Origin of the sequence: Candidatus Paceibacter sp. (genome assembly GCA_013360865.1) — a bacterium.
Taxonomy (GTDB): Bacteria; Patescibacteriota; Minisyncoccia; order UBA9983; family UBA9983; genus SURF-57.
This window is the reverse complement of record JABWAS010000001.1, coordinates 1-50,647: the sequence shown is the minus strand read 5'-3', so window position 1 is coordinate 50,647 and position 50,647 is coordinate 1. Positions and strand designations below refer to the sequence as shown.

The 50,647-nt window shown below is 43.8% G+C and carries 48 protein-coding genes, 3 tRNA genes and 1 pseudogene; 43 read left to right on the top strand and 9 right to left on the bottom strand.

Going from position 1 to position 50,647, the window contains the following annotated elements:
* On the bottom strand, positions 1-350 hold a 350-nt coding region (locus HUT38_00260), incomplete at its 3' end, for a nucleotidyltransferase domain-containing protein (GenBank protein NUQ56922.1).
* A gap of 88 nt (positions 351-438) precedes the next feature.
* On the opposite strand from HUT38_00260, the gene HUT38_00255 reads away from it, so the two are divergent.
* From HUT38_00255 to HUT38_00215, 9 genes are all read left to right on the top strand, one after another.
* Positions 439-1,584: a hypothetical protein gene (locus tag HUT38_00255; GenBank protein ID NUQ56921.1), complete on the top strand. Its 1,146-nt coding sequence runs from the start codon at positions 439-441 to the stop codon at positions 1,582-1,584.
* A gap of 163 nt (positions 1,585-1,747) precedes the next feature.
* Positions 1,748-3,418, top strand: coding sequence for a type II/IV secretion system protein (locus HUT38_00250; GenBank protein ID NUQ56920.1), 1,671 nt, complete (start codon positions 1,748-1,750; stop codon positions 3,416-3,418).
* A gap of 237 nt (positions 3,419-3,655) precedes the next feature.
* Entirely contained in the window at positions 3,656-4,690 is a 1,035-nt protein-coding gene (gene ruvB, locus HUT38_00245) for a Holliday junction branch migration DNA helicase RuvB (GenBank protein ID NUQ56919.1), read from the top strand.
* 46 nt (positions 4,691-4,736) lie between these two features.
* A complete protein-coding gene (locus tag HUT38_00240; GenBank protein NUQ56918.1) occupies positions 4,737-5,045 on the top strand; it encodes a nucleotidyltransferase family protein in 309 nt (102 codons plus the stop codon).
* Entirely contained in the window at positions 5,032-5,370 is a 339-nt protein-coding gene (locus tag HUT38_00235; protein ID NUQ56917.1) for a DUF86 domain-containing protein, read from the top strand. Before HUT38_00240 ends, HUT38_00235 begins: the two co-directional genes overlap by 14 nt.
* A 77-nt stretch (positions 5,371-5,447) precedes the next feature.
* Entirely contained in the window at positions 5,448-5,990 is a 543-nt protein-coding gene (locus tag HUT38_00230; protein NUQ56916.1) for a YebC/PmpR family DNA-binding transcriptional regulator, read from the top strand.
* 75 nt (positions 5,991-6,065) lie between these two features.
* Entirely contained in the window at positions 6,066-6,548 is a 483-nt protein-coding gene (gene ruvC, locus HUT38_00225) for a crossover junction endodeoxyribonuclease RuvC (GenBank protein ID NUQ56915.1), read from the top strand.
* Positions 6,549-6,645: 97 nt separating this feature from the next.
* Positions 6,646-6,822 (top strand): hypothetical protein, encoded by a 177-nt coding sequence (locus HUT38_00220; GenBank protein ID NUQ56914.1) that lies wholly within the window; start codon positions 6,646-6,648, stop codon positions 6,820-6,822.
* Positions 6,823-6,973: 151 nt separating this feature from the next.
* Positions 6,974-9,514: a penicillin-binding protein gene (locus HUT38_00215; GenBank protein NUQ56913.1), complete on the top strand. Its 2,541-nt coding sequence runs from the start codon at positions 6,974-6,976 to the stop codon at positions 9,512-9,514.
* A 401-nt stretch (positions 9,515-9,915) separates the two neighbouring features.
* Here the strand turns inward: HUT38_00215 and dnaN are convergent, their stop codons facing one another.
* Positions 9,916-11,016 carry a DNA polymerase III subunit beta gene (gene dnaN, locus HUT38_00210; protein ID NUQ56912.1) on the bottom strand — a complete coding sequence of 367 codons (1,101 nt, stop codon included), beginning with the start codon at positions 11,014-11,016 and terminating at the stop codon, positions 9,916-9,918.
* Positions 11,017-11,258: 242 nt separating this feature from the next.
* On the bottom strand, positions 11,259-12,641 hold the full coding sequence (dnaA, locus tag HUT38_00205; GenBank protein ID NUQ56911.1) for a chromosomal replication initiator protein DnaA: 1,383 nt from the start codon (positions 12,639-12,641) through the stop codon (positions 11,259-11,261).
* A 138-nt stretch (positions 12,642-12,779) separates the two neighbouring features.
* Between dnaA and rnpA the strand changes: the two genes are divergently transcribed.
* From rnpA to HUT38_00180, 5 genes are all read left to right on the top strand, one after another.
* Positions 12,780-13,118, top strand: a complete 339-nt coding sequence (gene rnpA, locus HUT38_00200; protein NUQ56910.1) for a ribonuclease P protein component — start codon at positions 12,780-12,782, stop codon at positions 13,116-13,118.
* Positions 13,115-13,882, top strand: coding sequence for a membrane protein insertase YidC (locus HUT38_00195; GenBank protein ID NUQ56909.1), 768 nt, complete (start codon positions 13,115-13,117; stop codon positions 13,880-13,882). Before rnpA ends, HUT38_00195 begins: the two co-directional genes overlap by 4 nt.
* Positions 13,833-14,297: a hypothetical protein gene (locus HUT38_00190; protein NUQ56908.1), complete on the top strand. Its 465-nt coding sequence runs from the start codon at positions 13,833-13,835 to the stop codon at positions 14,295-14,297. The genes HUT38_00195 and HUT38_00190 overlap by 50 nt, the downstream gene beginning before the upstream one ends.
* A 67-nt stretch (positions 14,298-14,364) precedes the next feature.
* Positions 14,365-15,381 (top strand): hypothetical protein, encoded by a 1,017-nt coding sequence (locus HUT38_00185; GenBank protein ID NUQ56907.1) that lies wholly within the window; start codon positions 14,365-14,367, stop codon positions 15,379-15,381.
* 103 nt (positions 15,382-15,484) lie between these two features.
* Positions 15,485-16,072 carry an ATP-dependent Clp protease proteolytic subunit gene (locus tag HUT38_00180; GenBank protein NUQ56906.1) on the top strand — a complete coding sequence of 196 codons (588 nt, stop codon included), beginning with the start codon at positions 15,485-15,487 and terminating at the stop codon, positions 16,070-16,072.
* 66 nt (positions 16,073-16,138) lie between these two features.
* Here HUT38_00180 and HUT38_00175 read toward each other — a convergent pair whose 3' ends face one another.
* The gene (locus HUT38_00175) at positions 16,139-17,749 is read right to left on the bottom strand and encodes a 2,3-bisphosphoglycerate-independent phosphoglycerate mutase (GenBank protein ID NUQ56905.1); all 1,611 of its coding nucleotides are present in this window, start codon (positions 17,747-17,749) and stop codon (positions 16,139-16,141) included.
* Positions 17,750-17,907: 158 nt separating this feature from the next.
* On the opposite strand from HUT38_00175, the gene rny reads away from it, so the two are divergent.
* The 3 genes from rny (at position 17,908) to HUT38_00160 (ending at position 21,210) form a co-directional block, all read left to right on the top strand.
* Positions 17,908-19,437, top strand: coding sequence for a ribonuclease Y (gene rny, locus HUT38_00170; GenBank protein ID NUQ56904.1), 1,530 nt, complete (start codon positions 17,908-17,910; stop codon positions 19,435-19,437).
* A gap of 189 nt (positions 19,438-19,626) precedes the next feature.
* Complete coding sequence (locus HUT38_00165) at positions 19,627-19,899, top strand: HU family DNA-binding protein (GenBank protein ID NUQ56903.1); 273 nt, start codon at positions 19,627-19,629, stop codon at positions 19,897-19,899.
* A gap of 243 nt (positions 19,900-20,142) precedes the next feature.
* Complete coding sequence (locus tag HUT38_00160) at positions 20,143-21,210, top strand: tyrosine-type recombinase/integrase (GenBank protein NUQ56902.1); 1,068 nt, start codon at positions 20,143-20,145, stop codon at positions 21,208-21,210.
* A gap of 45 nt (positions 21,211-21,255) precedes the next feature.
* On the opposite strand, the gene HUT38_00155 is transcribed toward HUT38_00160, so the two are convergent.
* The 3 genes from HUT38_00155 to HUT38_00145 all read right to left on the bottom strand — a co-directional run bounded on the left by HUT38_00155 (position 21,256) and on the right by HUT38_00145 (position 24,896).
* A complete protein-coding gene (locus HUT38_00155) occupies positions 21,256-21,834 on the bottom strand; it encodes a hypothetical protein (protein ID NUQ56901.1) in 579 nt (192 codons plus the stop codon).
* A 211-nt stretch (positions 21,835-22,045) separates the two neighbouring features.
* Positions 22,046-23,305, bottom strand: a complete 1,260-nt coding sequence (locus HUT38_00150; GenBank protein NUQ56900.1) for an ATP-binding protein — start codon at positions 23,303-23,305, stop codon at positions 22,046-22,048.
* A 94-nt stretch (positions 23,306-23,399) separates the two neighbouring features.
* Positions 23,400-24,896 carry an HD domain-containing protein gene (locus HUT38_00145; GenBank protein NUQ56899.1) on the bottom strand — a complete coding sequence of 499 codons (1,497 nt, stop codon included), beginning with the start codon at positions 24,894-24,896 and terminating at the stop codon, positions 23,400-23,402.
* A 56-nt stretch (positions 24,897-24,952) separates the two neighbouring features.
* On the opposite strand from HUT38_00145, the gene HUT38_00140 reads away from it, so the two are divergent.
* From HUT38_00140 to HUT38_00050, 19 genes and pseudogenes are all read left to right on the top strand, one after another.
* A tRNA-Arg gene (locus HUT38_00140) sits at positions 24,953-25,026 on the top strand.
* Between the two features lie 407 nt (positions 25,027-25,433).
* Positions 25,434-25,823 carry a YraN family protein gene (locus HUT38_00135; GenBank protein NUQ56898.1) on the top strand — a complete coding sequence of 130 codons (390 nt, stop codon included), beginning with the start codon at positions 25,434-25,436 and terminating at the stop codon, positions 25,821-25,823.
* Between the two features lie 89 nt (positions 25,824-25,912).
* Positions 25,913-25,983 (top strand) — tRNA-Pro (locus HUT38_00130).
* Between the two features lie 535 nt (positions 25,984-26,518).
* Positions 26,519-26,848: a hypothetical protein gene (locus HUT38_00125; GenBank protein NUQ56897.1), complete on the top strand. Its 330-nt coding sequence runs from the start codon at positions 26,519-26,521 to the stop codon at positions 26,846-26,848.
* Between the two features lie 644 nt (positions 26,849-27,492).
* Positions 27,493-27,563: transfer RNA gene (locus tag HUT38_00120), tRNA-Gly, on the top strand.
* Between the two features lie 15 nt (positions 27,564-27,578).
* Positions 27,579-28,847, top strand: coding sequence for a UDP-N-acetylmuramoyl-L-alanyl-D-glutamate--2,6-diaminopimelate ligase (locus HUT38_00115; protein ID NUQ56896.1), 1,269 nt, complete (start codon positions 27,579-27,581; stop codon positions 28,845-28,847).
* Positions 28,848-28,861: 14 nt separating this feature from the next.
* The gene (locus tag HUT38_00110) at positions 28,862-29,122 is read left to right on the top strand and encodes a type II toxin-antitoxin system HicB family antitoxin (protein ID NUQ56895.1); all 261 of its coding nucleotides are present in this window, start codon (positions 28,862-28,864) and stop codon (positions 29,120-29,122) included.
* Positions 29,109-29,330 carry a type II toxin-antitoxin system HicA family toxin gene (locus HUT38_00105; protein NUQ56894.1) on the top strand — a complete coding sequence of 74 codons (222 nt, stop codon included), beginning with the start codon at positions 29,109-29,111 and terminating at the stop codon, positions 29,328-29,330. Before HUT38_00110 ends, HUT38_00105 begins: the two co-directional genes overlap by 14 nt.
* 3 nt (positions 29,331-29,333) lie before the next feature.
* Entirely contained in the window at positions 29,334-30,476 is a 1,143-nt protein-coding gene (locus HUT38_00100) for a hypothetical protein (GenBank protein ID NUQ56893.1), read from the top strand.
* 244 nt (positions 30,477-30,720) lie between these two features.
* A complete protein-coding gene (locus HUT38_00095; protein NUQ56892.1) occupies positions 30,721-31,320 on the top strand; it encodes a PH domain-containing protein in 600 nt (199 codons plus the stop codon).
* A 90-nt stretch (positions 31,321-31,410) separates the two neighbouring features.
* Positions 31,411-31,680, top strand: a complete 270-nt coding sequence (gene rpsO, locus HUT38_00090) for a 30S ribosomal protein S15 (protein NUQ56891.1) — start codon at positions 31,411-31,413, stop codon at positions 31,678-31,680.
* A gap of 22 nt (positions 31,681-31,702) precedes the next feature.
* The gene (locus HUT38_00085) at positions 31,703-32,221 is read left to right on the top strand and encodes an NYN domain-containing protein (GenBank protein ID NUQ56890.1); all 519 of its coding nucleotides are present in this window, start codon (positions 31,703-31,705) and stop codon (positions 32,219-32,221) included.
* Between the two features lie 145 nt (positions 32,222-32,366).
* Positions 32,367-34,477, top strand: a pseudogene (locus HUT38_00080) (polyribonucleotide nucleotidyltransferase).
* 193 nt (positions 34,478-34,670) lie between these two features.
* Positions 34,671-35,588, top strand: a complete 918-nt coding sequence (locus HUT38_00075) for a hypothetical protein (protein NUQ56889.1) — start codon at positions 34,671-34,673, stop codon at positions 35,586-35,588.
* A gap of 50 nt (positions 35,589-35,638) precedes the next feature.
* Positions 35,639-36,028 (top strand): hypothetical protein, encoded by a 390-nt coding sequence (locus HUT38_00070; GenBank protein NUQ56888.1) that lies wholly within the window; start codon positions 35,639-35,641, stop codon positions 36,026-36,028.
* A 186-nt stretch (positions 36,029-36,214) separates the two neighbouring features.
* Positions 36,215-37,753, top strand: coding sequence for a YifB family Mg chelatase-like AAA ATPase (locus HUT38_00065; protein ID NUQ56887.1), 1,539 nt, complete (start codon positions 36,215-36,217; stop codon positions 37,751-37,753).
* 90 nt (positions 37,754-37,843) lie between these two features.
* Positions 37,844-38,059: a ribbon-helix-helix protein, CopG family gene (locus HUT38_00060; protein ID NUQ56886.1), complete on the top strand. Its 216-nt coding sequence runs from the start codon at positions 37,844-37,846 to the stop codon at positions 38,057-38,059.
* A gap of 6 nt (positions 38,060-38,065) precedes the next feature.
* Complete coding sequence (locus HUT38_00055) at positions 38,066-38,323, top strand: type II toxin-antitoxin system mRNA interferase toxin, RelE/StbE family (GenBank protein NUQ56885.1); 258 nt, start codon at positions 38,066-38,068, stop codon at positions 38,321-38,323.
* A 32-nt stretch (positions 38,324-38,355) separates the two neighbouring features.
* Positions 38,356-38,745, top strand: coding sequence for an NUDIX hydrolase (locus tag HUT38_00050; GenBank protein ID NUQ56884.1), 390 nt, complete (start codon positions 38,356-38,358; stop codon positions 38,743-38,745).
* A 140-nt stretch (positions 38,746-38,885) separates the two neighbouring features.
* Here the strand turns inward: HUT38_00050 and HUT38_00045 are convergent, their stop codons facing one another.
* Positions 38,886-39,893, bottom strand: a complete 1,008-nt coding sequence (locus tag HUT38_00045) for a peptidoglycan DD-metalloendopeptidase family protein (protein NUQ56883.1) — start codon at positions 39,891-39,893, stop codon at positions 38,886-38,888.
* A 247-nt stretch (positions 39,894-40,140) separates the two neighbouring features.
* Here HUT38_00045 and HUT38_00040 point away from each other — a divergent pair, with 247 nt between their 5' ends.
* The 3 genes from HUT38_00040 to HUT38_00030 all read left to right on the top strand — a co-directional run bounded on the left by HUT38_00040 (position 40,141) and on the right by HUT38_00030 (position 43,572).
* Positions 40,141-40,608 carry a DUF192 domain-containing protein gene (locus tag HUT38_00040; GenBank protein ID NUQ56882.1) on the top strand — a complete coding sequence of 156 codons (468 nt, stop codon included), beginning with the start codon at positions 40,141-40,143 and terminating at the stop codon, positions 40,606-40,608.
* 21 nt (positions 40,609-40,629) lie between these two features.
* Positions 40,630-42,573 (top strand): UvrD-helicase domain-containing protein, encoded by a 1,944-nt coding sequence (locus HUT38_00035; GenBank protein ID NUQ56881.1) that lies wholly within the window; start codon positions 40,630-40,632, stop codon positions 42,571-42,573.
* A 138-nt stretch (positions 42,574-42,711) separates the two neighbouring features.
* Positions 42,712-43,572, top strand: coding sequence for a 16S rRNA (adenine(1518)-N(6)/adenine(1519)-N(6))-dimethyltransferase (locus HUT38_00030; GenBank protein NUQ56880.1), 861 nt, complete (start codon positions 42,712-42,714; stop codon positions 43,570-43,572).
* Here the strand turns inward: HUT38_00030 and HUT38_00025 are convergent.
* Positions 43,556-44,242 carry a transposase gene (locus HUT38_00025; GenBank protein NUQ56879.1) on the bottom strand — a complete coding sequence of 229 codons (687 nt, stop codon included), beginning with the start codon at positions 44,240-44,242 and terminating at the stop codon, positions 43,556-43,558. The two genes, HUT38_00030 and HUT38_00025, sit on opposite strands and share 17 nt — an antisense overlap.
* A 154-nt stretch (positions 44,243-44,396) precedes the next feature.
* Here HUT38_00025 and HUT38_00020 point away from each other — a divergent pair, with 154 nt between their 5' ends.
* The 4 genes from HUT38_00020 to HUT38_00005 all read left to right on the top strand — a co-directional run.
* Positions 44,397-45,377, top strand: a complete 981-nt coding sequence (locus tag HUT38_00020; GenBank protein NUQ56878.1) for a hypothetical protein — start codon at positions 44,397-44,399, stop codon at positions 45,375-45,377.
* Positions 45,378-45,399: 22 nt separating this feature from the next.
* Positions 45,400-47,880 carry a hypothetical protein gene (locus tag HUT38_00015; protein NUQ56877.1) on the top strand — a complete coding sequence of 827 codons (2,481 nt, stop codon included), beginning with the start codon at positions 45,400-45,402 and terminating at the stop codon, positions 47,878-47,880.
* A 4-nt stretch (positions 47,881-47,884) separates the two neighbouring features.
* Positions 47,885-50,269 (top strand): hypothetical protein, encoded by a 2,385-nt coding sequence (locus HUT38_00010; protein ID NUQ56876.1) that lies wholly within the window; start codon positions 47,885-47,887, stop codon positions 50,267-50,269.
* Positions 50,270-50,296: 27 nt separating this feature from the next.
* The coding region (locus HUT38_00005; GenBank protein ID NUQ56875.1) for a hypothetical protein at positions 50,297-50,647 on the top strand (351 nt) is incomplete at its 3' end.

Below are 50,647 nucleotides of genomic sequence, written 5' to 3'. Positions count from 1 at the left end.
TCAAAATACTCATTTAAAATTCTAGGCTCAATTAAGACGCGGTATGGTTCTTTCTCGTAAATCAACTCCCCGTCTTTAATAATCCCGTATTTCAATTCCGGACTTTGGGCGACGTCCATCATTACCACGTCAACCTTGTCCGTGCCAAGCGCGCGAGAAATTTTATCCTGGATGGAAAATTTCAAGGCAAAAATTTTATCGGTTTTTCTTTCGCCCGTGTAAATTCCAAAATCGTAGTCGCTAAGCGGCCCGCTTTCTCCTTTAGCTCTTGAGCCGAAAAAATAAACCAGTTTTATTTCAGGGTAAATTTCAAAAATTGGAATTAATTGTTTTATTTCCGCGCTCTTCATCAGCTTTAATCTACCACAAAAGCACAGGAAATGAAAACTTCCAACGGGTCAACTTGCCTTGCTAAAAATGAAATGCTAGGAATGGGGCATGACGCCGGAGCAGGAGGAGAAAATAAGGAAAATATTTTCGGAAAGCCGCTCTTTTGCCATTATCTGCGGTAAGAATTCTCCGGAAGAAACTCTTCTGGCGGCGGAAGCGTTCGCCCGCTTGCTGAAAAACGACGGCGGCCACCAATACTCCGTGATTCAACTGCCGGAAAAAGACACCGCGTTCCGCCAAAAATGGGCGGACATTCTGCCGCCGGACAATAAATCTTCCTTAATCCACTCGTCCTCGATTTTAATCCCGAAAGACAAGGTGGACATCAAAGAAATATCCTACTCCGAGGACGAGCAATACGTAAAAATAAACATAAGCTCAACCAAAGAAGAGGTTGTTGGGGAAAACGTCGTTTTTAAAACCATGCCGGCAAACGTGGACGCGGTCATTTATTTTTCTCCGCGCGCGGAAAACAAGATTGAAGAATCTTTGGCGGCGGAGGCGGCCAAAAAAATAATTTTTCCGCCGGAAGAAAAGACGATAATAATCGCGCCGGCGGCGGAGACGGACACCCTGGCCGGAAAAGTTTACGACATATTGCTGGCTGCCGGAAAATCAGGGAGCCTGCCTGCCGGCAGGCAGGCGCTCCGGGCTGATAAAAATTCCGCTTCCCTGCTTCTGGCTTCTTTGCTGACGGAAACCAGATTTTTAAAAAAGTCGCTTGGCGAGAAAACGGCCGGCATCTTGGCCGCGCTGCTCAAATCCGGCGCCGAGCAAGATAAAATAAGCAAAGTTTTTTTGGAAAAAAGCGACAACGAAGCAAAACTGTTCGGCCGCGCTTTGGCCAGAACAGCTTCCGACGGCGGCCGCGGCTTGGTTTGGACTTTTCTTTCCGAGCAAGACCTGCAAAAAACGGGGCTTATCGGCGCCGGCGAAGCCGTTTTCGCCGGTATCGGCGGCCAGATTTTTGACTTTTACCCGAATGTGTCTTTGGCGGCGGTGCTCTGGCAGAAAAACGATTCCGTAAAATGCCTTATCCGAAGCAGTTCCCCGCGGGAGCGCTCCGGCGCGGCCGAAAAAATCCGGCTGGCGCTGAATTGCGAAGACAAAGGAGCGTATCTGCTGTGCGGGCCGTATAAAAATTTTTCCGAAGCGGAGCTGAAGATAAAAAACGCGTTGAAAGAGGTCCCATAAAAGGATAGAATATATAGTAATAACAACAATGCCCGGTAGGACAAATTATGATGGTTTTGCCGGGCATGACAAAAGTCGCAGTATTAAAAATAAATTGATTGTTTAATTGTTGGAGGTTTGTTGAACTAAAAAACATAGGCAATCATAATTTGTACTAACCGGGATGCCAATCTTTGAGGACGACAAAAAACAAGAGCAAATAGAGGAGATGAGAAAAAAGGAAGCCGAAGACCTGGCTAAAATCCTTTCCCAAAGATACGGCCTGCCATACTTAGACCTTTCCGGAATAACCATAGACATAGACGCTTTAAAGATACTGCCGGAGGCGGAAGCCCGCGAGGCGAAAATGGCCGTTTTCCAGAAAGTCGGCCAGAAGCTCCAGACGGCCATAGAAAGCCCGAATCCGGAAAAAACAAAAAGAACCGTCAAAGACCTTGAAAACAAGGGGTACAAAATAAACCTGTTCATGGTTTCCGAAGAAAGCCTCAAAAACGCCTGGAAGAGGTACGCCGAGGTGCCGCAATACGAAGAAATAGCAAGGGGCGTCATAGACATTTCCTCCGAGAAACTGGAAGAATTTTTAAAGCAAACCTCCACTCTTGAAGATTTGAAAAATATCTTCGTCGCCTCCGCCGCCACCCAGAAAAACCGTAAAATTTCCGAAGTTCTGGAAATAATTCTGGCGGGAGCCATCGCCGCCGACGCTTCCGACATCCACATTGAACCGCAGGACGGCCAAGTGAGGCTTCGGATGAGGCTGGACGGCGTGCTCCACGACATCCTTTCCTTTGATTACAAAGTTTACAACCTCCTCCTTTCCAGAATTAAGCTGGTTTCCGGCCTGAAGCTCAACATCCACAATCAGGCGCAGGACGGGCGCTTCAGCATCAGATTGGCCAAAAAAGAAATAGAAGTAAGATCGTCGGTCATCCCAGAATCTTACGGCGAATCTATAGTGTTGAGAGTGCTCAATCCGGAATCAATAGACATCCGCATGGAAGGTTTGGGCATGGAGCCGCTGTTGTTGAGTATAGTGGAAAAGGAATTAAAAAAGCCCAACGGAATGATTCTAACCACCGGTCCGACCGGCTCCGGCAAAAGCACCACCCTCTACGCTTTCCTCAAAAAAATCTACACGCCGGGCACGAAAATAATCACTTTGGAGGATCCGGTGGAATACCACGTGGAAGGAGTGGTGCAAACGCAGGTGGAGGAAGCGAGCGGCTACACTTTCTCCAACGGACTCCGCTCCATCCTCCGGCAGGATCCAGATGTTATAATGGTGGGCGAAATAAGAGACCTGGACACGGCCAGAACGGCCATGAACGCGGCGCTGACCGGCCACTTGGTGCTCTCCACGCTCCACACCAACAATGCCGCCGGCACGATCCCCCGCCTGGTGGACTTGGGAGTAACGCCGTCGGCCATCGCGCCGGCCGTCAACTTGACGATGGCTCAAAGACTGGTGAGAAAGCTGTGCGACAAGTGCAAAGAAAAAACTCCGGCCAATGCCGAAGAGTCGGAAATTGTCAGAAAAACCATCGCTTCCCTGCCGGAAAATTATCCCAAACCGGAAACGGGCGAAGTTTTTCTCTGGCGGGCCAAAGGCTGCCCGGCCTGCAACAACATAGGATATAAGGGAAGAATAGGCGTTTTTGAAGCCATTTTGATAAACGAGGAGCTGGAGCCGCTTATTCTGACCAGCCCGGGCGAAACGGAAATACTTAAAGAATCAAGAAAGCAGGGCTTGCCGGACATGAAGCAAGACGGCGTGCTGAAGGTTTTAAAGGGAGTGACATCGCTGGATGAATTGCAGAGAGTTGTAGATGTTTAAAAACAAAAAATCCGCCCCGTAAATCTCTAAGCAACACTTTTAATATGGGTACCAAAAGTTTAGAATATCTTTTAAGGATGGTTCCAGAAATCTCCGACAAGTCGGAGCACCAAAACGTCCTTTAAAGGTATTCTGGTATTCCGCCGAAGGCGGAACGTTGCTTAGAGCTTTACGAGGCGGATTAGTTTCGTAGAAGCCTGTGTTTTTTCAATTTCATCACCACCATAGCAGATAATAATGCAAATGTCAAGCCAAAACGCCGATAATTTAAAAAATGGCAAGGCCAGCGCTTTTTTGGACAAAGCGCTGGATCAGACGTTGCGACCCCAAAAATGGGCCGAATATATCGGCCAGGAGCTGATAAAAAAGAACCTGCACATACTCATCAAGGCCGCTTCGGAACGCCAGGAAAACATTGAGCACCTCCTTTTTTACGGCCCGGCGGGTCTGGGCAAAACTACCTTGGCCCATTTGATAGCCAAAGAACTGGGCGCCCAGATAAAAATCACTTCCGGGCCGGCCATTGAGCGCGTGGGCGACCTGGCTTCCATACTTACCAACCTATCCGCGGGCGACATTCTTTTTATAGACGAAATCCACCGGCTCAACAAAACAGTGGAAGAAATTTTATACCCGGCCATGGAATCCCGCTCGCTGGACATCATTATAGGCAAAGGCCCTTCGGCCAGAAGCATCCAGCTAGAACTGCCTCCGTTTACGCTGGTGGCGGCCACTACCAGAATCGCCCTGCTCTCCTCCCCTCTCCGTTCTCGTTTTTCCGGCGGAACCTTCCGGCTAGAATTTTATACCCCCAGAGAGGTGCAAAAAATAATCACCCGCTCCGCCGGCATATTGGGCGTTGTCATTTCTCCGGACGCCGCTGAAGAAATTGCCAAAAGAAGCCGCCAGACACCCCGCTTGGCCAATCATTTTCTAAAACGCTGCCGCGACTACGCCCAGATACACAACAAAAACGAAATTGACGCCGTTTCGGCCAAACAGGCTCTGGACATGATGGAGATAGATGAATTAGGGCTCAATAACAACGACCGCCGGATATTAAGCGTTTTAATAGAAAAGTTCAAAGGCGGCCCCGTCGGCCTGCAAACCATCGCCGCCGCCACTTCCGAGGACGAGGCCACTATTGAGGAAGTGTACGAACCGTACCTTCTCCAGCTCGGCTTTCTGGAGCGCACTCCCCGCGGCCGCGTCGCCACCGAAAACGCCTACAAACACCTCGGCCTGACCCAGATTCAAAAAAACCTGCTGTAATTTATTTGGCTTGTTTTGGCTGTGCCGTTTTGCTATCATTCAAATAATGCAAAAGGAAGAAATAAAAAAGAAAATAGCGGAAGCTATATCAAGCGACCCCGCCAAAAACGATATTGAAAAGGCGTCTTTATTCGGCTCTTTTTTAAACAACAAGGCAAGAAACGACAGCGATGTGGATATTCTTGTTGAGTTTAAGCCAACTGCCAAAATTGGATTTTTTGAATTCGTCCGTTTGCAAAGACGTTTGAGCGATTTCGTCGGGAAAAAAGTTGACCTTTTGACGCCGGAGGCTCTTAGTAAATTTTTTAAAGAGAAAGTTATCAAGGAATCCGAACTTGTCTATGGAGGAAAATAGAGATAATGTTTATCTTCAGCACATTCTGGAAGCGATCGAAAGTATTAACGAGTATTTGCGCGGTCTTGACTATGAATCTCTATTGAAAGACAAAAAGACTATTGATGCCGTGGTGCGTGAACTGGAAATTATCGGCGAGGCGGCCAATAATTTAAGTGATGATTTTAAGAAGAAGCACCCCGAAATTCCCTTTCGCGACATGTCGGACATGCGCAATGTCTTGATTCATGAATACTTCGGCGTAAACACGAAAATCGTTTGGGATACTTGCCAGGACGATTTGCCAAAACTGAAAGAAGTAATAAAGGCCATCATTGTGGCGTAATTGTGTTAACCGTGTACACAAAATCCACGGAGAGAAAATCTCTTGATTCTTGGTTCCTAATTCTTTATTCTTACTTTATGGCCGGGCATAATAAATGGACTCAAATAAAGAGGCAGAAGGCGGTGGTTGACGCCAAGAGGAGCAAGGTTTTTTCCCGCTACGCCAAAATAATCGCTTTGGCCGCCCGCAAAGGCGACGACCCGGGCACCAACTTCGAGCTGCGCGCCGCCATAGACAAAGCCCGCTCCGAAAACATGCCCAAGGAAAACATAGAACGCGCCATCGCCAAAGATTCCGGCAAAAGCGGCGAAGCCCAGCTGGAAAGCGCCCGTTACGAAGCCTACGGCCCGGGCGGCGTGGCTATGATCATAGACGTTATCACCGACAGCAAAAACCGCGCCGTGGCGGAAATAAAACATATCCTTAATGAAAAAGGCGGCAAGTTCGCCGAGCAGGGTTCGGTTTTGTGGGCTTTTGAGTTAAGCGGAGAAAAACCGTCCGCCAAAATAACCGTGGAACTCTCCTCCGCCGACAAAGAGGCGCTGGAGAAACTTATTGAAGCGCTGGAAGAAAGCGAAGATGTGCAGGAAATTTTTACAAATTCAGTGAAAAGTTCATAAAGTTTATAAAGTTCGTAAAGTTAAAATCTAAAATCAAAACTTTCAACTTTATAAACTTTCAACTTTATAAACTTTATGTTAATCCTCGGCATTGATCCCGGATTTGAACGGATGGGTTTCGCCGTTTTGGACAAAAGCGGCCCAAAAGAGAAGCTCGTCTATTCCTGTTGCATTGTAACCAAAAGAAGCGACCCGCACGAAAAACGCCTTTTGCATATCCGCCAAAATTTAAACAAAACAATTTCCGAATTCAGGCCAAAAGTTATGGCGATTGAAAGCCTCTTTTTCGCCGGAAACCAAAAAACGGCCATTAAAGTGGCGGAAGCCCGCGGCGTCGCGCTGTGCGCGGCGGCGGAAAATAATCTGCGTGTCATGGAACTAACCCCTTTGGAAGTAAAAATGGCTCTAACCGGCTACGGAAGGGCGGAAAAGGAACAAGTGCGGAAGATGATCGCGGCAATTTTAAAACTGGAGAAACCGGCCAAGTATGACGATGAAATGGATGCCATAGCTATAGCTTTGGCAGCTTCGCCTCGCCAAATTCAAGCAGATAAATAAAATTATCCACAGCTCCGGCGCAAATTACTTTACATTTTTTTTATTCTTGCTAAAAATAATCAATTATTGGTCGTTTTTAAAAAATATTTAAAAAATAATGGATTTAAATATTGATTTGCCGCTTTTTGCCGCGGCGAAAATCAACAACAGCGGCGACACGGAAGATGAGGAGGAAGACATGAGAGGAACCTTCCATGGAGCCGACGATGAAGACTGGAGCGACGACAGCGACGAAGAAGACGAGATTTACGGCAGCATGTTTGACGAAGAATAAACCCCCGCACCTGTTTAGGTATAGTAAAGCGTGAGCCGATGATTTTGCGTTTACATGTGTGGGGGTAAAACGCTCCAGATATGATTTTAAAAACCATCCCGCTTAAAGCGGGATGGTTTTTATTTCTACCATATCGGCTATAATCAAAACAATGAGAAAGTTTAAAAAAGGCGTTAAAAAGCGGATAATCCGTATTTTACTATGGTTCGCGGCGGCGGCCATGATGCTGGCTGTTTTATCCTCCCTAGCGGTGGTTTACTGGGTCGCTACCCTAAAAATCCCGGACATTGAATCTTTGGGTGAGGTTAAAGTGGCCCAATCCACCAAAATATACGACCGCACGGGCAAAATCGTCCTTTGGGACATTCATGAAGATATCCAACGCACCGTCATTCCAATTGAAAACATTTCCCGCCACGTAAAAAACGCCACCATCGCCATTGAGGACTCTTCTTTCTACCAACATAAAGGAGTTGATTTTCTAGGTATTATGCGGTCGGTATTGGTTGACCTAAAATCGGGAAAATTAAAACAGGGCGGCTCCACTATCACACAACAATTGGTTAAAAACACCCTTTTAACCAAAGATAAGACATTTTCCCGAAAAATTAAGGAAATAATTCTTACAATGAAAATAGAAAAGGTGCTTTCCAAAGAACAAATTTTGGAACGCTACTTGAACGAGATACCTTACGGCGGCAGCAGTTACGGCATAGAATCGGCCAGCAAAATATTTTTCGGCAAGAGCGCCGCCGACATAAACCTGGCAGAAGCCGCTTACTTGGCCAGCTTACCCAAAGCCCCGACCTACTACTCCCCTTACGGAAACCATAAAGAAGAACTGGAAACCCGGAAAAATTTCGTTTTAGGTAAAATGACCTCGCTTGGTTTTATCACTTCCGAAGAAGCGGAAATAGCGAAAGAAGAAAAAGTTGTTTTTGTAAACAAAGGCCAAAATTCAATCAAAGCCGCCCATTTTTCCGTCTTTATCAGGGCTTATCTGGAAGAAAAATACGGCCAGGACGTTATTGAGCAGGGCGGTTTGAAAGTCACCACCACGCTTGATTACGCTTTACAGCAGAAAGCGGAAGAATTGGCGGCCAGATACGCCAAAGAAAACAAGGAGAAGTTCAACGCTTCCAACACTAGCATCGTCGCCCTGGACCCGAAAACAGGCCAAATTTTAGTGATGGTCGGCTCCAAAGATTATTTCAATAAAGAAGACCAGGGAAACTTCAACGTGTCTCTGGCTTACCGCCAGCCCGGATCCGCCATAAAGCCATTTGTCTACGCCGCCGCTTTCAAAAAAGGCTACACCCCGGAAACAACCTTGTTTGACCTCCAGACCGAATTTAACCCTTCCTGTCTGCATAAATACGCCACGGGCACCGTTATAACCGCGCAAAGCTCCAGCGGCGGCAAAGACGAGTGTTATATGCCGGAAAACTACGACAACAAATTCCGCGGCCCAATCAACTTAAGAAGCGCTTTGGCCCAATCTCTAAACATTCCCTCCGTTAAAACTTTATACCTGGCCGGAATCCAAAATTCCCTCAACACCATAAAAGACATGGGTATCAGCTCCTTAAACGACCCGAACCGGTACGGATTGACTTTGGTTCTGGGCGGCGGCGAGGTAAGTTTGTTTGAGCTTACCGGCGCCTATTCTGTTTTCGCCAATAACGGGGTAAGAAACCCACCTATTGGTATTTTAAAAATAGAAGACAAGAACGGAAAAGTTGTTGAGGAGTTCAAAGACCAGTCGCGGCAGGTTTTGGATAAAAACGTCGCTTTGACAATAACCGACATCCTTTCCGACAATAAAGCCCGGACGCCGGCGTTCGGAGAAAACTCCCCTCTTTATTTCCCCGGCCGGCAGGTGGCCGCCAAAACTGGCACCACCAACGACTACCGCGACGCTTGGGTCGTCGGCTACACCCCCAACCTCACCGTTGGAGCGTGGTTCGGAAACAATGACAACTCTTCAATGGAAAAAAAGGTGGCCGGACTGATTGTGGCGCCGATGTGGAACGAGTTTTTAAACGAAGTTTTTAAAACACTCCCGAAAGAAAATTTTGAAAAACCAACCAAAACAAAAACATCAAAACCGGCGCTAAACGGCGAATGGCGCGGGGAGCAAAAATACCTGATTGATAAAATATCCCAAAAACTGGCCACAGAACACACCCCGCCGGAGTTGATTGAAGAAAAAACCCTGACGGAAGTCCATTCCATATTATATTGGTTGAATAAAGATAACCCCAAAGGCGCCAAACCGGAAAAACCGGAACAAGACCCCCAATTCCAACTTTGGGAAATACCGGTCCGGAAATGGGCGACGGAAAACAATATCAAAGACCAGACAATGGACGACATACCGAAAGAAAAAGACGATATCCACAAACCGGAATACCAGCCTAAAATAACTATGGATTACCCAATTAAAGACAATACCTACAACAAAGAAGAGGTGATAAACATCAAAATAACCCAGAAGAGTAAATTTGGGTTAGGGCAGATTGATTTCTTTTTTAATGGAAGTTATATCGGAACGTCAAAAATAAACCCGTTCGGCTTCTCTTTTAAACCGGCGGATTATAATATCACGCAAGAAAAAGCGGAGTTGAAAATAATAGCCTACGATCAGGTAAGAAATAAAACGGAGGTAGTGGTGCCTTTTATGGTAAAATAACCATATAATTAATAAAACTGACCTATCAGGTTTAGATTGCCAACTTGGTAGGTCAGTTTTATTTAAAATCTTATATCTTTGATAACAAATTCGGTTCTCTTGGAAAGCTCATTAAGAATCTCTTGTTTTCTTAAAAAAATCTCATTTTTTAATAAATTGTTTTGTATCTTTATCCACACAACCCCGAAATTAACGTTTATTTCGTTTTCTTTAAGGTTGATATCCAAGCTTTTATTTAAAAAATCAATAATTTTTCTTTTATAATAATCCTCCGGCGGTTTAATTTGGAAAAATTTATTTAAATAATTTGAAATCGAGTTCATGTTAAGTTTATAAAGTTTATAAAGTAGAAAGTTTATAAAGTAGAATTCAATAAATTTATGAACTTTATAAACTTTTAACTAAATACTCATTGGCATCACTAAATATTGGAAAGTGTTGTTGTTTAAACTAGTGATCAGCAATGGCTTCATTTCGCCGCAAAAACGCAGTAAAATATCGTTGTTGTTTACAGCCTGAAGACAGTCCTGGATGTATCTATGGTTAAAAGTTATTTTTATTTTTTCGCCGGTAATTTTAGCCGGTATTTTAACCACACAGTCGCCTATTTCATTATTGGCTGTTTTTAAAACAATAAAATTTTCCTCCGGATTTAAAGAGAAAACTAACTCATTCAACTTTCCGGAAAACATGGCGGTTGATTTCAGAGCGTTGGTAAAATCATTATTTTTCACCACTACGTCGGCGGTAAATTTTTTAGGTAAAATCTGTTGGTAATCAGGAAAAACACCATCAATCAAACGTGAAATGAATTTAATATTATCCGACTCTATGTTTATTTGGTTTTTATTTGTTTTTATTTTTAATTTATCAAAGACACCGTCAAAAATCCTTAGTATTTCAGCGACTGATTTAAACGGCAGTAAAACCTTCCCAAAGTTGTTTAGATTATAATCAAATCTTTTTTCCGCCAACCGGAACGAGTCGGTGGCCGCGAATATTAAACTCGCCGATTTATTGGATTGAATTAAAACCGAGGCTATTTCCGGTTTAATAATTGAGTTGGAACAGGAATACCAGACCGACTTCAAACCGGAAACAAAATCAGCGCAATTAATCACCGACTCATCTTCCGACTTGATTATTGGTAATGTGGGGAAATCATCGGCCGGCTGTCCTTTGATGGTTATAGATGTATTAGATGTGGAAATAATAAGGTTGTTATTTTGCGATTCCAAAGTAATTTCTTCATTTACGGAGTTGTTGGATAAAAAACCGCTTAAAACCGAGCCTGGGATAGTTATTTTACCTTCTTTTTCTGTTTTTGTTGGAATTTCCACTTCTACGGCGGTTTCAAGATTAGTGGCTGTCAGTTTTAAAATTTTGTCGGCGCAATCAAGAAGGATGTTGCTTAAAACAACCAGGTTTAAATTTTTACCCGTGTTTTTCTCGCAAATCTGGACCGCTTCTTTTAATTCATTTTTAGAACAAGTGAATTTCATCCTAATTATCTTAATAAGAATTATTTAATTAAATAAATTTATTACTATTATTATACCTGTGGAAATGTAGATAAGTTTGTTTCATGGCTTAAATTAAAGGTTAAAAGATATCAACACTGTGGATAAAACTGTGAATAATTGTTGATAAATTAATAATAACTTAATGATTAATTTATCTTTGTTTTTAATCTTTAAATTACAAACAATTTATCCAGTAAATTTCCACAATTTTACCAACATATTTATACACAGTTTTTAAACATCATCTCTCTTATGTTATTTATCTCCTGCTCCAGTTTTTTATCACGTTTAATATCTTCACTTATTTTCTTAAAAGCGTGGATGGCGGTGGTGTGATCTTTTTGCCCTAGTCTCCGGCCGATATGAGGATAAGACGTGCTTAAGTCGTTTCTTAATAAATACATTGTTATTTGCCGCGGTTTGACTATCTCCTTCCTTCTTGTTTTTTCCGTCAGGTTTTTTTCCTCAATGTTATAATAGATTGATATTGTTTTTATCAATTGTTCGGCGGTTATAGCGCGCACCGGCTTCGCTTTTTTACTTATTATTTTCTCCACTTCCTCTAAAGAAAGCATTCGGCCTCTGATTTTTGATTGGCCGATGATGGAATTAAGCGCGCCTTCAAGCTCGCGAATGTTTTCTTTAATATTAGAGGCGGTAAATTCTATTATTTCATCGGATAACGGGAAGCCTTTGGTGTTTATTTTAGCCTTTAAAATAGCCAATCTTTCCTCGTATTCCGGTTGGGATATATCAACCATCATTCCTCCTTCAAATCGCGAGCGCAACCTGTCTTCCAAACCGACAATATATTGCGGCGGGCGGTCGGAAGAAAAAACTATCTGGTTGCCGCTATTGTAAAGTGAGTTAAAAACATGGAAAAATTCCTCCTGAATTTTTAGTTTGTCGGAAAAAAACTGAATATCGTCAATTATCAGAAGGCTGTATTTTCTATATTTCTCCTTAAAAATGTTGATGTTTTTGTTTTGGATAGAGCTGACGTAGTCGTTGGCGAAATTTTCCGAAGTAAGGTAGTGAACTTTTGTGTTTTGATTGTTTTTTCTTATTTCATTGCCTATTGCCTGAAGAAGATGAGTTTTACCAAGACCGACGCCGCCGTAAACAAAAAGCGGGTTGTAAACATTACCTATGTTTTTGGAGATGGTTAGCGCCGCCGCGTGCGCCACCTCATTGAAAGGCGCCACAATAAAAGAATCAAAAGTGTATTTAGGATTAAGGTTTGACTCGGAGTCGGTGTAAAATTCATTAAAACCAAGTTGTTCCTCATTGCTCAGTATTGTTTTTAAGGGCTTGTTTTGTTGAATTGTGGTTTGTTTTGCCTGATTTTTCGGCTGGGAAACAATAATGTAGTCTATGTGCCTGATGCTGGAATCCATGTTCCGGATGATCCCGGCTATTAATTTGTTAAATTTAGTGGAGAGCCATTCATGGGCGAAGCTGTTGGGGACATGGATCGCCACTTCCCCGTTGTCGTATTTTCCGATATAAGTGTCTTTAAACCAAGTGGAGAAATTAGCTTTGGATATATTCAACTCAACCTCAGATAAAACATCTTTCCATAATTTTTCGTAATCCAAAGTCATATTGATTAGTATTATACTAAATGTTTTTTCCTTATTAATACTTCAAAAAATCAAAAAGGTGTATATCATCTTAATATCCTGTGGATAACTAGTGAATATTGACTGACTAGGTTATTGTTTTAGACTTAAGAAAATCAAATGCTCTCTAAAGAAAACAGGATGGATAAAGAGACCATCGGCCTGGTTGTAAAGTCAGGCAGAAGTTTTTCTTCCGACTCGTTTAATTTAAAAACAGCGCCAATCGCCGGAGGGCGCAGCCTTTTCGCTTTCGTTGTTTCTTCCAAGGTTTCCAAAAAAGCAACAGAAAGAAATAAACTTAAAAGAAGGGCTAGAAATATAATCAGAAAGGTTTTAAGCGAGGTTAAAAAAGGCGCGGGAATTATTTTCTTCTTTAAAGTAAGCGCCAAAGATAGAACATACCGAGAATTAAAAGAGGAGATGACTAATTCGCTGAAAAAAGCTAGAATATTGCAATGATTTCAAATTTTTACAACACGGTTTTTTACGAGCCGCTTTTAAACGGTTTGGTGTCGCTGGTTAATTATCTCCCCTTTCATGATATCGGCCTGGCTATAATTGTTTTGACCGTCTTGGTGCGTTTTGTCATTTTCCCGTTCACCCACAAATCCACCACCACCCAGATAAAGATGAAAAAGATTGAGCCGCAGCTTAAGGAGATAAAATCCAATTTCAAAAACGACCCCCAGGCGCAGGCGCGCAAAACCATGGAACTGTACCGCCAACACGGCATCAATCCCCTTTCCGGCATCCTGACGTTGTTTATCCAGATCCCGATAATCTTCGCTTTGTACAAAGTTTTTCTTGGCGGGGTTAATTTTGACCAGGAACACATCTATTCTTTTGTGTCCATTCCGGAAAACATCAACACAATGTTTCTTGGTTTGGTGGATGTAACCAAAAACAACAGCTATGTAATAGCCTTTTTAGCCTCTTTGTCGCAGTTTTTCCAGATGAAGCTAGCCATGCCGCCGCTTAAAAAGGAAAAACTCGGAGATTCTTTCAAAGACAGCCTGGCGAAAAGCATGAACGTGCAGATGAGATACGTGATGCCGGTGTTCATATTTTTCATCGGTCTAAAGTTTTCCGCCGGCGTGGCTCTTTATTGGACGACGATGAATGTTTTTGCTATAGTACATGAAGCCATAGTGCGCAGAAAGGCGGAAAAAATATATGGAGAACCAAGTCAAAACAATAATATCGCTGCTGGAAGAATTTCTTGACAAAATGACCATCGCCGGCAGTGTGGAGTATGTTAACGGCGACGGAGACTGCGTCTTCTCCATAAAAACCAAAGAATCGGGAATTTTAATAGGCGAAGACGGCAAACATCTCATCGCCTTAAATCATCTGGTTAAAAAAATGGCCGAAAACCGGTTTAAACAGGAAAATCTGGAGAAACTGGCTTTCTTTCTTGATGTAAACAACTATCAGATCAAGAAAATAGAAGAAGTCAAAAATATGGCCAGAATGAACGCTCAAAGAGTAAGATTTTTCAAAAAAGAGATAGAGATGGACCCGATGTCGTCTTACGACCGCCGGATAGTCCACGCCGTTTTGGGCGAATATCCGGACATTAAGACGGAAAGCGTCGGCGATGAGCCGTACCGCCGTGTGGTGATTAGGCCGCTAGCTTAATCAGAATTACAAATTACGAATTAAGAAAATTCTTGATTCTGAATTCTTGATTCATTATTCTGTTTTTATGCTTGAAATTAAACTATTGCCGACTTCAGAAGTGGAAATTTCCGGAGAAATACCCTCCGGCGATTTTATGTCCGGCCGCAGCCGGGCGCTTAAAGAACTGGCCGATAATATAGAAATAGACGGCTTCAGGAAAGGCAAAGCGCCGGAAAATATTCTGCTGCAAAAAGTGGGTATGGATGCGCTTTTGGAAAAGATGGCCGTTATCGCCCTGGAAAAGGAGTATGTAAAAATAATAGAATCCCAGAAGATAAAAGCCATCGGCCGGCCGGAAATAACCATAACTAAAATGGCGGAAAACAACCCGCTGGGCTACAAGATAAAAACCGCCGTTCTGCCCGACATCACCCTCCCAGACTACAAAAGCATAGCCGCTAAAACAATAAAAGAGACGAAGAAAGAAATAATAGTGGAAGATAAAGAGATGGAAGACATAATTGAGCGTTTAAGAAAATCGCGAGCTTCAAAAAACGATAAAAGAGAGGAAATCTTGCCAGAATTAAATGACGATTTCGCTAAAACACTAGGCAAGTTTGAAAATCTGGAAGCGTTGAAGAAAACTATTAAAGAAAATCTCCTGGCGGAAAAGAAGGTTAAGGAAAAAGAAAGAATGAGAATGGAAATTTTGGAAAAAATTACGGAAAAGGTGGAAGAAGTGATGCCTAAGCTCCTGGTTGAGGCGGAAAAAGGCAAAATGATGGAAGAAATGAAGATGAATATCCTTCAAATGGGGCTAAAATGGGAAGATTATCTGGCGCACATCAAGAAAACAGAGGAAGAATTGCGCAAGGATTGGGAAAAGGACGCGGAAAAACGGGTGAAACACGGCCTTATTCTTGAAGAAATAGCCGCGAAAGAAAAACTGGAAGCCACGCCGGAAGAGCTGGAAAAAGAAACAAAAGCGATCACGGAATACTATAAAGGACTGGGCAAAGAAATTGACCCGCAGAGGACGAGAGATTACCTGGTGGGTGTGATCAAAAACGAAAAGGTTTTTAAGATATTGGAAAGTCAGTAGAAATTCGCAAAGTAATTCAAAACCGACCTGCCAGGTTTAGATTGCCAACCTGGCAGGTCGGTTTTTATTGACACAGAGGCCATAAATCGGTTATTATGTTGCTATGTTAATACCAACAGTTATAGAAAAATCGCAATTTGGGGAGCGAGCGTATGATATCTACTCCCGCCTATTGAAGGAAAGAATCATTTTTCTTTCCGGGCCGATCACGGATGCAACAGCCAATACGGTCATCGCCCAGCTATTGTTTCTCCAGCACGAAGACCCCAAAAAGGACATTTATTTGTACGTAAACTCCCCGGGAGGCTCGGTGACGGCCACTTTGGCAATGTATGACACCATGAAGCATATTAAGCCGGATGTTTCCACCATCTGCGTCGGTCTGGCCGCTTCGGGCGCCGCCATAATCCTGGCCGCCGGAACCAAGGGCAAAAGGTTTGCTTTGCCCAACGCGGAGGTGATGATCCATCAGGTTATGGGCGGAGCGGAAGGTCAGGCCACGGAGATAGAAATTACGGCCCGCCATATGATAAAAATAAAAGACCGGCTCAATAAAATTCTCGCCGAGCACACCGGCCAACCGATTAAAAAAATAGAAATAGATTCCGATCGTGATTTCTATATGGATGCCGAAGAAGCCAGAAAATACGGAATGATAGACGCAGTTCTCAAAGAAAAAAGCGGGAAGTAGATAGAACATCAAGGTGTCGCCTTGCAGCAAGGCGACACCTTGATGTTTAAGCCGCATTTTTTAAATTTATACTATCTTCCCAGTCAAACTCTTCCCCGTCATTTCTGCGGGTTTTTCCAGACCAAGGAGTTCTAAAACCGTCGGGGCGACGTCGGCCAATGTGCCTGAAACGTTTTTATATTTTTCCGCCACTTCCCTTTCGCCTATGGGTGTTTCTTTCTTAAAATCTTTGCCAATGATGAAAAACGGCACCGGATTAAGCGAGTGTTTAGTTTTGTCTTCTCCGGAATTGTATCGTTTCTCTTCGGCGTTGCCGTGATCGGCGGTGATAATCATTACCCCGTCTGTTTCGTTTATAACGCGGGTGATTTTACCCAGACACTCGTCAATTTTTTCTATGGCTTTGATTGTCGCTTCAAAGTTGCCGGTATGGCCCACCATGTCGGCGTTGGCGAAGTTGGCGGCGATAAAATCGTATTTGGCCAGATTGTTGACGATATTGGCGGCTATTTTGTCCGAAGACATTTCCGGCGTTTGGTCGTAATGGCCGTTTTCCGGGGACGGCACCAAAACCCGGTCTTCTTTGGGAAACGAATCCTCTGTTCCCCCATTGAGGAAGTAAGTGATGTGGGCGTACTTTTCCGTCTCGGCGGTATGGAGCTGGCTTAGGTTGTTGTTGGAAATTATTTCGGCCAGAGAGTTTTTTACTTCCGCCGATTTAAAAGCGGCCGGACAGGATCCGCCGCTGGAACCGGAAAAACAAGGCAACCTTTTGTCATACTCGGTCATTGTGGCGAAAAACAGGTTATTCAGCTTCTTTTTCGGAAAAAACTGGAACGAATCGTCCATAAACGCCTGGGTCAGCTGGCGGACGCTGTCCTCGCGGAAGTTAAAGAAGATTACCGCGTCGCCGTCTTTAATTCTACTCGCTTTTTCCGTTTCAAGAGCCGTGCCAGGCTCAACAATGTCGTCCGTGAGACCTTTTTCATATTGACTTTGGATATAAAGCGAGGCCGATTCAAAAGAATTTCCGGCATTCTCCGTCAAAAGTTCGTAAGTCTTCTTTGTTTTTTCCCAGTTGCCGTTTCTGTCCATGGCGAAACCGCGGCCTATGATTGAAGCGATTTTGATTTGCGGCTTATCCGCCAGTATTTCCTCCAGTTTCCTGTAAAACTCGCCACCCTCCCGCTTGTGGGCGTCTTTGCCGTCGGTAAAAAGGTGTAAGAAGGCCGGAGTGCTGTTTTTTTCGGCGAAGTCCGTCAAAGCCAAAAGGTGTTCGGAGTAGGCGTGGACGGTGCCGGTGGAAAAAAGGCCGATAAGGTGAAGAGCGCCGCCGGTTGTTTTGATGTGTTCCAGAGCTCCTAAAAAAACTTTGTTTTCGTAAAAAGAGCCGTCTTTTATGGCGGAAGATATTTTGGGCAGGTAGTTGTTGATTATCCGCCCCGCCCCTATCGTCAGGTGCCCCACTTCGCTGTTGCCGGAAACGCCCCACGGCAAGCCGACAGCCAGTCCGGAAGCTTGCAAAGAGGTGAACGGATAAATTTTCTCAAACTCCCGGAAGTTGGGCATCTTGGCTTCAGACCAGGTCGAGGCCGCCATGTTCCCTGGGGCGCCAAAGCCGTCCAAAATTACCAGGACTACGGGGCGATAAGATTTAGGCATATCTAATTTTAACATTAAAACATCAAGGCGTCGCCTTGGAGAAAGGCGACGCCTTGATGTTTTGAAATACAGGGTGGACAAAAACAGTTAAATCAAGTAGCATTAAGTTAAAATTTATTGATTTAACCAAAGTTTTATGTTTACGCTTGCCATGGTGAAAACTTTTCAAATTTATGGACCTAACCAAAGTATTTCTTTTGGCCGGGTTTTCCGGCTTTGGAGGGTTGGCGATAGGATACTTCTTTCACGTCCTGCTGACGCTTCAGAAAAAAAATTCGGTAGACTTAAAAACAAAACAACTTCTTTTAGAGGCTAAAGATAAGGCTCAAAACACACTGGAAGACGCCGGCAAAAAGGCCCAGCAAATATTGGACAGCGCCAAAAACGAGGAAAAAAACTCATTATTGCAGGTGCGCAAACTGGAAGAAAGGGTTCTGCAGAGGGAAGAAAATTTAGAAAAACAAAGAGTTCTGGTGGAAAAAGGCAACGCCGAAATCCAGGAAAAACTGGAGAAGCTCAAGAAAAAGAAAGAGGAATTTGAAGTAATAGAAAAACAAAAACTGGAAGAATTGCAGAAAGTCGCCTCCCTTACCGACGCGCAGGCCAAAGAGGAACTGTTGAAGCTAGTGGAGAAAAAAAGCGAAGAGGATATTTTAGGCCGGATGAAGAAACTGGAAGCCATGGGGCGGGACGAGTTTGAGCGCAAAGCTCGCGATATTCTCATCAGCTCTATCCAACGGCTGGCTTCTTCCACGGCGTCCGAGGTGACAACGACCACCGTGCCTATCCCCTCCGACGATCTCAAGGGTAAAATAATCGGCAAGGAAGGCCGCAACATCAGAGCGCTGGAAAGGGCGGCGGGTGTGGAAATTATCGTTGACGATACGCCCGGCTCCATTGTTATTTCCGGTTTTGACCCGATAAGGCGGCAGACCGCCAAAATGGCTTTGGAGAACCTGGTTCTGGACGGCCGAATCCAACCGGCCCGGATAGAAGAAGTGGTGGAAAAAGCCCGCATGGAAGTGGATAAGACGGTAAAGCAAAAAGGCGAAATGGCGGCCTACGAAGCCGGAATCATAGATCTTGACCCGAGGCTTTTGGCCGTTTTGGGGCGGCTCTACTTCAGGACCAGTTACGGCCAGAACGTGCTCCAGCACTCGGTGGAGGCGGCTCATTTGGCCGGACTCTTGGCGGCGGAACTTAAGGCGGACGTGAATGTGGCCAAGAAGGGGGCTTTGCTGCACGACATAGGCAAAGCGATGGACCACGAAGTACAAGGAACGCACGTGGACATCGGCCGCAGAATCCTGCAAAAATTCAATGTTGATGAAAAAATAATAAAAGCCATGCAGGCGCACCATGAGGAACATCCGTTTGAGACGGTGGAATCGGTGATCGTGCAGGTGGCGGACGCCATTTCCGGCGCAAGGCCGGGCGCTAGGCGCGATTCGCTGGAAAATTACCTGAAGCGGCTGGAAGATTTGGAAAATATCACCAAAACTTTTGAGGGTATAGAGAAGTCTTACGCCATCCAGGCGGGGCGAGAAATAAGGGTTTTTGTGGTGCCGGAGAAAATTTCCGACTTGGAGGCCAAGAAAATGGCCCGAGACATCGCCGACAGAATTGAAAGAGATTTGAAGTACCCTGGAGAAATCAAGGTGACGGTAATAAGAGAAAACCGGGTGGTGGAATACGCAAGATAAAATTTTCAATTATCAATTCACAATTTTCAATTAAAATTGACAACCAAAAATTGAAAATTTTTAAGGCTATTGCCTAAAAAACGGCTTAATATATAATGGAATTAAATTAAAAAGTCGACATTAGAAGATAATTATCAAATAATGACGGCAGCAGGCATTATGCCGGTTGCCAAAGTTGCTAAAAATAATATGAACAAATCAGACTTAGTTGACGCCATTCATTCCGTCACTGGCGGAACCAAGACTTCAGCCGAGCAAGCGATGGAGAAAATAATAGAATCCATCACTTCTTCTTTGAAGAGAGGCGAAGAAGTTTCCATCTCCGGACTTGGCATTTTTGTCGCCAAGGACAGAGCGGCCAGGCAAGCCCGCAATCCGCGGACCGGCGAGATGGTCAACGTTCCGGCCATGAAAGTTCCCAAATTCAAACCGGCCAAGCACCTCAAAGACGCGCTGAAATAGATTTTTATACTCTAAGCAGTTGCGAAAAAATTCTCCCGATTTCGGGAGAATTTTTTTCTCTTATAATCTTACAGAGTAATGAAGCCGCCTTTTTCTTAAATTTCCAATGAACAATTTCCAGTTTTCAATCAATGATTCAATGACTTAATTTTCAATTGGAAATTCTAAAATTGAAAATTCAATGAAAATTGATTATTGATTATTAAAAATTAAAAACTTAGTCATAAATGCTATACTTGATTAATGCCGCACAACCTCAAAGAGCTTCACCGGGAGTTTCTTGAATATTTAGAGGTGGAAAAAGGCCGCAGCCTAAAAACGGTAGAAAATTACGACCGGTATTTGAGTAAGTTTTTGGGCTTTGCCAAAGTTTCCTCCCCTTCCCAAATAGACGACGAAACTGTCAGGAAGTACCGCCTTTTCCTTAACCGCGAAGAGAAAAACAGCGGCGGTAATTTAAATAAAAAAACGCAGAATTATTACTTAATCGCCTTGAGGGTTTTTCTTAAATATCTGGCCAAGAGAAACATTGCCTCCCTGCCGCCGGAAAGGATTGAGCTGGCCAAAACGCCGCAAAGGGATTTGGATTTGATAACGGCAGAGGAGTTGCAAAGACTTCTTGACGCGCCGCTCATGGTGGCTGGCGGAGGAAAAAGCGCCTCCTTGAGAACGGTCATAACGGGGAATTCTCCGGAGGCATCTTTTTCCTCCGCCAGCCAAAAAAGCAATGGCAACAACCCAAGAAATTTGCGCGACAAAGCCATTTTGGAACTCCTTTTCTCCACCGGCTTGCGCGTTTCCGAGCTTTGCGCTTTAAACCGCGACTCTTTCAGCGAAGCTAAAAACGGCGAAATTTCCATCCGCGGCAAGGGTGGCAAGATAAGAGTAGTTTTCATATCAGAAACAGCCAAGCAAGCGCTTAAAAATTATTTGGACAAGAGAACAGACACGGAAGAAGCATTGTTTGTATCAGCCGGAACTGGGAAAGTTGGTTTCCGGAGAATTCCCCGTTATGACCGTTCTCAAGGAAACCAATTTCCCAGTTCCGGCAATGTTTCTCGCCTTACTCCCCGCTCCGTGGAGCGCATGATCAAACAACGCGCCACAGAAGCTGGAATTTCCAAAAAAGTCACGCCGCACGTCATCCGCCACTGCTTCGCCACCGACCTACTCTCCAACGGCGCCGACATTCGCGCCGTCCAAACCATGCTCGGCCACTCCAACATCTCCACCACCCAAATCTACACCCACATCACCGACAAACAACTACGGGACGTGCATAAATCGTTTCATAATAAAGGGAGAAAATAAAAAATGGCCGGATGAGTTTTAACTCATCCGGCCCAAGACTTAGTGTTATTGGTAAATGTAAAAGTTTAAAATCGCGGAGGGATATGCGGGTAGATAGTCGTTCCTCCATGCGGAATATTTTCCGCTTGACGTAACCCTTCCCCTGCAGTCATAACGCTGCACCCAGATCCTGCCATAATATCCGGCACTGGCCGTAGCAGGGAATTTATACAGCAAAATTGTTCGCAGGTAGTTCCAGAAATATACGGTTCCACCCGCTTTTTTCTCGTTCCCGCTACTGGATACCTCATACACAAAACCGCTGATGTTTGTGTATGTTCCTCCAGATTTTGGTTTGGGGTTTAGTTTCAAGACAAAGTAAGCATCAGAGACCATATCAAGCATGGCAGAGTCAGCTTCATCGGCCATCAACGCATTTAATGCCTCACCTGCTTTGTGTTTATGCCCTTGCTCTATGAGGCATATTACGTTCCCGTAGGCGACATACTTTTCTCCGATTGTTCTCATTTGCGCCTCCCGGATCAAATGAAGAGCCTCCTCTCTCTTTGATGAAGCTAAGGCATCATCATTGTTCATAAAAAATAATCCCGCAACCACAAACAAAATCACCAGCAAATACTTCATACTGCCCTCCTTAGCAGATTTTAAAAATCCGCGGGATCGCGTGATCCTGCGGTGTAATCTTTATTTCAACGTACTCATTTTACAACCCAAACAGTCTATATAGTATTAACTTTTTGTCAATCCCCTACTTCACCCACCATTTTTGGCGGATTTCTTTGATTTCGGCCTGCTCGATGGATTCTTTTTTGTTTTTGGCTTGTTTGGTAATGATTTAATCCAAAATCCCCCTGCCTGCCAATTCCCAAAAAGGAATAAAGTTTACTTCGGTCTTGTCAATGACAAACGTTTCTTTAAAACTTTTATTTACTACGAAGGCTTTTTGGGGTTTGTATTTATCAATAAAACTTTTTAACGAACGGCCGACTTCCGGTTTCTTAAGTTCTGAATATTTAACTTCTACCGGAGTTACTCTATCTCCTGAAGTTATCACAAAATCAACTTCCGCTTTTTCTTTTGTTCTCCAGTGTCTTATTTCGGCGCCGGAAAATTGCAAGCTGGTTTTCAACGCGTTGAAAACAAAATTTTGAAAAGCGAAACCTGAACCGTCCGTCTGGGCCGTCTTTCCAAAAAGTCCGACTGAATAATTTCTAAAACCAAGATCGTGGAAATAGACGACAGGAGCTTTTGTAATCTCTTTTCTTTTGTTTTTAAAAAATGGCGAAACCGTGCCGGTTATAAAGGTTTTTTCCAAATACCATAAATAGTTTTTAATTGTCGCCATGGATAATCCGATTGTGTTTGATAGTTCTGAATAGTTGATTATTCTGCCAGTCTGACCGGCAATAATTTTTACTAGAGAGGAAAAGGCGTCCAATTTCTCCACTCTCAGCAAGTATGCGATGTCTTTTTCCATATAACTTCCATAAAGTTCAGAAATAACCATCATTTTTTCTTCAAAGGAATTTGCCGTAATCACCCGAGGATAGCCGCCAAAGTTCAAATACTCAAGCAAAAGACTCATCGCTGTATCCTTTTCAATATTTAAAAAATCCAAAAGTCTGTTTTCGTATTTGTAATCTGTCCTAAAATTCGCAAGCTCACTGAAACTTATCGGCAAAACCTCAAACATCATTTTTCTTCCCGCTAAGGATTCGTGAACTTTTTCCTTAAGCTCGACGCTCCCCGATCCTGAAATAATGAATTTATGCGGCAAATTCATATCGTAGATTCCCTTTAAAAACAATCCGGCGTCTTCTTTTCTTTGTATTTCATCAAGGAAAACATAGCCCTTATTGTTGCCAAACTCCAGTTTCAACCTCTCTGTCAAAGAGTTTTGGGTAGTAAAAAATTTTCGGTCGTTTTCAAAATCAAGACTCAAAAAAACGGTTTTGTTCCCTGTTTTTTCAAGATATTCCTTAAGCTCCATCATTAAAGTTGTCTTGCCCGCTTGCCTCGGTCCAACAATAAGAGTCATCTCTTTTTTATCAAGATGGTTTTTTAAGGCCTCAAAAATATTCCGTTTTATAAACATTTTATTATTGATAGTTATATTCTAGACCGATTATTTTCAATGTCAAGTTTTTATAAAGTCTATTATGGTAAATTTGCGCAACCTTTTTGCAGTTTTACTTCACCCACCATTTTTGGCGGATTTCTTTGATTTCGGCTTGTTCAATGGATTCTTTTTTGTCTTTGGCTTGTTTGGCCAACGCCTCCAGCTCTTTTTCTGGCAGGTTGTTTAACTCAACAGCTCTTTTCTCCAGGTATTCTTTGGTGTTTTTCTCCGGTTCATCCAAAACTTCCTCAAACATGATATTCAAAATCTGACCCACTTTCGGTCCGGGTTGGATTTTAAGAAGTTCCATAAGGCGGCTGCCGTCAATTTTAAGGCTGGTGACAGACAGTGGGGCTCTCATAGCCTCTTCTATCATGGCTTCGTACTTCCTAAGGCGATATGGCGTTTCCTTCGGCCTCCCCATTCCTACCCTGTCGGCGAAGCGTACCTTCATCAAGTCCCAGACATGCTCCGGACTGACATTGCGGACCATTCTTCGCACTGCTGATAAAGTTATCACTTCTGTGTCGGAAAAGAATAGATGGTAACGCACCAGTTTGCTGATGAGCTCTATGTCTTTTTTGGAAAATTTAAGCCGGGCCAAAATTTTGGCCGCCATTTTGGCGCCGATGACATCGTGGCCGTAGAAAGTCCAGTCCCCTTTCTGCTCATTCCAGCGTCTTGTCGCCGGTTTGGCCACATCGTGCAGCAGCGCCGCCAGCCTTATTTCCAGCGGCCAGCCTTTTGAAGCGGCGTGATCAAGCGCCATTAAATTATGCTCCCAGACGGTGAATTTATGAGCTTTATTTTGCTCAATGCCAATTCCCTCTTCCAGCTCCGGCAAAACATATTTAAGAACGCCAAGCTCGCGCGTAAGCTCTATGCCAAATTTAGCCTTGTTGCTCATTACTATTTTTACAAACTCATCATGGATTCTTTCTTGGGCGATTTCTTGCAAGTGGCTGGCATGTTTTTTGATAGCTTCTTTTGTTTCACGTGAAACGTCAAAATCAAGTTCTGCGGCCAATCTTATTGCCCTTAAAATCCGTAAAGCATCTTCATTAAATCGGTCGTCCGGATTGCCCACCGTTCTGATAATTTTCTTCTTTAAATCTTCTTGGCCGCCGAATAAATCGAGTAATTCCAAGTCTTTTTCGCCTTCGCGGGGCAGGCCTGCCTGCCGATGAGGCAGGGCAAGGGCCAAGGCGTTGATGGTAAAATCGCGCCTTTTAAGATCTTCTTTAACGTTTGACGTGAAACGCACTTCGTCTGGCCGCCTTTTGTCCGAATAACCGGATTCCAGCCGATAAGGCGTAACCTCAACGACTTTTAGAGTTTCATCATCCGTGTCGTTGATAACCCCGACAGTTCCGTATTTATTTTCGTAAACAGAACGGGGGAACAGCTTTTGGATATCTTCCGGTTTGGCATTGGTGGTAATGTCCCAGTCCTTCGGTTTCGTATGTAACACCAGATCGCGGACGCAGCCGCCGACAAAATAAGCCTCAAATCCGGCCTTATTGAGTTTCTCGGCAATATCAACGACGATTTTGGGGATAGTTTTTATTTTTTCCCGCATTTCCTGTATATTTTAGCATTTTTGTGTTAAATTAACAGAATAAAGCGCCCGTAGCTCAATTGGATAGAGTACTTGGCTTCGAACCAAGCGGTTGTAGGTTCAAGTCCTACCGGGCGCAAAACAAGATTTGTCCCTTAAATTTTGTATCGGAAGTTGTCTTTTAGATTACCTCGTCCTTTAGGTACGATAGAAAAGTTATTCACATTATCCACAGGATATATACACAGGTATTTTAGAGCAGTGTCCCATAAGTTATGGTAATAAAAGACATTGGACAAGAATTTGTGTCCGATAACAAGAATAGACCGTCCTTTAGTTTGTCCGTTAAAATATTCTTATTTTTAGCCGTTTTAAGCGAGCAGCGACTCCGGTTTATCTGGAGGTTGGAATTTTTAAATTGAGAAAACTTTTTACTGTTGGCGGGTTTAATAAAAGGTTGCCATTGGCCAGACTAAAATTTAACAGAAGTTTTAAATTATTATTAACATAGTTATCCACAGTCTTAAAACTGGCGAAAGACAATAAATGCCATTAACAGATAAACAAAAGATAGGTTTCGCCGGAGAAAACGCGGCGGCAAGGTTTCTCATGAAACATGGCTTTGCGGTTTTGGACAGGAATTATAGGAAAAAGTGGGGAGAAATTGATATTGTGGCGAAAAAAGAGGGGATTATTCATTTTGTGGAAGTCAAAGCCGTTTCACATGAAACGAATAACTATGACAGAAACGGTTTTAGGCCGGAGGAAAATGTTCATTTTTGGAAATTAAAGCGATTGTCGCGGGCGATACAGACGTATCTGATAGAGAAAGATGTTCCACATGAAACCGAGTGGCAGATCGATGTAATGGCGGTTTTCCTTGATTTAAACAGAAAAAAGGCCACAATAAGGATTACCGAGAATGTGATTATTTGAAAATCAATGTTTCGCATGAAACATGGAGCAAAACTTTATAGTGATGTAATATAAACAAACCTGCTTTGCCTGCCCGCCAAAGCCTGAGCCGGGGCATAGTGTAACGGTAGCACGAGTCCTTTGGGAGGACTTAGTTCCAGTTCAAATCTGGATGCCCCGAAAAATTAAGGCGATGGCAGGCGGGGGAGCATTTAGTCCGAGTTCAAATCTCGGCGGCCCGACAGAGGTTTTGCCCGGAAGCATAGTATGCTTCCGTGGAAATTTACATAATAAATTTAGGTGGGCCGAGTTCGACTCTCGGCGCCCCGATTTTAATTATTTATTAATTTATTTAACGGTAAAATAAAACCATGGAACAATTTTTCTTGCAAAATAAATGGACGTTGGCGCCCCTTGTGATTTGGGGCCTGTTTTGGAAGGCCTGGGCGCTTTGGAAGTCGGCCAGATTAGACAGTAAAAAATGGTTTACTGCGCTGTTTTTAATTAACACAGCCGGATTGTTGGAGATACTGTATATATTTGTGTTCAGCCTCAAGAAAACATCCAGAAAAGAAACATAGGGTAATAGAATCCAAAAACGAAAAAAAATGCGGGTTGATTTTTGTTTGCGCTTGATTCAATATAAATTGGAATTTTTTGTTATTTAAAAAGTTTTTTGGGAGGTTGATGGAAAAACAGAAAAGAAAGGAAAGGATATGGATAAAATTCTGGAAGAAATTGGCGGTATTTTAAAAGAAAACATAGGTAACGTTTTTTATTTCAATCAATTTGTAACGGTTTTAGATAAGGATAATTGTCCGCGTAATTATAACTATAAAAGGAATAGTTTGTTGAATTGGAGGAAAAAATATTTTAAAGGAGAAAACAGGGAAGGGAAAAAGAATAAAAAAGAAATACCAATGGAAGTAGATAAATTTTTGGGATATTTGCGACTTTTGGGAGGGAAAGGGATAATTGATATTGTGAAGTTTAAAAACAGCCTTGTTTATTGCTTAAAGATGGGCTATGTTTCCAAGCCTCTTTAACAAAAATAATAAAATAAAAATTATTTGTCTGGGCGCCGGTCGCAAAACGGCGCCTTTAATTTCTGAAAAACGGGGTTGACCCCGTGAAATGATTTTTGCGAAACAAAAATCGTTCCGATAAAGCGGAACATTTCACAAGGTTGACAGGCTTGATTTTTTAAACATAATTTATGTGTTATTGAAAAGTCGGCGGTTGTCGTACTTAAACGATAAGCCGCTTTTATAAAAATAGTTTATTAAATTTATGGCGGAAGAACAAAAGAAAAAAGAAGACGAAAAAGAGGGCGAAGAAGAAATGGGGCATCATTTTGACCCCGATTCGGATATGTGCCACACCTGCGGTGGCTGTGGTCCGACGGAGGGGGAGTAAGATTCCGGAAAACCGTCCTGTTGCAAGCGGGGCGGTTTTCTTGTTTTTGCGGCGATTTTAATTTAATATTGGTGAATAAGTCTCAACACATTGTGGGATAAGCGGGCAAGCCCCTGTCTGTCGACAGGCAGGGGCCGAAGTCCCGCTTTGTGGGACGCAGCCCCGACGATATTGTCGGGATAAAGCGGGATTAGTTAAATGTTACCCGCCCGCCACGCAAGCCAGCTTGCTGGCGTTGCGGGCGGGTAACATCAGTTTTCCAAAACAATATATCGCGGGCGTAGTTTAGTGGTAGAATGACTGCCTTCCAAGCAGTAGATAGGAGTTCGATTCTCCTCGCCCGCACACCTTGTTTCTACAATGGGAAAAATTTTAAATTTAGGCCGTAAGATAATTCCTCGTTCTGTTTTTAAATTTGCCCAGCCGTTTTACCATTTTACGCTGGCGTTTTTGGCGGCGGTGGTTTACGGGTTTCCGTCCCGGAAGTTGAAAATCATCGGCGTAACCGGCACGAAAGGGAAGTCCACCACCGTTTATTTTCTAAGCCGGATTCTGGAAGAAGCGGGTTATAAAACGGCGGCCATTTCCACGATAGAAATGAAGATGGGCGAGAAATGCTGGAATAATAAGACAGAAATGACAATGCCCGGCCGGTTTTACTTGCAAAAATTTCTTAGGCGGGCCGCGAAAAGCGGCTGCAAGTTCGCCGTGCTGGAAGTAAGTTCGCAGGGAGTTGTCCAGCATCGGCACCAATTTATAAATTTTGACACGGCTGTTTTTACCAATCTGGCGCCGGAGCACATAGAAGCGCATGGTTCGTTTAAAAATTATAAGAAAGCCAAGCTTAAATTTTTTGAATACGTAAAAAATAACCACGTTGTAAATAAGGATGATAAATATTTTGATGATTTTTGGAAGGTTGGCTATGAAGGCGAAGATCCGTGGACGCGGCCGATTAAAAAAGTTTCTTATTCCGCAAACGACGCAAAGGGAATTAAATTGCAAATTGCCGGCGATTTTAATCTAAGCAACGCGGCGGCGGCCGTAAAAACGGCGGGGATTTACGGGGTTTCTTTAGAGAAAGCGAAAGTGGCTCTGGAAAATATAAAAAACGTTCCCGGGAGAATGGAGTTTGTAAATGAAGGGCAGAATTTCAAAGCGATTGTGGATTATGCCCACACGCCTGAATCTTTGGAAGCGGCCTGGAAGGGAGCAAAATCAATTATTGCCGGCAACGCAAAGCTAGTTTGTGTTTTTGGGGCGACGGGTGGGGGAAGGGATAAGTGGAAAAGGCCGGAGTTCGCCAAAATCGCGGAAAAGTATTGCGACGAAATAATTTTGACAAACGAGGACCCGTATGACGAAAATCCCGAAGATATTTTAAGTCAAATTTATTCAGGATTTTCGTCCGTTGAAAGTGTAAAGTCAAAAGTTCATAAAGTTTTAGATAGGAGAGAAGCCATAAAAAAAGCCATAGAGTTGGCCAAAGAAGGGGACGCGGTAATCATCACCGGCAAGGGGAGTCAAACAACCATGGCCATTGCCGGCGGCAAAAAAATCCCCTGGAGCGATAAGGATGTGGTTAGCGAGGAATTAAGAAAGGTGGTAAAAGATTTTAATTTAAGATAGAATAAAATCATAAAATGAGAAAATTTTCGAGCAAATATTATATAATTTATGAACGCGATGAAAAACGCGGCTTTGTTGCTTCTGCCCCTGCTATACCGGGTTGCGTTGTTTATGGAAAAACAATAAAGGAGGCGTATAAAAACATCCGTCTGGCCATAAAGGAGTGTTTAGAGGTTATCTACGAATTTAACAAAAAATTTCCAAAAGAAACGGTAAAACCTGAGACAGTCAAAAAATTTTCATTTGTTTCAATCCCCGAACATGCCAAGGCTTAAGCCGATAAGTTATGAAAAGTTTGCAAGAAAACTAGAACGAGCGGGTTATGTTCCTATCAGGAAAAGCAAACACACTATTTATTTTCAACCAACAAAGCAAATAACGATCCCGTTACCGCACAAACATCACGGAGACATTCCCAAGGGCTTGCTGCATAAACTTATTAAAGAGATGAGAATTTCTTTGGAAGAGTTTGAGCGCTTGTAAATTATGAATAAAAACAATTTTTGGAAAATGGTTATTATGGCGGTAGTTTTGATCGGGTTGTTAGTTGGCGGTTTGTTTTTATTTAAGAATAAAACACTCGCGCCCGTTAAAAATAAATTTGAACCAGATTCACGGCTCACATCATACAAAAGCTTATCTGGTAAAAAAAAGCAATTGTTTCACAAAGACACACAAAGTATTGTATATCTGGGTCAGATGAGACTCGCATTGTTGCTTTATTATGATGACAATAATAAATTACCACAGAGCATTAACGACCTTATTCCAAAGTATCTTCCTTCAACCGCCGAGCAACAAGGCGCATATAATTCCGACCAATTTCATTACTTTAGATGTTCGCCAAAAGATTTTCACATTGGCGTATCTCTTACTTTTAATCATGATCCAATTGATTTAGGTCAGGATAATAAATCAAGAGTTCTTGCGACAGACCTAGATAAAAAGGTTTGTAATGATGACCCAATTAAATTTAGGGATGATTCTAAGTGTTTTTCAACTGATATTGGTAATTATTGCTATGATTTAGGCAGAGAAGGAAGTGAAACGAAGACCAAAGAAATAAAAGACTGGCAAACCTACCGAAACGAGAAATATGGATTTGAAATTAGACACCCATTAAATTGGGGAAATCCTATTATCTCTGCAGGTAGGGAATTTGGTATTTCTGAAGGGAAAAGTTATCAAAGCGGCGAGTCTATTGTTTATAGCAATTATGGATATGACGCTGAAATTGGGTTTAGCAACGGCAACGGGATAACGATGATAATTGTTAATATTGATTCTACAGACAAGAGAGTGTATGCCACTTCTTGTCTTGAGTCCTATCGGATCGAGGGCACATCGTGCGATTATCAAGATTATACTCTAGCTGAAGACGCGCAGCGTATAAAAAATTTACCTGATGGTATATTATCCAAATGGGCTTCTGGCGATATAGAGGAGCTTAAAACTCTTAGTAATAATGGCTTAAGGGTCGTTTCTTTCCCGGCAAATACTATCAACGATAATGATGGTCGAACTTATAAATTTTATGGAAAAGATTTTGCTTATCAAGTTTATTTTCCTCCGGCCACTTCAAAAATGGAAGCAGAGCTGTTTTTATCCACCTTTACAATTACAAATTAATTTACGTTCATCAACACTGTAAGTCGGTGAAGCGAAAAGAAAGGTTAAAATCCAATCAGGATAAAATCATATGAAAGCCATTATATTAATCCTAAAATTTATGGCGGTTATGGTATGGGTTGTTCCTGTTTATCTTTTTGTCCAAGCAATCAATGAGAAAGAATGTTACTTTGGGTTATGTCTTGGCGGCACCTTTTTTACGGATTATTTGCTGTTATAATCATTAAAATTAATTATATAATCCATGAATCTTGCCAACAATAATTTTCAGAAGATAAGCAAATTGTGGATTTTCACCGACCCCATTGTTTTGATGCTGTTGTTGTTTTTCGGCGCAATGTATTTTCTTTATCTGGCTGACAAGATGCCTCAAGGCCTGCTTTTCTTTTTTGTTCTTCTCGCTTTTCTAATAACTATTTTAAGATTTTTGTTAAGACTTTTGATATGGTTTAATTTTTCTTTTTCTGTTGAGGACGGCTTTTTGCTTGTAAGAGAAAATGTTTTAAGAAAAAAAGAAAGAAGAATACCTTATAATTTGATTGAAAACGTGTCAATTGAAAAATTTTTCCTCCAGATGATTTTCGGTTTGCGTTCCTTAAAAATATTTTGTTCTCCCAAAATTGAAGATTTTTATGTTCTTAACCCTGTTTCTGCCAAGAATATTAAAAAAGATGATTTCAAGAAATTATTTTTACTGGAGGCCACATTGCATACCCAATATACTAAATGTTTTTTAAACATAGGTTCCTGTGGCCGATACATAATAATACCAGGTTTAACTAAACGCGGAGCCGAGACTTTAAAGAAAAAAATTGAAACGTTGACTTCAACAAACAAAACCTAACAAAAAACAAAAAACCTGTTTACATCTTTGCATCCAATTTACATCCAACATCTTGCAAAAAATCGCAAGTTTTGGTATACTTTTTGACAAATGCTAACTACCAAAAAGAAGCAGAAAATTATTGAAGAATTCAAGGTTCATAAATCTGATACCGGCTCCGCCGACGTCCAAGTCGCGCTTTTAAGCCAGCAAATTGAACAATTGGTCAAGCATCTCAAAGACCATCCTAAAGACAACCACTCCAGGAGAGGGTTGCTTAAAATGGTGGCCGACAGAAAGGCCCTGATGAACTATCTGGCCAAGAAAGACAAAAAACGCCACAACACTTTGGCCGGAAAGCTTGATTTGAAAAAGAAATAAGCAAAAGCTCCAGAAACAACTAATGTCCTCTATTTTTAATTCTGAACAATATAAAAATCAGCGCGTGGCTGTGTTTTTGGACGTGCAGAACTTGTATCATTCGGCCCGGGCTATTTTCCAAAAAAGAGTCAACTTCAAAGAGTTGCTGGATATGGCTGTCGGCCAGCGCCAGCTGGTGCGGGCGTTCGCTTACGTGGTGCGGACAAAAACCGGCGAGGAAAAATCTTTCTTTGAAGCGCTGACGAAACTGGGCATAGAAATCCGCGACAAAGAATTGCAGGAATATTACGGCGGAATGAAGAAGGCCGACTGGGACGTGGGTATCGCCGTGGACGCCATCAAGACGGCGGCTTTGGTGGACGTGATAGTGCTTGCCAGCGGCGACGGCGACTTCGCCCCTCTGGTGGAGTATCTTAAAAACCAAGGCAGGCGGGTGGAGGTGGCGGCTTTCGGCAAATCGGCCTCCATCAAGCTCAAAGAAACGGCCGATGAGTTCATTGATTTGAGCGAGAATCCGAAAAAGTTTTTAATTAAAGGGTAATAAAGACCTGGCTGTTAGAAATTCAAAAATTTAAAATATCTATTTTCTTTAGCCCGCCTGCCGACGAGGCAGTGACGGACGACGAGGGGAAGCCTACGAAAACAGATATTTTAAATTTTTGAAGCGGCCGCGTCTTAAAACAAATATGCAAATAAAAAAGTTTGAGACGGAGTGGGCGGGGAAAAAATTAAAGGTGGAGATTTCCGACCTGGCCGACCAGGCCGGAGGTTCGGTGTTGGTGCGCTACGGCGAGACGGCGGTTTTTGCCGCAGCCACGATGTCCGCGCAAAAAAGAGAGGGGCTGGATTATTTCCCTTTGATGGTGGACTATGAAGAAAAGTTTTACGCCGCCGGTTTGATATTGGGCAGCCGCTTTGTGCGCAGGGAAGGCAAGCCATCCGAAGAAGCTGTTCTTACCGGCCGCTTGATAGACCGTACCATCCGGCCGCTTTTTGACAAAAGTATCAGAAATGAAGTGCAGGTGGTGGCCTCCACTCTTTCCGTGGACGGCAAAAACGACCCGGACGTGGTGGCGATAATCGCCGCTTCTTTGGCTTTGGGAATATCAAATATCCCGTGGGGTGGGCCGGTAGGGGCGGCTAGGATCGGTTACGACGGAACGAATTTCATGCTCAACCCGACTTACGAGGAAAGGACAAAATCATCTTTGGATATAGTGGTTTGCGGCAAGGACGGCAAAATCAATATGATAGAAGCCGGCGCCAAGCAGGTTCCGGAAGACGTAATTGCCCGATCTTTCCATGAGGCTCTCAAAGAAATAGCCCAAGTGGAAGAATTCCAGAAAATGATAATAAAAGAAGCTGGTAAAGAGAAAATAAAAGTTGAGAAAAAAGAAAAAACACCGGAGATGGTTGATTTGTTCAATAAAAACATTCTTAATCCCATGGAAAAAGTCATTTACGAAAGCAGAACGACGAAACCGGATTTGTCGCCGGTAAAAACGGAGTGGTCCAAAATTTTCGGCGAAAAATTCGGCGAAGAAAAACTTGATTTGGCCGAAGATATTTTTGAGGAGGGGATAGACAAGCTGGTACACGACAAAATCATAGACGCCGCGCCCGGCGCCGAAAAAAGACAAGACGGAAGAAGAGTGGACGAGGTCAGGTCGGTTCATGCCGGCGTCGGTTATTTGCCGATGCTGCATGGTTCCGGCGTGTTCTATCGCGGACAGACTCACATACTTTCCGCCGTCACTCTGGGTGGGCCTCAGGACGCCTTGCTTATAGAAGGGATGGAAATCAGCACCTCCAAACACTTCATGCATCACTACAACTTCCCGCCGTTTTCCGTCGGAGAAACCGGCCGCATGGGCAGTCCGGGCCGGAGAGAAATAGGCCACGGCGCTTTGGTGGAGAAGGCTCTTTCGGCCGTTGTTCCGCCTAAAGAGGAGTTCCCTTATACCATCAGAATCGTGTCCGAATCCATGGCTTCCAATGGCTCCACTTCGCAGGGATCGGTTTGCGCTTCCACTCTGGCCTTGATGGACGCCGGCGTGCCGATTAAAAAACCGGTGGCCGGAATCTCCATGGGGTTGATGATGAGAAACGAAAAAGAATACAAAGTAATTACAGATATACAAGGGTTTGAGGATCACTTCGGCGACATGGACTTCAAATGCGCCGGAACGGACGAGGGCATTACCGCCATCCAGCTGGACGTAAAGGTGGACGGCATACCGGCTCAAATTTTGGAAGAAGCCTTGATGGGAAGCAAAAAAGCCAGAACTAATATAATGGAAGTAATGCTCAAGGCCATTCCGGAACCGAGAAAAGAACTGCCGGCTCACGCTCCGCGGGTGGTGAAGATGATGATAAATCCGGATAAAATAAGGGAGGTCATCGGCCCCGGGGGCAAGATGATAAACAGCATCATAGACAAGACGGGAACGGAAATAGATATTGAGCAGGACGGCTCGGTCTTTATCACCGGCAAAAACCTGCAGGCTACCGACGAAGCCAGAAAAATAATAGAAGGCCTTACGCGCGAATACGCGGTGGGCGAGATTGTGGAAGGGCCGGTCAGCCGGATGTTTGACTTCGGGGCCATGGTGGAAATCGGCCCGATGCAGGAAGGCTTGGTCCATGTTTCCGAGCTGGCGCCGTTCCGGGTCAATAAGGTGACGGATGTGGTAAACATCGGCGACAAAGTGAAGGCCAAAATCATAAGCATAGACGAAAAAGGCAGAATCAACTTATCCATGAAACAGTTGGACCCCAATTACAATCCGGAAAATGACCCCAGAAGCAAGCCGAGGGGCGAAGGGTTCGGCCACAGGGGCAGAAGCAACAACCATGCCCGGTAGGACAAATTATGATGGTTTTTGCCGGACATAATAAAAGTCATTAAAATTAAAAAGTAATTTGGTTGTTTAATTGTTGGGTTGTCATTTAACCAAAAACATGGGCAATCATAATTTGTACTGACCGGGATGGAGGACAAAGAAACACAAACGGCGGCGAAAAATACTAATACCGGCGGCGGAGTTGCCAAAAGTTCCTCCCCGCGGGCTATCCGGACGCTGGAAAGCGACATCGCCGAATACGTCAAAGGGAAAAACGTTTCTCTGTTGGATATCGTGGCGGAGGAAGCTAAATCCAAGGGCGTCAGTTTTGAAGAACAAACCAAAAGTTCCCTGCCGGTTAAAAAAATACTAGTTTCTTTTCTGGTGGTTTTGGTTTTGGCCGGCGGCGGCTATTTTGCCTTTACCAAAATTTCTTCGGAGAAAAACCAGTCTGGCCGTAAGGCGGGGGCCAGATCAGTCGTTGACCCGATTATTTTGGACGACGAAACGGAAATTTTGGCCGAAGAGGGCAAAAAGGAGGTTTTCCAGAGAGAGCTTCGCCAATTTTTTGAAGAGGGCGGCAATGAAGGCGACGCGGCCGCGGCCGTCATTATGAAGGTTTCCGGCAGCAATGAAGCCAGAATGGGCAGGAGGGAATTTGCCGGATTCGCGGATGTATCTTTCCCAAAAGAACTCTCCGATTACCTGGAAGACGATTTTATGGTTTTAAGAATAGAGGCGGACGGAAGCCGACCCGCCCTTGTTTTTAAAGCCAAATCATATAATTATGTTTTTTCCCAAATGCTGAAGTGGGAAAACAGTCTAGCCAAAGACCTCGGCTTTTTCTTCAGCGGGGCGGCTTTATATTCTTCCGGGCGTTTCTCGGACAAATATGTTAAAAACCACGACGCCCGGGTTTTGACAGACGATGATGGCAACACATTGCTTGTTTATTCTTTCATTGACCGCAAATATCTGGTGATAACGGAAAGTGAAGACGCTTTGGCGGAAGTATTCCGGCGCTTTTCTTCCCCGCAACACATAAACAACGGAGCTACTTGGTGAAGGGTTGTGTTTTGTTTTCTTTCTGTTATCATAGTCACAAAATAAAATTTATGGCGTTAACCAAAGAAAAAATCAAATATTTTAAGGAAAAACTGGAAGAAGAAAAGAAAAAACTGGAATCCGAACTCGGTCAAGTCGGCCAGAAAAATCCGGACGTGCCCGGAGATTGGGAAGTTTCTCCGGCCAAGTTTGACGTGGACACTTCCGAGGAAGGCGAACTTTCCAGTGCCTTTGAGGAGTTGGAAAACCGCAACGCCATAGAAGATTCTCTGGAAGAAAGATTGCTGTTTGTCAATAAGGCGTTGGAAAAAATAAAAGAAGGTAAGTATGGAATCTGCTCCGGCGACGGCAAAGATCACCCCATAGAATTCAAAAGATTGGAAGCCAACCCGGCCGCGATGGAGTGCATGCGGCACGCTTCGGAAAAGTTCACCCTGTGAAATGATTTTAAATGGTTTAATGGTATATAGACTATTTTAATTACTTCATCGTGATTAGAACAAAAGATGGAAGATTATAATTTTTAATTTAAAATCGCCCTGTGAAATGATTTTTCAATCAGAATTTAAAAATCAAATTTTGTTTCTGAAAACAAAATTTATTTCGCAGGGCATTTCACAGGGTAAATGTCAGTCAAAGTTTACTCCGCTCAGACGACGGGATTAAAAGCCGATATCGTGGACATAGAAATAGACTTGGCGCAAGGCCTGCATTCTTTTTCCATCGTCGGCTTGCCCGACAAGGCGGTGGAGGAATCCAAAGACAGGATCTCCGCGGCCGTCAAAAATTCCGGCTTCGTTTCTCCACAGAAGAAAAACCAAAGGGTGACGGTTTCTCTGGCGCCGGCCGACCTTAAAAAAGAGGGGCCGGTTTTTGATTTGGGCATCGCTCTGGCTTATCTTCTGGCCTCCAAGCAGATAAATTTTGATCCGGAAGGGAAGATGTTTCTGGGCGAGCTGGCGCTGGACGGCGCCATAAGAAAAGTCAAAGGTGTTTTGGCTTTGGTAAAACGCGCCAAAAGCAAAGGTTTTAAAGAGGTGTTTGTTCCGGAAGAAAACGCCAAAGAAGCGGCGCTAATAGAGGGTGTAAAAATTTTCGGCTGCGAAAAGTTGGAAGATATAATCCGCCATTTTGACGAAGAAAACAAAATTGAGTTAAAGGCCAAGCCGGCGACAAAAATCGAGTCAGGCGACGATGGTTTTGAAAGTTTGGTTGATTTTGCCGACATCAAAGGGCAGGAAACGGCCAAAAGAGGGTTGGAAATTGCCGCCGCCGGAGGCCACAACATCGCCATGATCGGGCCGGCCGGCACGGGCAAAACCATGCTGGCCAAAGCCTTTGCCTGCGTTTTACCGCCCTTGTCTTTTGAAGAAATTTTGGAAACGACCGCGATCCACAGCGTGGCCGGAGTTCTAGACGGCGATTTTGTTTTGCGAAGGCCGTTTCGCGGGCCGCACCATACTTCATCTTACGTCGCTTTGGTCGGCGGAGGGGTTTATCCCAAGCCGGGAGAAATTACTTTAAGCCACCGGGGAGTGCTGTTTTTGGACGAATTTCCGGAGTTTGAACGGCGGGTGATAGAAGCTTTGCGTCAGCCGCTGGAAGAAGGGATAGTTCACGTTTCCCGGGCCAAAGGGACGGTTTCCTTCCCGGCCAGATTTATTTTGGTCTGCGCCATGAACCCGTGCCCTTGCGGCAACCTTGATTCCAAATCCAAGCCTTGCGTATGCACCCAAAGCGCGCTAGCCCGATACCAGCGCAAAATATCCGGGCCGATTATGGACAGAGTTGATTTGTGGGTGGAGGTGCCGCGGGTGGATCATCAAAAACTTTCCAATGACAACATTTCCTCGGAATCTTCCGGCGCCGTCAAAAAAAGGGTCGTCGCGGCCAGAGAAATCCAGAAAGAAAGATTCAGAGAAAGCGGCAAGAAAGAGATAAAAATTTTAACCAACAGCGAGATGGGGGTTAAAGAGCTTAAGAAGTTCGCCTCGCTTTCAGACAAAACAAAGACGATTCTAAACAACGCCGCCGCCAAACTTGACCTTTCCGCCCGCGCCTATCATCGCGTCATCAAAATATCCCGCACCATCGCCGACCTGGAAGGAGCCGAAAATATCGGTGAGAATCATATCTTGGAGGCTATTCAATACCGGCCGAAGTAACGTTTTACAGCTTGTTGACTTTCATTGGACATGAATTATTATTAAGGTGTAACATTTTGTATTACAATTTGTTACTATAACTATAAATATATGAGAAGCGTAATAAATATTTCGTTGCCTAAAAGCATGGCGGATTTAGTGGAAAAAGAAGTTAAATCCGGCAAATTCGCCACCAAGAGCGAGTTTATAAGGCATGCGATACGAGCGTGGAACACACACAAATTAGCCAAAGAATTAAAAGAAGCCAAAAAAGAATTTGAGGCGGGGAAAGGAAAGGTATTAAGATCGTTGCACGACCTGAGATAATTTTTTATGAAAATTATATATCTGCCGAGGTTCAGCAGGGAATACAAGAAATTACCGGCGGATGTTCAAGATTTGGCGGAAAGGAAAGAAAAAGTTTTCAGAAAAGATCCGTTTGATCCGAAACTAAAAACACATAAACTCCACGGTGAACTTATTGGATTTTGGTCTTTTTCCATAAATTATGATTATAGAATAATTTTTGAATTTTTAAACAAAAACACAGTTAGATTTTATTCAATCGGCAATCATGATATTTATGAGTAGCAGTTTTTATAAAATTTTATAATCATAATAATATGGACCCAAACAAACTGTTTCAAATTTCAATCAAAGGCCTTGTTTTTAACGATGAAGGTAAGGTTATGCTTATTAAGGAAAAAACCGGCGTGTGGGATTTGCCCGGCGGCAGGATAGAGCAGGGGCAAAATTTTAAAGAAACACTGGAAAGAGAGTGCGTTGAAGAACTTGGTGTAAAATGCGAAGTTTTAGACAAGACCCCTTTCTTTGCCTGGGTCGCGCAAAACAAAACAGAGAGGTGGCAGGCCATACTCTGTTTCAGGATTAAGCTGGAAAGTACGGACTTCAAAGAATCCGATGAGTGCGTTGGTCATGATTTTTTTGATAAGAATAGTCTTGATTCAATAAATCTCGTGCCGCAAACAAAAAATATCAAGGAATGGCTATAGCGCCAGTGGAAGAAAAAAGTTCCCGCTAAGCGGGAACTTTTTTGACAACGATTATTTCTGCTTTTGTTTAGGCTTTATATCGCGATAATTATTTTTATAAATTCAATAAGAATGGTAAACATAAGTTTAAAAGTCCTTGCCTAGAAGGGGTTTTTCGCGCCTCTGACTTCAAAGTGCAGATGGCAGCCGGTGGATTTGCCGGTGGAGCCGACGTAGCCGATGACCTGACCCTGGCTGACGCGCCAGCCTGGATAAACAATATTAGTGGAAAGATGTGAGTATAAAGTCTGGGTGCCGTTGGAGTGAGATACGACAATATAATTGCCGTAACCGCCGTTCCAGCCGGCCGCTTTGCTGATGATAACGTCGCCGGAAGCGGAGGCTAAAACCGGAGTGCCGCAGGAGTTGGCCAGGTCAACGCCGTTGTATCCGTGCAAGCCTTGAGATTTTACTCCGCCGGCAATCGGTTTCATGTAATAACCGGCGTAAGAAGGGCCGCTGCCGCCGCGATAGGGATTAGACCCCGGTCTGGTTGTTTTGGGGGCGGACGGCGCCGGCATCTCGCCGTTGGGAACGATTATCGTTTCCCCGACTGCCAGTTGCCCGTCGGCGTCCAGGCCGTTGAATTTTATTATTTCGTCCACGTCGCTGTTGAGTTTCTTGGCGATACTCTTAAGCGTATCTCCTTTTTTGACTTCGTACTTTACTCCGGTGATTGGGAGAATGACCAGCGTTTGCCCCGGCTTGATGGAGCTGCCGCGGGAGATGTCGTTTGACCAGATTATGGTATTGACGGAAACTCCGAACATCTGGGCTATCTGTGATAAGGTGTCACCCTCGCGCACCACATAAACATTGATCTGCCAGTCGCTGTTTAATTCTTCCACGTCGGCCATGGTGCCAAGCGGGCCGGACTCCGGAAGAAGCGAGTTGTTGTTGACTATGGCAATTTCTCCGCCCCCTTTATGGTTGCTGACCTCGTAGCTTAAAGAACTTTCCAGAAGAGGCATCGTTTGCAGGTTGGCCGTTTCTTTTTTTGAGGCAAGCCCGAGTTTGGAGGCTTCGGCACTGGAGCCAAAGTAGAAAAAGCCGGCCTCCGCGAGGTTAACCTGCCCTAAAAAGAAAACAGCTCCTAAAAGTAGGGCCATGGATGAAAATCTTAATATAGGGCTCCGTTGAGGCCTTTTTTTACAAAGGGCGGCAACCGAGTTTTTGGGTTTAGTATAAATAAGCCTAAAAATAAGGGTATTTCAGCAATTTCGGCAAAAATATGGCTAAAAACAAGGGTTTTCTGGAAAAGGTATCTTTACAAAGTACAAGGTAATCGTACTCTTTTTTGCCCAAAAGTCAATTGGGCAAGGGTGTTATGCACAGGCCGGCCGGTTGTGATAAAATATGGCGGTGGTTAAATTTTTGATTCTGATTTTGGCACTAGGAGCGTCTTCTTTGGCGCTGATCGGCCCGGACAAGCAGGAAAAAGTCGCCTCGCGCGCGGAAAAGCCGGAGGAGGTTAAAAATGTCCGGATTAACGGAGCGGCAGCCAGGGTTGATTTGGCTTTGACAATGGAGCAAAGGGCAAAAGGCCTTTCCGGCAGGAAAAAACTTGAGCCGGACAAAGGCATGTTGTTTTATTTTGACAAGCCTGGTTTTTATTCTTTCTGGATGAAGGATATGAACTTTCCGATTGACATAATCTGGATAGGTGAAGACTTGAAAGTGGCGGACATTACTGAAGACGCTTTGCCAGAATCGTTTCCAAAACAATTTTTGCCGGAAAAAGCGGCGAAGTTGGTGCTGGAAGTGAATGCCGGCTGGGCAAAAAAGAACGGCGTAAAAGAAGGAATGCCGGTGAAAATTTTTTAACTTATTTTTCTTATTTTTAAAATGGATTTTTTATTGAACGGGCTCAATGAAGCGCAGAAGAAAGTCGTTTTGCATAAAGACGGACCGCTTTTGGTGCTGGCCGGAGCCGGTTCGGGCAAGACCAAAAGCATCAGCCACCGCATTGCCCACATGGCAAGCCAAGGCGTAGCGCCGGAAAAAATTTTGGCCATCACCTTTACCAACAAAGCGGCCGGAGAGATGAGGGAGAGGGTGTTTGGATTGCTGGAAAAAATTCAGGTTGTGGGCAATTCCAAGGACGGTCCTTGGAAACGGCAGCATCCATTTGTGAGCACGTTCCATTCGCTCGGGGTTTATATTTTAAAAAAGCACGGGAGCAAAGTCGGCGTTCCGGCCAACTTTTCCATTTTAAGCAAAGAAGACAGTCTTGATATGGTCAAAGAGGCGATTAAAGAATTAAGCATTGACCCGAAGCAGTTCCAGCCCAACAAAATGCAGTCGCTCATCTCGCGGCAGAAAGGGGATTTGTTTGACGCCGAATCATATTTTGCCGAAGCCGGTTCCGATTTCTTCGGCTCCGTGTTGGGAAAAATCTGGAAAAAGTACGAAGAAAATCTGCGAGAGCATAAAGCCCTGGACTTTGACGACCTTGTTTCCAAGGTGGTTTTTCTGCTCAAAAAAGACGCGGAAGTAAGGGATTATTATCAAAATTTGTGGGACTATATCCTCATAGACGAATATCAAGACACCAACAAAAGCCAGTACGAGCTGTCCAAGATTCTTGCCGCCAGACACAAAAACATCTGCGCCGTGGGCGATATGGACCAGTGTATCTACGCTTTCCGCGGGGCCGACTTCCGCAACATCATCAATTTTGAGAAGGACTATCCGGAACACGTGGCTGTGGCGCTGGAAGAAAATTACCGTTCCACTCAAAACATCCTGGAAGCGGCGGCAAAAATCATAGAGAAGAACAAAGTCCGCAAGCCGAAAGGTCTTTACACTAAAAACCAAAAAGGCGCCGAGATATCGCTGTTTGAGGCGATGGGCGAGTACGAGGAGGCGGAGTTTGTCGCCCATAAGATAAAAGAAATTTTGGCGCGGGGCGGCTCGCCCTCGGAAATATCCGTGTTGTTTCGCGCTAACTTCCAGTCGCGGGTGTTTGAGGAGGCCTGCCTCAAGCACGGCATAGCCTACCAAATGCTGGGCACCCAGTTTTACGAAAGAAAGGAAATCAAAGACGTGCTGGCTTACCTGCGGGCGGCGTTAAACAGAGAGGATTTATTGAGCGTCAAAAGGGCGGTCAACGTTCCGTCGCGGGGGATAGGCAAAGTTTCCTTGTTGAACAAATTTTCCGGCAAAAAACTTCCGGCGGCGATGGAGAAAAAGTTTGAGGACTTTTTCGCCCTGCTGGACTCCATTAAAGAAAACACCGGAAAAGAAAAAGCCTCGGCGGCGATAAGTTTTATCATTAAAAAATCGGGCTTGGAAGAACTTCTGGAAAATGGAGATAGTACCGACAAGGAACGGCTGGAAAACCTGAAGGAGTTGGTGAGCATCGCCACCAGATACGACAACCTGCCGGAGCCGGAGGGCGTCCAGAAATTATTGGAAGACGCTTCTTTGATGAGCGCGCAGGACGCGATAGAAAATAAAGAGGAAAAAGTGCGGCTGATGACGGCGCACGCCGCCAAAGGGCTTGAGTTTAAAAACGTTTTCATCGTCGGGTTGGAAGAGGGGTTGTTCCCACATTCCGGCATGGGCTCGCGCGACAGGGAGAGGGATGAGGAGGAAAGGAGGCTTTTTTACGTGGCGGTGACAAGAGCAAAAGAAAAACTGTTTTTGTCTTTCGCCGTTTCGCGCATGATTTACGGCGGCCGGCAGATGAATATGCCGTCCCGCTTTTTGTCCGACATCCCCGACTATTTGTACAAAATGGAGGAGTTTCGGGGCGAACCGCCGGAAGAAGTGATAAGATATGGCTGATTAAATCCGAAGCGCGAAGCACGAAATCCGAAACAATATCAAAATTTAAAATTCAAATGACAAAAAGTTTAGAATTTAAAATTTAAAAAATTAGAATTTGTTTCGAATTTCGATATTAGGATTTCGAATTTATTTTTTATGCTGAAAGCTAAAAAATCACTTGGGCAGAATTTTCTCAATTCCCAAAAAATCGCCGAAGAAATAGTCGCGGCGGGGAAAGTTAGCCCCGATGATACTGTTCTGGAAGTCGGCCCAGGAAAGGGTGTTTTGACGGAGTTGCTTCTGCAAAGGGCTAAAAAAGTGATAGCGGTAGAGAAAGACGAGGAGCTTGTAGAATTTTTAAAAGAAAAATTTTCCGCTGAAATTAACAACGGGAGGCTGGATGTTATTTCAGGCGATATTTTGGCATTTGACCCAATGTCAAGGTTCAACCTTGACATTGGCGGTTATAAAATTATTGCCAACCTGCCTTATTATATTACCTCATTTTTTTTGCGAAAATTTTTGAGCGAGGAACCTCAGCCAGTTTTGATGGTCTTGATGATCCAAAAAGAGGTGGCGGATAGGATTATTGGTTTGGGAAAAAAGTGCGGGAAAAGAAACTCGTCTTTTTACAAAACTGACGAAGGAGGAAATTTTTCCAGAAGGCAAGTTTCTTTTCCCGTCAAAGAGAGCCTTCTTTCCATAAGCGTTAAAACTTACGGCCGGCCGGAGATAATAAGGATAGTTTCCAAGGGCAATTTCATTCCCCAGCCAAAAGTGGATTCGGCGGTTATCAGAATCTCCGGCATTTCCAAAGAATTTTTTAAAGATTTGGATGAGAAAAATTTTTTTGAAACGGTCAGAAAAGGCTTCGCCCACAAAAGGAAGTTGCTTTTGAGCAACCTAGGCGCGAAAAAAGAAAATTTTGCCGCCTGCGGCATAGCTGAAAAAGCGAGAGCCGAAGATTTAGACCTGGAAGACTGGAAGTGTTTAAACACTGTCAAGGTCTCGCCTTGACAGTGGGGTTGTCGTTGGAAAACATAAGCCAATTTTCAATAAAAACTTCGAACTCTTTAAAATTTTCAAAGTATTCAGGAAACTGGTTCTTATTAAGAATAACAAGCTCTTTCCTTTTTTCCACAGTGAAATCCAGAAAACTGGAATAAATGTAAGATTTAAGAAAAAGATCAGCCCCTTTTTTGTTTTTGATACCTGTTTCTTTCCATGCTGGCTCAATGAGCTTAATTGGGTTTAAATGAATGTACGAGAGGAGATATTTTAAATAACGGTCTTCGTTGACATGGGTTGCTTTAAATAATCCGCCAAATAATACCCCTGTTCTTTCGTTTTTCTTATTAAAATACATCGTATAAGCAGTGAGCAATTTTTGCATAAACTTACTTATACCGCCCTCGGTTTTTTCATGTATAAGCAAATGAAAATGATTAGGCATTAAACAATATGCTCCTATATCAACGAGAGTTTCTCCCCTTTTTATTTCTAGCAGTTTTTCCATTTTGATGTTCGGATAATCGCTTAATTTTATATCTTTCGTTCCATTGCATATGTATAACAAAGCAGTAAATCTGTCATAATCTGCTTTGTTTTGAAAAATTACCCTTTTGTCATTACCACGATTATAAATATGGTAGTTTTCTCCCGGTGAAAAATTTATTTTTCTGCTCATTGCTTAATTTTATAAAGAACGAAGCGGTTGTCAAGGCGAGACCTTGACATGGTTGAGTTTTTTGATGGGCGACTTATCCACATTTTTTCCTGATTTTTAAAGGAAATTATCTCTCGCAAAAGGTATAATTAACATACGGCAAAGTGCCGTCGCTTTGGCTTACTTACCGGGCAAGAAAATCATATTTTTAATAATTTTTATCCTGCTGATATTTGCCGGCTGGTTTTATTATGCCAAGTACGAAAAAGGCGATTTGGAATATCTGGCCAAAAAAGAAGAAGCGCAAAAAATATTGACCGTCGCTACCACGACGGAAAACGGAGCTATGTACGAATCCGACACCGACGGCGACGGTTTAAAAGACTGGGAGGAGACTCTTTGGAAAACCGACCCGAATAAAAAAGACACCGACGGCGACGGCGCGGAAGACAACGAAGAAATAGCCCAAAACCGAAACCCGCTCAAAGCCGGCCCGGACGATAAAATCGGCCAAAAAGAAGATCTGATCGCTCAAAACAAAAGCTCCTCCGGCGCCGACTTAAACACAATGACCGCCGCTTACGCCAAACAGTTTTTAACGGAGTATTTGCTGATTAAACAGCAGAAGGGTGAATTAACTAACAAAGATAAAGAAAGCTTAGTAGAATCACTCATGTTGCAGATGAGCAGTAACAGACCTACCGATACTTACAACGTTTCTAATATAAAAATAGCGGACAATGGGCAAGAAAATCTCAGAAAATACTCTATAACTGTTAAAAAATTGCTTGTTGACGACAAAAAAATAAAAGAAAACGAGGTGGTCATCTTCGGGCGTTTAATGGAGAACCTTAAAAATAAAGAGGGGGTTAATTACAGCAATGACGTAAAAAAACTTTTGGAAATAACGGAAATATATAACGGCGCTTTGGCTGAGCTAAGACAATTGGATGTGCCGGAAGAATTGGCTAAAGACCACCTTGATTTAATCAATGGCCTAAACAACATGAGTGAGGCTGTTAAATTGATGGCCACCGCGCCGGAAGATTCCATAAAGGGATTATTGGGATACAGGATTTACAAGCAAGAAGTGGAAAAATTTTCCGGTGGTTTTGAAAGCGTTAAAGAAATTTTAGTGAAAAAAAATGTTTTCTGATTTTTTCACAGTAAAAAAAAGAATGAGAAGAAATGTATTTGCGATCATTTCTTTCTTTTTTGTCTTTTATAACTTATTTGCCCCATTAGAATTATTTGCCACCGGAATTGATGGTAATGTCATTGTGGACGATATTCTTATGGATTCTTCTCCGACTAGCATAACCAGAAACGCCACTTTAAGTATGATTGCTGGTTCTTCCGCTACAACCGCAGGTAATACTACAGTTTTATCCAACAAAGAAACATGGCTTGACGGTCTCGCCTGGACGGCCGCCAACGTTATCATAGACCAGTTCGGCGACGCGTTGGTGACCTGGATCCAGAACGGTTTTGAAGGGAGTCCGATGTTTCTTAGCGACCCGGAAGGGTTTTTCCGCGACACGGCCAACCAGGTCAGCGGGGCCATAATAGACAAAATGGATTTGGAATGGTTGTGCGAGCCGATAGGACCATTGCGTATCAAAATGGACTTCTTTTTCCCCGGCACCGACAGGGCAAAATATAGGTGTACTTTCAACGACATTGTGGATAATTTCCAAAACATGGCGGATAGGGATGATATAAGCGATTGGTTGGATATTGATGTTAATATCCGCCAAAACAATATTGTCCGCGAATACGGCAACGACTTTAGGAACGGAGGATTTTTAATGTGGCTGATGAGCACCAAGCCCAAGAATAATGATGTGGGCCGTGTGGTCCAAGCGGCGGATAACGCTTACGCCGCCGCGCGGGTGAGCGTGGAAATGGGCGGCTTCCAGCTTAAATTAAACTCCGGATTTTTCGGGGTAAAGAAATGTATTGAAGAAGTGCCGAACATGGTAACAGAAGTTGAGTACGATCCTCTTGATCCAGATAATCCTTACAAAAAAACAGAGCTTCAAGACGGCATGAAATGCGCCAAATGGGAAACAAAAACCCCGGGGCAACTTGTTCAAAGCCAGCTTAACAGTGTCGTTGACAAAGATAAACAAAGACTCCAGGTTGCTGACGAAATAGACGAAATTATCGGCACCTTGGCTACTACTATGATGGGTTGGCTTGTGACCGGCGGTAATGGAGAGGGTGGCTTGTTAGGATACGATAAGGATGCCAATTATTCCGGCAGTAATCGCGATCACTATGGCGAGTTAAGCAAGAACCAGCAACTAGCCCAGGAAAAGCAATCCGTTTCCAACCAAACCGGCCGGATAACGGAATGGGAAGAAAATTATGGTCGGTCTTTGGAAGACCAATCTGACGCTTTGTACGGGGCAAAAGAGGATTTGGGAACGATTTTGGCTAAACTTAATTGCATTTACGCCACCAGCACCAGCGACACAAGTTATGATTATTCAACCTGCGACGACGATATTGAAGAAATTGGCAAAAATCTTGACCCGCTGGGCAAAGATATTAATGACGTAAACAATGACAGAACCAGCGTTCAGACGGCCATAACGAACGATATTGAGCCAAGAATCAGTGATTATGAAAACACATACGACACGCAAACTTTTGAGGACGGAGAAACTTTCCAGAGTTTGGGATTAACCGCCGTTGATGTTTCCGCCCGGGCGCTGGAGATAATTGATTCTTTCGTGGAGGAAGTGATGATGGCTACCAGGATAGGGGAAATAAAGACCTTGAAAGACGATGACCACTACTGCTACGACTACAACAAACGCAACAATAAAAACAAAAATAGAGAAACCGGCCAGGAAATGAGCGCTGAAAATAATCCGGTCGTTAAAAACGCCTCCAACGGATTTGCCACTACAACCAGAATCCACTGGAAAGCGGTAAGCGCCGAAGAATGCTCCCCGACCGGAGGAGAAAAGACTTGGCGCGGCACAACCATCGGCACCAGTGGAAGCTATGTGACACCGCCGTTTAAAACGGATGAATTAAGAACTTACGGCATAAGATGTTACGACCAGGACAACAACCGCATGGATAAGGAAATCATCCTTACTGCCGCCGATAGCAACGCCGAGCCGGCTTCTCTGGAAATTTTGTCGGACGACACCACTGTGGAAGTTAACACAGCCACCAATATTTACTGGCTTTCTTCCAATGCGTCTTCCTGCTATCTCTACTCGGACAAAGACAATCTTGACGAAGAAAGCGCTTACATAACGGAAGCGGACTCTTTGGAAGCGGATTCTGGTTTCTTCGTCGGCGAGGGATATTACCGCAAGGAAAAAACAAACTCCACCAAAAAAACGGCTACCGGTTCAATAGCGTCAGAGACGAATTATAAAATTATCTGCCGCGGCAACGACGGAGAAATAGCTTCGGAAGAAATAAACATCTCCACGGTTGATTCCGAAAAGAAAACCTACCAGACCCATAGTGAGAAAGAGTGGAAAGAAGTCAGCAAAGAAACGGGAAAAATTGAAGAGAAGATGGACAAGCTCGTGATAAAATACACTTGCGCGCTGGATGAGTACACCCAAGACGAGAATGTTGATGCGGATGATTGCGCCTTAGCCGATCAAACAAGCAGTGTTTCGCCTTAATAAAATGTTTAAGAAAATAATCACATATCTGCTAATAATTTCCGTGATTGTACCCGCCTTGGCGCCGGCGGGGTTTTCCGGTTTAAGTATGGTTTACGCCCAGCAGCAAGGGAATAACGGGAATAATAACTCAAATGACTTAGAAGAGCGCGTTGATCGCATAGAAAAAGGACTTGGCGTGGTCAATGAAAATAAGGGCAGCAAAGACGGTGAAATAGAGGATCCTTGCGGCTGGACTATGGGAATAGCCGGAGGAACATTCGGAAAGTGCGTCAGTTATCTTTTTCTCTATGTTGCCGTCCATTGGATTTTGCCCGCGGCTGTCTTCATCACCAACCTGGCATCAAGCTTGTTCAACGCCAGTATTGAATTTTCTTTGTCCGGCGAAATTTTTGACACAGAAAAAAACATAATGATAGCCACGGGCTGGACGATGGTAAGGGATTTGATCAACCTTGTTTTTATTTTCATCCTTCTGTATCTGGCAGTATCAATGATTTTGCAGTACGGAGGAGCCAGTATTAAAAAAGTTTTGCCCAGTATAATCGTAGCGGCAGTGCTGGTTAACTTCAGCATGCTGATTACCAAAATGGTCATAGACGCCTCCCATGTCTTTGCCTGGGAATTTTATAATCAAATTGACGCGGACAAAGGGGGGACGGTGGGCAACATCAAAAACGACCTTACAATAAACGGAGATTTCAAGAAGAAAAACCTGGGCAATGTTTTTATGGCCGCATTTAATCCGCAGCAGATGTTAACAGGCAGCACGGACAGCGTAGAAGGCGTTATCCAACAAGCTTATAACGAGGGAGGGGGTTTCAGCGAATCTGTGTTCACCCTGGCTCTGCCGGTGCTGTTGGAGGCGGCTTTGGCCATATTGGCCGCTTTCGTGCTTTTTGCCGGGGCGATTATGTTCGTGGTGCGGGTGGTGGTTTTGTGGATGGTGATGATGTTTTCTCCAATAATGATTATAGGGGTGGTCTTGCCCAGTATGAAAAAGTATTCCAGCCAGTGGTGGGGTTATCTTATAGGACAATCGTTTTTCGCTCCGGCCTTTCTGTTTATGTTTGTCTTGGTGACCAAGCTGATAAACAGCGACTTTTTAAAGAGCATTACGCAGACCACGGAAAATTCTAATTTAAAGCTGGCTTTTGGCCTGAACGCCGGCTCAATTCTGGTGCCGTTTTTCCATTTCTTCGTCGCGGCTGGGCTTATGCTCGCCTCGCTTATGGTGGCTAGGCAACTGGGTGGCAAAACGGCCAGCATGTCCATCGGCTGGGCGCACACGGCCCGCGGCTGGGCGCAGGGGGCGGCGGCAGGGACTGCCAAATACGGCTGGTGGGGCGCGAAAGGCGGCGCGAGGCGATGGTATGCGCCTATGGCTGAAAATTTTGCCACTGGCAAAGGTTTTATGGGTAAAGTTGGAAATGTAGCCAGATATGTACCTTTTGCCGGCGATGCCGCCACCAGAAAGGCGGCTGATATTGCCACGGAAAGCCGTAAAATAGTGGAAGAAAAGCAAAAGAAATACGGCAAGTACACAGCCGATGAGCTGAAGAAAATGCAGGGCGGTTGGTATAACAGAACATTCCGTCCTTATGAGACGTCCGCTATGCTGCAGGAATCCATCAAAAAAGAGGATATTAAAAAGATGGCTCCGGGTGATATTGAAAAATCCAAAGAATTCCTCAAGAGTCTTGGTATTAAGCCTAAGGACATAGAAAGACAGGCGCCGTTTTTGGTTAAAGGCAAAGCTGATGATACTGAAAGAGAAATATTACTCAATACTTATAAGGAAGAAAACGAGGCCAAATACAACGAAATCAGAGAAAAACTTGAGAAAGATTATGTTAACGACCCCGAAGGTTTGGGCAAGGCAATGGCCGCGGCCATTAAAACGGAACTCGGTGGCGGATTTGAGAAATTCCTTAACGAGAAGCTGTCCAATGCTTACAACGCGGAAAATCCGGAAGGATTCGGCAAGTTGGACAAGAAATACGCCGTCAAAGACAATGATTATTACCAGGCGCTTAGAAAAGAGCTGGCTGATTACCGCGCCAAAGCCGGGGTTGTCAAAAAAGCGTCTTCTTCTGATATGGAGAAAAACGCCTACAATATACTTACCGAGCCCAGTTTGGCCAAATATCTTAATACCGGTTCAATTAACAAGATAGTAGAGATGGGTGGCGATATGATGGAAAGAATGTTAGACGGACTTACTGGTGTCGCGGGCAGTTACGAGGATACGATTAAAAGTTTGGAGGAACTTGGCAATTACGGATTGGCAAAATTGATTAAGAAAGGGCAAGGGGCCAGGGGAATAAAAGATATGCTGGATGATTATGCGGTTAGAAAGAACAGGTGGAAAGGGAAAATTATCACTTAGGAAAATTAGGATCAAAAACAATATATTATGGCCTACACCTACGAACAAATAAGAGAAATTTTTCTCAAACTCCCCGAAGATTTAAGGGAGGCCTATTTCAGCGAAAACATTTCCGACAAAATAATAGACATAGGCAAAAAACATAAGTTAAACGTTGATGAAACCGGTATTTTGGGAGGCGAAACGGGGTTGGTTTTACTTGGCGAAGAACATCCCAATAAATTTATAGCCAATTTGTCGGCCAAGTTGGGCGTGGACAAAACGGCGGCAAGGGAGATTGCCCAAGACATCAACGAGCAGGTTTTCCGGCCGGTGCGGGATTCGCTTAGAAAAATACATGGAATTACGGACGGTTCGGAAATATCGGCCAAGGTTTCA

Bases quoted from the DNA above. Each gene is read 5' to 3' on its own strand.
- HUT38_00240 (NUQ56918.1), top strand. From the start codon at position 4,737: ATGCAAAAGGAAGAAATAAAAAAGAAAATAGCGGAAGCTATATCAAGC.
- HUT38_00075 (NUQ56889.1), top strand. From the start codon at position 34,671: ATGGAGGACAAAGAAACACAAACGGCGGCGAAAAATACTAATACCGGC.
- HUT38_00190 (NUQ56908.1), top strand. From the start codon at position 13,833: ATGGAGAACCAAGTCAAAACAATAATATCGCTGCTGGAAGAATTTCTT.
- HUT38_00060 (NUQ56886.1), top strand. From the start codon at position 37,844: ATGAGAAGCGTAATAAATATTTCGTTGCCTAAAAGCATGGCGGATTTA.
- HUT38_00230 (NUQ56916.1), top strand. From the start codon at position 5,448: ATGGCCGGGCATAATAAATGGACTCAAATAAAGAGGCAGAAGGCGGTG.
- HUT38_00100 (NUQ56893.1), top strand. From the start codon at position 29,334: ATGAATAAAAACAATTTTTGGAAAATGGTTATTATGGCGGTAGTTTTG.
- HUT38_00195 (NUQ56909.1), top strand. From the start codon at position 13,115: ATGATTTCAAATTTTTACAACACGGTTTTTTACGAGCCGCTTTTAAAC.
- HUT38_00065 (NUQ56887.1), top strand. From the start codon at position 36,215: ATGTCAGTCAAAGTTTACTCCGCTCAGACGACGGGATTAAAAGCCGAT.
- HUT38_00095 (NUQ56892.1), top strand. From the start codon at position 30,721: ATGAATCTTGCCAACAATAATTTTCAGAAGATAAGCAAATTGTGGATT.
- dnaA (NUQ56911.1), bottom strand. From the start codon at position 12,641: ATGACTTTGGATTACGAAAAATTATGGAAAGATGTTTTATCTGAGGTT.
- rny (NUQ56904.1), top strand. From the start codon at position 17,908: ATGGACCTAACCAAAGTATTTCTTTTGGCCGGGTTTTCCGGCTTTGGA.
- HUT38_00030 (NUQ56880.1), top strand. From the start codon at position 42,712: ATGCTGAAAGCTAAAAAATCACTTGGGCAGAATTTTCTCAATTCCCAA.
- HUT38_00105 (NUQ56894.1), top strand. From the start codon at position 29,109: ATGCCAAGGCTTAAGCCGATAAGTTATGAAAAGTTTGCAAGAAAACTA.
- HUT38_00045 (NUQ56883.1), bottom strand. From the start codon at position 39,893: ATGGCCCTACTTTTAGGAGCTGTTTTCTTTTTAGGGCAGGTTAACCTC.
- HUT38_00235 (NUQ56917.1), top strand. From the start codon at position 5,032: ATGGAGGAAAATAGAGATAATGTTTATCTTCAGCACATTCTGGAAGCG.
- HUT38_00150 (NUQ56900.1), bottom strand. From the start codon at position 23,305: ATGTTTATAAAACGGAATATTTTTGAGGCCTTAAAAAACCATCTTGAT.
- HUT38_00180 (NUQ56906.1), top strand. From the start codon at position 15,485: ATGTTAATACCAACAGTTATAGAAAAATCGCAATTTGGGGAGCGAGCG.
- HUT38_00175 (NUQ56905.1), bottom strand. From the start codon at position 17,749: ATGTTAAAATTAGATATGCCTAAATCTTATCGCCCCGTAGTCCTGGTA.
- HUT38_00155 (NUQ56901.1), bottom strand. From the start codon at position 21,834: ATGAAGTATTTGCTGGTGATTTTGTTTGTGGTTGCGGGATTATTTTTT.
- HUT38_00165 (NUQ56903.1), top strand. From the start codon at position 19,627: ATGAACAAATCAGACTTAGTTGACGCCATTCATTCCGTCACTGGCGGA.
- HUT38_00070 (NUQ56888.1), top strand. From the start codon at position 35,639: ATGGCGTTAACCAAAGAAAAAATCAAATATTTTAAGGAAAAACTGGAA.
- HUT38_00050 (NUQ56884.1), top strand. From the start codon at position 38,356: ATGGACCCAAACAAACTGTTTCAAATTTCAATCAAAGGCCTTGTTTTT.
- HUT38_00085 (NUQ56890.1), top strand. From the start codon at position 31,703: ATGTCCTCTATTTTTAATTCTGAACAATATAAAAATCAGCGCGTGGCT.
- HUT38_00115 (NUQ56896.1), top strand. From the start codon at position 27,579: ATGGGAAAAATTTTAAATTTAGGCCGTAAGATAATTCCTCGTTCTGTT.
- HUT38_00010 (NUQ56876.1), top strand. From the start codon at position 47,885: ATGTTTAAGAAAATAATCACATATCTGCTAATAATTTCCGTGATTGTA.
- HUT38_00035 (NUQ56881.1), top strand. From the start codon at position 40,630: ATGGATTTTTTATTGAACGGGCTCAATGAAGCGCAGAAGAAAGTCGTT.
- HUT38_00040 (NUQ56882.1), top strand. From the start codon at position 40,141: ATGGCGGTGGTTAAATTTTTGATTCTGATTTTGGCACTAGGAGCGTCT.
- HUT38_00220 (NUQ56914.1), top strand. From the start codon at position 6,646: ATGGATTTAAATATTGATTTGCCGCTTTTTGCCGCGGCGAAAATCAAC.
- HUT38_00025 (NUQ56879.1), bottom strand. From the start codon at position 44,242: ATGAGCAGAAAAATAAATTTTTCACCGGGAGAAAACTACCATATTTAT.
- HUT38_00160 (NUQ56902.1), top strand. From the start codon at position 20,143: ATGCCGCACAACCTCAAAGAGCTTCACCGGGAGTTTCTTGAATATTTA.
- HUT38_00255 (NUQ56921.1), top strand. From the start codon at position 439: ATGACGCCGGAGCAGGAGGAGAAAATAAGGAAAATATTTTCGGAAAGC.
- HUT38_00055 (NUQ56885.1), top strand. From the start codon at position 38,066: ATGAAAATTATATATCTGCCGAGGTTCAGCAGGGAATACAAGAAATTA.
- HUT38_00015 (NUQ56877.1), top strand. From the start codon at position 45,400: ATGAGAAGAAATGTATTTGCGATCATTTCTTTCTTTTTTGTCTTTTAT.
- dnaN (NUQ56912.1), bottom strand. From the start codon at position 11,016: ATGAAATTCACTTGTTCTAAAAATGAATTAAAAGAAGCGGTCCAGATT.
- HUT38_00215 (NUQ56913.1), top strand. From the start codon at position 6,974: ATGAGAAAGTTTAAAAAAGGCGTTAAAAAGCGGATAATCCGTATTTTA.
- HUT38_00250 (NUQ56920.1), top strand. From the start codon at position 1,748: ATGCCAATCTTTGAGGACGACAAAAAACAAGAGCAAATAGAGGAGATG.
- rpsO (NUQ56891.1), top strand. From the start codon at position 31,411: ATGCTAACTACCAAAAAGAAGCAGAAAATTATTGAAGAATTCAAGGTT.
- rnpA (NUQ56910.1), top strand. From the start codon at position 12,780: ATGCTCTCTAAAGAAAACAGGATGGATAAAGAGACCATCGGCCTGGTT.
- HUT38_00185 (NUQ56907.1), top strand. From the start codon at position 14,365: ATGCTTGAAATTAAACTATTGCCGACTTCAGAAGTGGAAATTTCCGGA.
- ruvB (NUQ56919.1), top strand. From the start codon at position 3,656: ATGCAAATGTCAAGCCAAAACGCCGATAATTTAAAAAATGGCAAGGCC.
- HUT38_00125 (NUQ56897.1), top strand. From the start codon at position 26,519: ATGGATAAAATTCTGGAAGAAATTGGCGGTATTTTAAAAGAAAACATA.
- ruvC (NUQ56915.1), top strand. From the start codon at position 6,066: ATGTTAATCCTCGGCATTGATCCCGGATTTGAACGGATGGGTTTCGCC.
- HUT38_00110 (NUQ56895.1), top strand. From the start codon at position 28,862: ATGAGAAAATTTTCGAGCAAATATTATATAATTTATGAACGCGATGAA.
- HUT38_00135 (NUQ56898.1), top strand. From the start codon at position 25,434: ATGCCATTAACAGATAAACAAAAGATAGGTTTCGCCGGAGAAAACGCG.